This is a genomic window from Ramlibacter ginsenosidimutans (assembly GCF_016654015.1).
GTDB classification, from domain to species: Bacteria; Pseudomonadota; Gammaproteobacteria; order Burkholderiales; family Burkholderiaceae_C; genus Ramlibacter; species Ramlibacter ginsenosidimutans.
The window spans coordinates 166,997-223,875 of the sequence record NZ_JAEPWM010000007.1 but is presented as its reverse complement, the minus strand read 5'-3'; the positions used below and the strand labels follow the sequence as shown (position 1 = coordinate 223,875).

Annotated in this window: 50 protein-coding genes and 1 tRNA gene (2 of these 51 running past the window's edge); 26 read left to right on the top strand and 25 right to left on the bottom strand. The window is 70.0% G+C overall.

The window, feature by feature from the left end; translation table 11 throughout:
* From hemF to JJB11_RS17325, 6 genes are all read left to right on the top strand, one after another.
* Positions 1–507, top strand: the 3' portion of a protein-coding gene (hemF, locus tag JJB11_RS17350; RefSeq protein ID WP_377372019.1) for an oxygen-dependent coproporphyrinogen oxidase. It extends 408 nt beyond the left edge of the window; only the last 507 of its 915 coding nucleotides appear in the window; the start codon falls outside the window, past its left edge; it ends in the stop codon at positions 505–507.
* Positions 504–1,106, top strand: a complete 603-nt coding sequence (gene nadD / locus JJB11_RS17345; RefSeq protein WP_201964911.1) for a nicotinate (nicotinamide) nucleotide adenylyltransferase — start codon at positions 504–506, stop codon at positions 1,104–1,106. The genes hemF and nadD overlap by 4 nt, the downstream gene beginning before the upstream one ends.
* Positions 1,103–1,801, top strand: a complete 699-nt coding sequence (rsfS, locus tag JJB11_RS17340; protein ID WP_201174183.1) for a ribosome silencing factor — start codon at positions 1,103–1,105, stop codon at positions 1,799–1,801. The genes nadD and rsfS overlap by 4 nt, the downstream gene beginning before the upstream one ends.
* Position 1,802: 1 nt before the next feature.
* Positions 1,803–2,270, top strand: coding sequence for a 23S rRNA (pseudouridine(1915)-N(3))-methyltransferase RlmH (gene rlmH / locus JJB11_RS17335; protein WP_201174170.1), 468 nt, complete (start codon positions 1,803–1,805; stop codon positions 2,268–2,270).
* Positions 2,263–2,871, top strand: coding sequence for a Maf family nucleotide pyrophosphatase (locus JJB11_RS17330; RefSeq protein ID WP_201174168.1), 609 nt, complete (start codon positions 2,263–2,265; stop codon positions 2,869–2,871). Before rlmH ends, JJB11_RS17330 begins: the two co-directional genes overlap by 8 nt.
* A gap of 89 nt (positions 2,872–2,960) precedes the next feature.
* Positions 2,961–3,569 (top strand): hypothetical protein, encoded by a 609-nt coding sequence (locus JJB11_RS17325; protein ID WP_201964910.1) that lies wholly within the window; start codon positions 2,961–2,963, stop codon positions 3,567–3,569.
* A gap of 82 nt (positions 3,570–3,651) precedes the next feature.
* Here the strand turns inward: JJB11_RS17325 and JJB11_RS17320 are convergent, their stop codons facing one another.
* From JJB11_RS17320 to JJB11_RS17310, 3 genes are all read right to left on the bottom strand, one after another.
* Complete coding sequence (locus JJB11_RS17320) at positions 3,652–4,575, bottom strand: DUF2950 domain-containing protein (RefSeq protein WP_201174166.1); 924 nt, start codon at positions 4,573–4,575, stop codon at positions 3,652–3,654.
* 42 nt (positions 4,576–4,617) lie between these two features.
* Positions 4,618–5,985, bottom strand: a complete 1,368-nt coding sequence (locus JJB11_RS26410; protein WP_201174164.1) for a DUF3300 domain-containing protein — start codon at positions 5,983–5,985, stop codon at positions 4,618–4,620.
* 92 nt (positions 5,986–6,077) lie between these two features.
* Positions 6,078–7,499: a PAS domain-containing protein gene (locus tag JJB11_RS17310; protein WP_201174162.1), complete on the bottom strand. Its 1,422-nt coding sequence runs from the start codon at positions 7,497–7,499 to the stop codon at positions 6,078–6,080.
* Positions 7,500–7,549: 50 nt separating this feature from the next.
* Between JJB11_RS17310 and rng the strand changes: the two genes are divergently transcribed.
* From rng to JJB11_RS17295, 3 genes are all read left to right on the top strand, one after another.
* Positions 7,550–9,025, top strand: a complete 1,476-nt coding sequence (gene rng, locus JJB11_RS17305) for a ribonuclease G (protein WP_201174160.1) — start codon at positions 7,550–7,552, stop codon at positions 9,023–9,025.
* A gap of 74 nt (positions 9,026–9,099) precedes the next feature.
* Positions 9,100–10,440 carry a UDP-glucose dehydrogenase family protein gene (locus tag JJB11_RS17300; protein WP_201174158.1) on the top strand — a complete coding sequence of 447 codons (1,341 nt, stop codon included), beginning with the start codon at positions 9,100–9,102 and terminating at the stop codon, positions 10,438–10,440.
* 55 nt (positions 10,441–10,495) lie between these two features.
* A complete protein-coding gene (locus JJB11_RS17295; RefSeq protein ID WP_201174154.1) occupies positions 10,496–11,776 on the top strand; it encodes an O-antigen ligase family protein in 1,281 nt (426 codons plus the stop codon).
* On the opposite strand, the gene JJB11_RS17290 is transcribed toward JJB11_RS17295, so the two are convergent.
* Genes JJB11_RS17290 through msbA form a run of 4 tightly spaced genes read right to left on the bottom strand, consistent with a single transcriptional unit; the run spans position 11,773 to position 16,912 of the window.
* Positions 11,773–12,870: a glycosyltransferase family 4 protein gene (locus tag JJB11_RS17290; protein ID WP_201174151.1), complete on the bottom strand. Its 1,098-nt coding sequence runs from the start codon at positions 12,868–12,870 to the stop codon at positions 11,773–11,775. The genes JJB11_RS17295 and JJB11_RS17290 overlap by 4 nt on opposite strands.
* Complete coding sequence (locus JJB11_RS26600; RefSeq protein WP_201174148.1) at positions 12,867–14,030, bottom strand: glycosyltransferase; 1,164 nt, start codon at positions 14,028–14,030, stop codon at positions 12,867–12,869. Before JJB11_RS26600 ends, JJB11_RS17290 begins: the two co-directional genes overlap by 4 nt.
* Positions 14,023–15,132 (bottom strand): putative lipopolysaccharide heptosyltransferase III, encoded by a 1,110-nt coding sequence (gene rfaQ, locus JJB11_RS17280; RefSeq protein WP_201174145.1) that lies wholly within the window; start codon positions 15,130–15,132, stop codon positions 14,023–14,025. The genes JJB11_RS26600 and rfaQ overlap by 8 nt, the downstream gene beginning before the upstream one ends.
* Before the next feature lie 55 nt (positions 15,133–15,187).
* On the bottom strand, positions 15,188–16,912 hold the full coding sequence (gene msbA / locus JJB11_RS17275) for a lipid A export permease/ATP-binding protein MsbA (protein ID WP_201174335.1): 1,725 nt from the start codon (positions 16,910–16,912) through the stop codon (positions 15,188–15,190).
* Between the two features lie 95 nt (positions 16,913–17,007).
* Here msbA and JJB11_RS17270 point away from each other — a divergent pair, with 95 nt between their 5' ends.
* The 7 genes from JJB11_RS17270 to JJB11_RS17240 all read left to right on the top strand — a co-directional run bounded on the left by JJB11_RS17270 (position 17,008) and on the right by JJB11_RS17240 (position 21,871).
* Entirely contained in the window at positions 17,008–17,781 is a 774-nt protein-coding gene (locus JJB11_RS17270) for a glycosyltransferase family 2 protein (protein WP_201174143.1), read from the top strand.
* 57 nt (positions 17,782–17,838) lie between these two features.
* Positions 17,839–19,128: a Tol-Pal system beta propeller repeat protein TolB gene (gene tolB / locus JJB11_RS17265; protein ID WP_201174141.1), complete on the top strand. Its 1,290-nt coding sequence runs from the start codon at positions 17,839–17,841 to the stop codon at positions 19,126–19,128.
* Between the two features lie 23 nt (positions 19,129–19,151).
* Positions 19,152–19,682, top strand: a complete 531-nt coding sequence (pal, locus tag JJB11_RS17260; RefSeq protein WP_201174139.1) for a peptidoglycan-associated lipoprotein Pal — start codon at positions 19,152–19,154, stop codon at positions 19,680–19,682.
* On the top strand, positions 19,679–20,452 hold the full coding sequence (ybgF, locus tag JJB11_RS17255; RefSeq protein WP_201174137.1) for a tol-pal system protein YbgF: 774 nt from the start codon (positions 19,679–19,681) through the stop codon (positions 20,450–20,452). The genes pal and ybgF overlap by 4 nt, the downstream gene beginning before the upstream one ends.
* A gap of 19 nt (positions 20,453–20,471) precedes the next feature.
* Positions 20,472–21,263, top strand: coding sequence for a tRNA threonylcarbamoyladenosine dehydratase (locus JJB11_RS17250; RefSeq protein ID WP_201174135.1), 792 nt, complete (start codon positions 20,472–20,474; stop codon positions 21,261–21,263).
* A gap of 41 nt (positions 21,264–21,304) precedes the next feature.
* A tRNA-Lys gene (locus JJB11_RS17245) sits at positions 21,305–21,380 on the top strand.
* Positions 21,381–21,481: 101 nt separating this feature from the next.
* Positions 21,482–21,871, top strand: coding sequence for a response regulator (locus JJB11_RS17240; RefSeq protein ID WP_201174123.1), 390 nt, complete (start codon positions 21,482–21,484; stop codon positions 21,869–21,871).
* 202 nt (positions 21,872–22,073) lie between these two features.
* On the opposite strand, the gene JJB11_RS17235 is transcribed toward JJB11_RS17240, so the two are convergent.
* The 14 genes from JJB11_RS17235 to JJB11_RS17175 form a co-directional block, all read right to left on the bottom strand.
* The gene (locus JJB11_RS17235; protein WP_201174120.1) at positions 22,074–22,580 is read right to left on the bottom strand and encodes a hypothetical protein; all 507 of its coding nucleotides are present in this window, start codon (positions 22,578–22,580) and stop codon (positions 22,074–22,076) included.
* Positions 22,581–22,616: 36 nt separating this feature from the next.
* Complete coding sequence (locus tag JJB11_RS17230; protein ID WP_201174116.1) at positions 22,617–24,623, bottom strand: ABC-F family ATP-binding cassette domain-containing protein; 2,007 nt, start codon at positions 24,621–24,623, stop codon at positions 22,617–22,619.
* Positions 24,620–25,483: a 50S ribosomal protein L3 N(5)-glutamine methyltransferase gene (gene prmB / locus JJB11_RS26085; RefSeq protein WP_201964908.1), complete on the bottom strand. Its 864-nt coding sequence runs from the start codon at positions 25,481–25,483 to the stop codon at positions 24,620–24,622. The genes JJB11_RS17230 and prmB overlap by 4 nt, the downstream gene beginning before the upstream one ends.
* Positions 25,480–26,625 (bottom strand): succinyl-diaminopimelate desuccinylase, encoded by a 1,146-nt coding sequence (gene dapE, locus JJB11_RS26080; RefSeq protein WP_201964907.1) that lies wholly within the window; start codon positions 26,623–26,625, stop codon positions 25,480–25,482. The genes prmB and dapE overlap by 4 nt, the downstream gene beginning before the upstream one ends.
* 203 nt (positions 26,626–26,828) lie before the next feature.
* Entirely contained in the window at positions 26,829–27,986 is a 1,158-nt protein-coding gene (locus JJB11_RS17220; protein ID WP_201174103.1) for a PilT/PilU family type 4a pilus ATPase, read from the bottom strand.
* A 60-nt stretch (positions 27,987–28,046) separates the two neighbouring features.
* The gene (dapD, locus tag JJB11_RS17215; protein ID WP_201174100.1) at positions 28,047–28,871 is read right to left on the bottom strand and encodes a 2,3,4,5-tetrahydropyridine-2,6-dicarboxylate N-succinyltransferase; all 825 of its coding nucleotides are present in this window, start codon (positions 28,869–28,871) and stop codon (positions 28,047–28,049) included.
* A gap of 4 nt (positions 28,872–28,875) precedes the next feature.
* Positions 28,876–30,078: a succinyldiaminopimelate transaminase gene (gene dapC, locus JJB11_RS17210; RefSeq protein ID WP_201174097.1), complete on the bottom strand. Its 1,203-nt coding sequence runs from the start codon at positions 30,076–30,078 to the stop codon at positions 28,876–28,878.
* Positions 30,079–30,122: 44 nt separating this feature from the next.
* Entirely contained in the window at positions 30,123–30,809 is a 687-nt protein-coding gene (locus JJB11_RS17205; protein WP_201174333.1) for an ABC transporter ATP-binding protein, read from the bottom strand.
* A 14-nt stretch (positions 30,810–30,823) separates the two neighbouring features.
* Complete coding sequence (locus tag JJB11_RS17200; protein WP_201174094.1) at positions 30,824–31,534, bottom strand: ATP-binding cassette domain-containing protein; 711 nt, start codon at positions 31,532–31,534, stop codon at positions 30,824–30,826.
* Positions 31,531–32,469, bottom strand: coding sequence for a branched-chain amino acid ABC transporter permease (locus JJB11_RS17195; protein ID WP_201174091.1), 939 nt, complete (start codon positions 32,467–32,469; stop codon positions 31,531–31,533). The genes JJB11_RS17200 and JJB11_RS17195 overlap by 4 nt, the downstream gene beginning before the upstream one ends.
* Positions 32,466–33,386, bottom strand: coding sequence for a branched-chain amino acid ABC transporter permease (locus JJB11_RS17190; protein WP_201174088.1), 921 nt, complete (start codon positions 33,384–33,386; stop codon positions 32,466–32,468). The genes JJB11_RS17195 and JJB11_RS17190 overlap by 4 nt, the downstream gene beginning before the upstream one ends.
* A 16-nt stretch (positions 33,387–33,402) precedes the next feature.
* The gene (locus JJB11_RS17185) at positions 33,403–34,602 is read right to left on the bottom strand and encodes an ABC transporter substrate-binding protein (RefSeq protein ID WP_201174085.1); all 1,200 of its coding nucleotides are present in this window, start codon (positions 34,600–34,602) and stop codon (positions 33,403–33,405) included.
* Positions 34,603–34,618: 16 nt separating this feature from the next.
* Positions 34,619–35,299 carry an aromatic-ring-hydroxylating dioxygenase subunit beta gene (locus JJB11_RS17180; protein ID WP_201174082.1) on the bottom strand — a complete coding sequence of 227 codons (681 nt, stop codon included), beginning with the start codon at positions 35,297–35,299 and terminating at the stop codon, positions 34,619–34,621.
* 10 nt (positions 35,300–35,309) lie between these two features.
* Entirely contained in the window at positions 35,310–36,605 is a 1,296-nt protein-coding gene (locus JJB11_RS17175) for an aromatic ring-hydroxylating oxygenase subunit alpha (protein ID WP_201174079.1), read from the bottom strand.
* A gap of 90 nt (positions 36,606–36,695) precedes the next feature.
* Here JJB11_RS17175 and JJB11_RS17170 point away from each other — a divergent pair, with 90 nt between their 5' ends.
* From JJB11_RS17170 to JJB11_RS17160, 3 genes are all read left to right on the top strand, one after another.
* Positions 36,696–37,655: a LysR family transcriptional regulator gene (locus JJB11_RS17170; protein WP_201174069.1), complete on the top strand. Its 960-nt coding sequence runs from the start codon at positions 36,696–36,698 to the stop codon at positions 37,653–37,655.
* 73 nt (positions 37,656–37,728) lie between these two features.
* Positions 37,729–38,748, top strand: coding sequence for an alkane 1-monooxygenase (locus tag JJB11_RS17165; protein WP_201174053.1), 1,020 nt, complete (start codon positions 37,729–37,731; stop codon positions 38,746–38,748).
* A gap of 53 nt (positions 38,749–38,801) precedes the next feature.
* Positions 38,802–39,188, top strand: a complete 387-nt coding sequence (locus JJB11_RS17160) for a VOC family protein (protein WP_201174049.1) — start codon at positions 38,802–38,804, stop codon at positions 39,186–39,188.
* A 6-nt stretch (positions 39,189–39,194) separates the two neighbouring features.
* Here JJB11_RS17160 and JJB11_RS17155 read toward each other — a convergent pair whose 3' ends face one another.
* Complete coding sequence (locus JJB11_RS17155; protein ID WP_201174046.1) at positions 39,195–40,088, bottom strand: DUF72 domain-containing protein; 894 nt, start codon at positions 40,086–40,088, stop codon at positions 39,195–39,197.
* 171 nt (positions 40,089–40,259) lie between these two features.
* On the opposite strand from JJB11_RS17155, the gene smc reads away from it, so the two are divergent.
* The 5 genes from smc to JJB11_RS17130 are packed head-to-tail and all read left to right on the top strand — an operon-like array spanning position 40,260 to position 47,900.
* Positions 40,260–43,775, top strand: coding sequence for a chromosome segregation protein SMC (smc, locus tag JJB11_RS17150; RefSeq protein ID WP_201174043.1), 3,516 nt, complete (start codon positions 40,260–40,262; stop codon positions 43,773–43,775).
* 35 nt (positions 43,776–43,810) lie between these two features.
* Positions 43,811–44,845, top strand: a complete 1,035-nt coding sequence (locus JJB11_RS17145) for a cell division protein FtsZ (RefSeq protein ID WP_201174037.1) — start codon at positions 43,811–43,813, stop codon at positions 44,843–44,845.
* Entirely contained in the window at positions 44,842–46,920 is a 2,079-nt protein-coding gene (gene ligA / locus JJB11_RS17140; RefSeq protein ID WP_201174035.1) for an NAD-dependent DNA ligase LigA, read from the top strand. The genes JJB11_RS17145 and ligA overlap by 4 nt, the downstream gene beginning before the upstream one ends.
* A gap of 54 nt (positions 46,921–46,974) precedes the next feature.
* Positions 46,975–47,514: a peptide deformylase gene (gene def, locus JJB11_RS17135; protein ID WP_201174033.1), complete on the top strand. Its 540-nt coding sequence runs from the start codon at positions 46,975–46,977 to the stop codon at positions 47,512–47,514.
* A 41-nt stretch (positions 47,515–47,555) separates the two neighbouring features.
* Entirely contained in the window at positions 47,556–47,900 is a 345-nt protein-coding gene (locus tag JJB11_RS17130) for a hypothetical protein (protein ID WP_201174030.1), read from the top strand.
* 24 nt (positions 47,901–47,924) lie between these two features.
* Here the strand turns inward: JJB11_RS17130 and JJB11_RS17125 are convergent, their stop codons facing one another.
* From JJB11_RS17125 to map, 3 genes are all read right to left on the bottom strand, one after another.
* A complete protein-coding gene (locus JJB11_RS17125; protein WP_201174027.1) occupies positions 47,925–48,941 on the bottom strand; it encodes a Bug family tripartite tricarboxylate transporter substrate binding protein in 1,017 nt (338 codons plus the stop codon).
* A 117-nt stretch (positions 48,942–49,058) separates the two neighbouring features.
* The gene (locus tag JJB11_RS17120) at positions 49,059–51,674 is read right to left on the bottom strand and encodes a [protein-PII] uridylyltransferase (RefSeq protein WP_201174018.1); all 2,616 of its coding nucleotides are present in this window, start codon (positions 51,672–51,674) and stop codon (positions 49,059–49,061) included.
* Positions 51,674–52,477: a type I methionyl aminopeptidase gene (gene map / locus JJB11_RS17115; RefSeq protein ID WP_201174015.1), complete on the bottom strand. Its 804-nt coding sequence runs from the start codon at positions 52,475–52,477 to the stop codon at positions 51,674–51,676. Before map ends, JJB11_RS17120 begins: the two co-directional genes overlap by 1 nt.
* Positions 52,478–52,582: 105 nt before the next feature.
* On the opposite strand from map, the gene purL reads away from it, so the two are divergent.
* Both purL and JJB11_RS17105 read left to right on the top strand, forming a co-directional pair.
* On the top strand, positions 52,583–56,665 hold the full coding sequence (gene purL / locus JJB11_RS17110; RefSeq protein ID WP_201174012.1) for a phosphoribosylformylglycinamidine synthase: 4,083 nt from the start codon (positions 52,583–52,585) through the stop codon (positions 56,663–56,665).
* A gap of 4 nt (positions 56,666–56,669) precedes the next feature.
* On the top strand, positions 56,670–56,879 hold the start of the coding sequence (locus tag JJB11_RS17105) for a chorismate mutase (protein ID WP_201174009.1). Its footprint extends 210 nt past the window's final position; 210 of the gene's 420 nt are visible here — the first part of the coding sequence; the start codon lies at positions 56,670–56,672; its stop codon lies off the right edge, out of view.

The window sequence follows — 56,879 nt, the reverse complement described above, 5'->3', positions numbered from 1 at the left end:
CCGTACTACGGTTTCGACGAGGACGCGGTGCACTTCCACGCGACCTGCCGCGATGCGCTGGCGGCGTTCGGCGACGACAAGTACCCGCGCTTCAAGGCCTGGTGCGACGACTACTTCTTCCTGAAGCACCGCAACGAGGCACGCGGCATCGGCGGCATCTTCTTCGACGACTACTTCGAGCAGGGCTTCGAGTCCAGCTTCGTGCTGATGCGCTCGGTGGGCGATGCCTTCATCCCCGCGTACCGGCCCATCCTGGAGCGGCGCAAGGACCTGCCGTACGGCGAGCGCGAGCGCGCCTGGCAGCTGCTGCGCCGCGGCCGCTATGTCGAATTCAACCTCGTCTGGGACCGCGGCACGCACTTCGGCCTGCAGTCGGGCGGCCGCACCGAGTCGATCCTGATGTCCATGCCGCCACACGCGTCCTGGGCTTACCAGCAGCAGCCCGAGGCGGGCTCGCGCGAAGAGGAACTGCTGCGCCGCTTCCTGCCGCGGAAGGACTGGCTGTGAGCCAGCCGCTATCGCGCGTCGGCATGTTCGGCGGTGCCTTCGATCCGCCGCACCGCGCCCATCGCGTGCTGGCGCAGGCCGCCGTGCAGCAGCTCGCGCTCGATAGTCTCTACGTCTTCCCGACGGGGAATGCATGGCACAAGGAGCGCGGCCTCACGCCGGCGCAGCACCGGCTGGCCATGGCCCGCCTGGCCTTCGCCGGCCTCGATGGCGTGGAGGTGGATGACCGCGAGCTCAGGCGCAGCGGCCCGACCTACAGCATCGACACCCTGCGTGAACTGCAGGCTGCGCATCCCGGTGCCCAGCTGTACCTCATCATGGGCGAGGACCAGGCGGCCGGCTTCGAGCGTTGGCATGCTTGGCAGGACATTGCCCGCATGGCCGTGCTGTGCGTTGCCGGGCGCGGCTCCGGCGACGGACTGCAGGCGCTGGAAGCGCTGCCCGGCGTGCGCGTCCACCGGCTGGTCCTGCCGCCAATGGCCGAGAGCGCCACCGAGATCCGGGCCCGCCGGGCGGCGCAGCAAGACATCATCGCGCTGGTTGAGCCAGCCGTTGCCCGTTATATTGAAACCCACCACCTTTACGAAGACATCGGATGACGACTGAAACCGCCGCCAAGAAGGACACGCAGAAGCTCCAGAGGGCCATCGTCGATGGCCTGGAAGACGTGAAAGGCCACGACATCCAGGTCTTCAACACCGAGCACCTGTCCCCCTTGTTCGAGCGCGTCATCGTCGCATCGGGCACGTCCAACCGCCAGACCAGGGCGCTCGCCTCCAGCGTGATCGACGCAGTGCGCGAGGCTGGCTTCCCCAAGCCGCGCGTGGAGGGCGAGGACAACGGCGAATGGATCATCGTGGACTGCGGCGCCGCCGTCGCCCACATCATGCAGCCCACGATCCGCCAGTACTACCACCTGGAGGAGATCTGGGGCGACAAGCCGGTGCGCGTGCGCTTCGGCGCGGCCAAGCCCGCCGAAGCGCCCAAGCCGGCCCCCGCTCCCGCCGCGAAGAAGGCCCCGCCGCCGTCCCTGCGCCGCAGCAGCGCGGTGAAGACGGCCGAACGCCAGGCCAGCGCGGCGAAGAAGGCCGCGGCCAAGACACCGGCGAAGAAGGCAGCCGCCAAGGGCGGCGCGCGCACCACGGCGAAGAGCGCAGGGGGCAAGGGCGGTGCGCGCACCACCGCGAAGAGCGCAGCGGGCAAGGCCGCGCTCAAGGCGCCAGCCCGCAAGGCTCCCGCGCAGAAGGTAGCCGCGAAGAAGACTCCCGCGAAGTCGCCGGCACGCAAGTCCTGAGATGCGCCTGCTGGTGGTCGCGGTGGGCCAGCGCGTGCCCGACTGGGCGCAGGCGGCCTGGGACGACTACGCCAAGCGCTTTCCGCCGGAGCTGCGGCTGGAACTGAAGGCCGTCAAGACCGAGCCGCGCGCCTCGAAAACGCTGCCGGCGCTGCTGGCCGCCGAGCGCGAGCGCATTGCCGCGGCCATTCCGAAGGGCGCGCGCCTGGTCGCCCTCGACGAGCGTGGCACGGCGCTCACCACCGTGGCGCTCGCCGCGAAGCTCAAGGCCTGGCCGCTGGAGAACGACACGGTGGCGCTCGTCATCGGCGGCCCGGACGGACTCGAGCCCGCGTTCCGGCAGGCCGCGCACGAGCGCATCCGGCTTTCGGACCTGACGCTGCCGCACGCCATGGTGCGCGTGCTGCTGGCCGAGCAGCTCTATCGTGCGTGGTCCATCAACGCAGGGCACCCTTACCACCGTGAGTGAGTTCGTCTATCTCGCCTCCCAGAGCCCGCGGCGGCGCCAGTTGCTCGAGCAACTCGGCGTGCGCTACGAACTGCTGCTGCCGGATCCCGGCGAAGACAGCGAGGCGCTGGAAGCGGTGCATCCGGGCGAAGCGCCCGCCGCCTACGTGCGGCGCGTGACCGGACTGAAGCTGGACGCCGCCGTCGCGCGGCGCGCAGCGCGCGGCCTGCCGCCCGCGCCCATCCTCTGCTCCGACACCACCGTGGCGCTGGGCCGCACCATCTACGGCAAGCCCGAGGACGCGCGCGATGCGGCGCGCATGCTGCGGGAACTCTCCGGCCACACGCATCGCGTGCTCACCGCCGTGGAGGTGCAGGCAGGTCGGCGCCGGCTCACCGCCCTCAGCGATTCGCGCGTGACCTTTGCGGCGCTGACGCCCGCGCAGGTGCGCGCCTATGTCGCCAGCGGCGAACCCATGGGCAAGGCGGGCGCGTACGCGGTGCAGGGGCGCGCGGCCGCGCACATCGCGCGCATCGCCGGCTCCTACACGGGCATCATGGGCCTGCCCCTGCACGAGACGGCGGGCTTGCTGCGGCAAGCGGGATTGCGCCTGGCCGTGTGAGGCCGGTGGGACCTAGGTCCCATTGCGATGCGCAGGTGCGCGCCCGATCCTCCCGGGGTCACCCACACAACCCCCCAGGAGAAGCCCCCATGATGATCCGCAAGACTGCGCCCGCGCTGTTCGCACTCGGCGTCCTCGCCGCCGCGTGCCTGCCGGCCGCCGCGCAGAAGCCCGCTGCCACGGTCGACACTGCCGTCGCCACCGCGCCGGGCAAGGCCGTGGTCGGCCAGACCATCAAGACCACGGCCACCATCACGCACATCGACAAGGCCACGCGCACCGTCACGATGAAGCGCCAGGACGGCAAGGAAGTCGAAGTCGAGGTGGGCGAGGACGCGCGCAACTTCGACCAGCTCAAGGTCGGCGACCGCGTGCATGCCGAGTACACGGAAGCCGTGGCGCTCGAACTGAAGAAGGGCGGCGGCGGCACCCCTGCAGTGAAGGGCGGCGAGGAGCTGCAGCGCTCCGAGAAGGGCGAGAAGCCGGGCGGCAAGGCCGTGCGGCAGGTCAGCGTGCTGGCCGACGTGGTGCACGTGGACCACAAGAAGAACCTGGTCACGCTCAAGGGCCCCGGCGGCCACCTCGTGGACCTCGTGGTGGAAGACCCGGAGCAGCTGAAGAACATCAAGAAGGGCGACCAGGTGCATGCCCTCTACACCGAGTCCCTGGCCATCAGGGTCGAGCCGGCGAAGAAGTGAGCTTGCGGCCCCGCGGGGCCGCCTTGGCACTGCCCAAAGCAAATGGCCCCCCGCGGGGCCATTTCTCATTGCGTCGCGCCGCTCAGGGTGCCGGCTCGACCTCGGTCCAGCCCGGGCCCGGATCGAACTTCGTGATCGCCGGCGGCTTCGGTCCCAGGTTCTTCTGGTACAGCTTGCCGTTGTGGCTGACCATGAAGCTCATGATGCCGCTGTGTCCCCAGTCCGCCGGCGTCGCCACCGCGGCGAAGCCGGCGATCATGCGACCGTTGATGATGTAGCTGTAGGCGCCGCCCGGTGCGTGCGGGCCCTGGCTGGTGAGGATGCGGAAGCGATAGCCTTTGAACGGCGCGCCCTCGGCGTGATCCTTCAGGTCGGCCGACGCCGAAGCGACCAACGGCCCGAGCGGGCTTTCTTCTCCTTCGCCATCCTGCGTGGGCCAGTAGAGACCGTCGTGCTTGCCGGGCGAGCTGCCCAGCTTGCGCGCGTACTGCAGGACGCCGTCGCCCATGCGGTCGCGCTCGGCGTACTGCCGCTGTCCGTCGACCAGTGCACGCATCACGTAGATGGCATTGCGCTCGTTCGCGCCGATGCGGCGATTGAGGATCTCCTCGGCGCCTTGCTCGGTCGCGAAGCGCCAGCCCGCGCCTGCGCGCACCAGCGGGATGGGGAAGGGCCAGTCCTGCGCGCCGATGTGCAGGATGCGCCGGTCCGACCCGAGCTCCTCGATGCGCTTGCGCGCGGCGAGGGCCGATGCCGCCTCGGCGCGCCGTGCGGCGTCGTAGGCCGGGTCGCCGGTGATCACGACGTCGCGGTACTTGTCGCCGAACATCTGCAGCAGGGCGGCTTCGTCGTTCGCCTGCAGCGCGTGCGAGAACGCGTCGACGGCCGCATCGGGATCGGCGAAGGTGGTCTGCTGCGCGAGCAGCGCCAGCGGCATGCACAGCGATGCAGCGAGGAGCAGGGCGCGGGTCGCGGTACGCAGGCGCACGGGCGGGGTGTCTTGCATGGCGGAAAGCCTCGAACGAGTGGATTGCATGGTCGTGTACTCCTAGCGGCGGCCGCCGCCTCCACGTCCACCACCACCGCCACCGCCGCGCCCGCCGCCACCACCGCCGCCGCCGGAGGGCCGCCCCGCCGGAGCGGAACGCGGCGCTGCCGAGGGCGCGCGGCCCGCTGACGACGATCCCGCGGCCCCGCGGCTGGACGCGCCGCGCGAGCTATCGAGCTGCGTCTGCCGCGACGAGCCCATGCCCTCGAAGCCGCCGCCACCGCCGCCGGCCGGCTGCGTGCTGGGACGCGCACCGCCGCCGGCGCCACCGGCGCCGCCGCTGAAGCCACCCGACGGTTGCGTGCTGGGGCGTGCACCGCCCGCACCGCCACCGGCACCGCCCCCCAAGCCGCCCGACGGTTGCGTGCCGGGGCGCCCGCCGCCCGCACCCCCGCCGGCCCCGCCACCGAAGTTGCCGCCGCCGGCACCGCTCGTGCGCGTGTCGCCCGCGCGCGCGCCGCGATTGCCGCCGCCCACCGAGCCGCTCACCTGGCCCGGCTTCTTGTCGGACTTCCATTGGGTCGACTGGTTGCCGCTGCCGCGATTGCCGCTGTTGACGTTGGTGCGGTCGCCGCCACGGTTGATGGTGGTGTTGCGGTCGCCGCGATCGATGTTGATGGTGTTGTTGCCGCCGCCGTAGCCGTAGTGGCCGCCGCTCCAGGCAGCGCCGATGGCCGCGCCCCAGATCACGCCCGCGGCGAGCGCGGCGCCCGGCGCATACGGATACCAGTAGGCCGGGTAGGGAGCCGGGTAGTAGGGGTAGGTCGGATAGGCGCCCGCGACGACCACGGTCTGCGGGTTGTATTGCGGCACGTACACCACTTCGGGATTGGCCGGCGCGATGCTGATGACGTTCTGCTCGACGACCACCTTCTGCTTGTCATCCGACTTGAGGTTGCCCGCCGACTGCGCGCGCCGCCGGAAGGCCTGGACCGCCTCCAGCACTTCGCCCGTGTCCGCCACGACGGCTTCCCCGAGCTGGGTGGTCCAGTCGAGGTCCTGGCTCATCTTCTTCACGATGTCCGGGTAGTTGCACAGGGTCTTGACCGCGTCGTCCCACTGCGCGTTGAGTTCCAGCTTGGGATTGGACTTGCGCTGGTCCAGAAAGCGGTCCGCCTGCACGATCTGCAACGGGTTGGTGGAAGCCGGAAGGATGATGGCGACCAGGTCGTCCGGGTAGAGCGCGATGGGCGCGACCAGTTGCTCGAGCTGCTCCGCCTGCATGGGCGCAGCCGCCGTCACGGGCGCGGCTGGAGCCTGGGCTGACACCGGGCCGGGCGAGAAAGCGAGCAGCAGGGCAGCGGCAGCGACGGCACTCAGGGAGAACCGGACTGGCGCACTCGTGTGGCGTGGCGGAGAGGACAGCATGCCCGGGAGGCTAGGCAAGCGCTCCTGCCGGGCCAATGGGACCTTGGTCGCATGGGGCGTCGGGCAGCCTGCGCTGCCCGCTGCATGCGGCTTTACAGGGGCTGCGCTTCCGGGATCAGGCCCACGAGTTCGCCGCGTGCGTTCACCATCGGGCGGATCAGGAAACGGAACTGGCGTTCGCCCTGCGGCAGCCGCACGGCCATCGTGCCTTGCACGCTGCGGCCCTGGCGCGCTTCATCCACCGCGGCGCGGATGCGCTCCGGCGCGCCGTCGGTGGCCGCGAACCACGGTGTCTCCCAAAAGGGCCGGCCGACCACGTCCTGCAGGCGCGAGCCGATCGCGGCCAGCGACGCCGGGTTCGCGTCACGCAAGGTGCCGTCGGTCTCCATGAAGCCCTGGAAGATCAGGTCGGTCGCGAAGGCCGCGCGCAGCCGCTCGGTCGCGGCGCGCTGCGCCTGCAGCGCCTGCGTGAGTTCCGCGGTGCGTGCCTTCACGGTCGCTTCCAGGCCGTCGCTCACGCGCCGCAGCGCAAGCCGCGCACGTTGCTCCGCCTCCATCAGCGACGCGAGGCGGGCGCGTTCCTCGCCCAGCTGCCAGTTGGTCAGGCGCAGCGCCGACTCGGCCCGCGCCCGTTCCGTCACGTCGGTGGCCAGCACCAGCACGCCGTCCACCTGGCCGGCCGCATCGCGCAGCGGCTGGTAGATGAAGTCCAGCACGCGTTCCTCCACCGGGCCTTCCTCCGCCCGCTGCAGCATCACCTTGGCGCCGGCGCCGATGTAGGGCTCGCCGCTGCGGTGCACGCCGTCCAGCAGCTCCACGAATCCCTGCTCCACGATTTCCGGTAGCGCATCGCGCAGCGCCTTGCCGGCTACCGCGCGGCCGCCGACCAGTCGCAGGTAGGCGTCGTTGGCGAACTCGAACACGTGCTCGGGCCCGCGCAGCAAGGCCACGGGCACGGGCGCCTGGTGGAAGGTCTCGCGCCAGCGGGCCAGCTCCGCCTCGCGGCGGCGGCGCCCGAGCACGATCTCCGTCACCTCGTTGCCCTGGTTGAAGATGCCGGCCACGCTGTGGTCGGCGTTGCGGATCGGGGTGATGCTGTAGTTCCACCAGGTCTCGCGCGGCTGCCCGCCGCGCACCATGGGCAGCATCTCCTCGTACAGCGCGAGTCCTTCGCCCTCCATGACGCGGCGGAACTGCGGGCCGATGATGGGCCAGATGTCCGACCAGCCCTCCTGCGCGGGCTTGCCGAGCATCCACGGGTGCTTTTCCGCCGGGATCACGGACCACGCGTCGTTGTAGAGGATGTGGAGCTCGGGACCCCAGTAGATCGCGGTGGGGAAGCTGGAGTTCAGGCACAGGCTCATGGCCATGCGCAGCGACTCGGGCCAGCGCTCGGGCAGCCCCAGGGGATGCCGGCTCCAGTCGAAGGCACGGATGCGCTCGCCCATGGCGCCGCCGCCTTGGAGAAACTTGGGAATGTCGGGGGTCACGGGAACTGCGGACGAAGCGGGCAAGTTTAGCGGCTCCTGCGTTATCCTGTGGCCGAGGAGTCGCCCACAAGAAGATGCAGCAGGACATCCTGGTGAACTGGTCGCCGCAGGAGACGCGCGTGGCCATCGTCGAGAACGGCGCCGTGCAGGAGCTGCACGTCGAACGCACGCTCGAACGCGGCCTGGTGGGCAACATCTACCTGGGCAAGGTCGCGCGCGTGCTGCCGGGCATGCAGTCCGCCTTCATCGACATGGGACTGGAGCGCGCGGCGTTCCTGCACGTGGCCGACGTGTGGCAGCGCCAGCCCGAGGGCGAGCCGCCCGCCGTCGCGCGCAGCGGCCAGCCGCCCGTGCCGATCGAGAAGCAGGTGTTCGAGGGACAGGCCTTGATGGTGCAGGTGATCAAGGACCCGATCGGCACCAAGGGCGCGCGGCTGTCCACGCAGGTCAGCATCGCCGGCCGGCTGCTCGTCTTCCTGCCGCAGGACGACCACGTCGGGGTGTCGCAGAAGATCCCGCCGGAACAGCGCGATGCATTGCGCCGGCGGCTGAACAAGCTGGTGGGCAGCGACGGGGGTGGCTTCATCCTGCGCACCAATGGCGAGGATGCGAGCGACGAGGAACTGGCCGAGGACATCGCCTACCTGCGCAAGACCTGGACGCGCATCCGCGAGGCGGCCACGCGCCTGCCGCCGCCGGCGCTGCTGCACCAGGACCTGAACCTGCTGCAGCGGGTGCTGCGCGACCTGGTCACCGACGCGACACAGACCATCCGCATCGACTCGCGCGAGCAGTTCGCGCTGCTGTCGGAATTCGGGCGCGAGTTCATGCCCGCGGCGGCCGCCAAGCTGCAGCTCTACAAGGGCGAGCGGCCGATCTTCGACCTGTACTCGGTGGAGGAGGAGGTCGAACGCGCGCTCAGCCGGCGCGTCGACCTGAAGTCCGGCGGTTACCTGATCGTGGACCAGACGGAGGCGCTGACCACGATCGACGTGAACACCGGCGGCTACGTGGGCTCGCGCAACTTCGACGAGACCATCTTCAAGACCAACCTCGAGGCGGCGCAGGCCATCGCGCGGCAGCTGCGGCTGCGCAACCTGGGCGGCATCATCATCGTCGACTTCATCGACATGCAGCGGGAAGACCACCGCGACGCGGTGCTGGGCGAATTCCGCAAGCAGCTGGCGCGCGACCGCGTGAAGACGATGGCGGGCGGCTTCTCGCAACTGGGACTGGTGGAGATGACGCGCAAGCGCACGCGCGAGTCGCTGGCCCACATGCTCTGCGAGCCTTGTCCGTCCTGCCAGGGCAAGGGCACGGTGCGGACCTCGCGCACGGTCGCCTACGACATCCTGCGCGAGATCCTGCGGGAAGCCAGGCAGTTCAACCCGCGCGAGTACCGCGTGATCGCCGCGCCCAAGGTGATCGAGCTGTTCCTGGACGAGGAAAGCCAGCACCTGGCCGGCCTGTCGGACTTCATCGGCAAGCCCATCTCCCTGCAAAGCGAGAGCGCCATGGGGCAGGAGCAGTACGACATCGTGCTGCTATGAGGGCGCGCCGCAACAGGTGTAACGGCCGGGCCACGCCGCGCCCGTAGAATCGGGGCCTTCATCGCCGCCTCTCCATGAAGATCACCGTCATCGGTTCCGGGTACGTGGGCCTGGTCACCGGAGCTTGCCTTGCCGACACCGGCAACCACGTGCTGTGCATCGACCTCGACGCCGGCAAGATCGATCGCCTGCGCCGAGGCGAGATCCCCATCCACGAGCCGGGGCTGGACACCGTGGTCGCGCGCGGCCTCGCCGCGGGCCGCCTGCGCTTCTCGACCGACTACGCCGAGGCCGTGGCGCACGCCGCCGTCGCCTTCATCGCCGTGGGCACGCCCTCCGACGAGGACGGCTCGGCGGACCTGAGCCACGTGCTTTCGGCCGCGCGCGAGCTGGGCCGGCGGATGGAGCGCGACACGCTGGTGATCGTGAAGTCGACCGTGCCCGTGGGCACCAGCGACAAGGTGCGCGCCGCCGTGCAGGAGCAACTGCAGGCGCGGGGCGTGCCGCACAAGGTGAGCGTCGCCTCCAATCCCGAATTCCTGAAGGAAGGCCTGGCCGTCGAGGACTTCATGCGTCCCGATCGCATCGTGGTCGGCACCGATCCGGACGACCACCGCGCGAAGGACATCTTCCGCGAGATGTACGCGCCCTTCAACCGCAACCACGAGCGCATCTTCTTCATGGACGTGCGCTCGGCGGAGTTCACCAAGTACGCGTCCAACTGCATGCTCGCGGTCCGCATCTCGTTCATGAACGAGCTGGCGAACCTGGCCGACCGCCTGAAGGTCGACATCGAGCAGGTGCGCCGCGGCGTCGGCGCCGACCCGCGCATCGGGCCGCACTTCCTGTACGCCGGGGCCGGCTTCGGCGGCTCCTGCTTCCCCAAGGACCTGCGCGCGCTGATCCACACCTCCGAGGAATCCGGCGAGCCCGCCGAGCTGATGCGGGCCGCGCAGAACGTGAACCTGCGCCAGCGCCGGCTGCTGGGGCAGAAGATCGTCGCGCATTTCGGCGGCAAGCTGGACGGCCGCACGATCGCCCTGTGGGGCCTTGCGTTCAAGGCCAACACCGACGACGTGCGCGAGGCCTCCAGCATCGACATCATCGATGCGCTGCTGCAGGCCGGCGCGCGCGTGCGCGCCTACGACCCGGCGGCGCTGGAGACCGCGGCGACCGCGCTCAAGGGCCGCGCCGGGGTCAGCCTGGTGCGCTCGGCGGCCGAGGCGCTGGAAGGCGCCGACGCCCTCGCGGTCGTGACCGAATGGCTGGAGTTCCGCAGTCCGGACTTCGACGATCTCGCGCGCAGGCTCAAGTCGCGCGTGCTGTTCGACGGCCGCAACCTCTACGACCCGTTCGCCGTGCGCAGGGCGGGACTGGTGTACCAGGGCATCGGCCGCAGCGGGGTGGGCGAGTGATGCGGCGCATCGGCCGGCTTCCCGGCGGACTGCCTGAGGCTGGAGCAAGGTCGGCATGAAGTACGACGGCACTGCGGCGCTTGCGGCGCCCCACGCGAGCCTGGAGCAGGCACTCCAGCAGGCGATGCTCTGGACGCTGGCCTTCTTCCTCTTCATCCTGCCGCTGGAGGAAGCGCCCAAGAATCTCGCGGCAGTCCTCTTCGTCGTGCTCTGGGGCGTGCATGCGGTGCGCACCCGCGGCCTCGGCGGACGCTGGAACCTCTACGACTCGGCCTTCGCCTTCGTGCTCGCTTCGGCAGTGGTCTCGGGCCTTGCCGGCTATGCGGGCGACGTCAAGGGCGTGGTCCGCGTGTTCCTGCTCGCATGGCTCGCATCGCGCACCCCCTTGCCGAAGCGGGCCGCCAGCGTTCTTCCGGCTGCGGCCTGCATCGGTGTCGTGATTTCGATCGCCTGCGGGGCCGTGCCCCTGCTGCGCGGAACGAAGACCTTCCTCGAACTGCCCTCGGTCGGGCAGGTGAACCAGTCCGCGCTGTACATCGCGATCCTCGCCGCGAGCACGTTCGGCTGGTGGCTGCAGGCTGCGCAGTCCGGCCAGGGCGGCCGCCTGCGCACCGGCCTGGGCTTCTCCGCGGTCGTCTGTTGTGCCGGGCTGCTGGTCGGGGCCAGCCGCGCCGCGGTGGTCGCCACCGGTATCGCGGCGGTGATCATCGCGATCGGCATCCTGTCCTCGGGTGGAACGGCCCGGGCGCGCCGCCTGATCGGCCGCACGGTGCTGATCGTGGCGGTGCTGGCCGGCCTGGCGGCAGCGCTCGGCGCGCGCGATCCCGTGCTGTCGGACCGCAAGCTCACCCCGGATGGCCTGTTCAAGCTGGCCAGCACCGAGACGCGCATCCGGCACTGGAACCTGGCCGTCGAGGCCTGGCGCCAGCACCCCTGGCTCGGCTGGGGCCCGGACTCGTTCGGGACGGTGAAGATCGACCAGGTGTGCGAGTGGCGCGCGCAGCATGGGGAAGGCTGCGACCGCAGCCTCTACCTGCAGCAGGTGCACCCGCACAGCCTGTACGCCGGCACCCTGCTGGATCGCGGCGTGGTCGGCGTGCTGTCGCTGCTCCTGCTGGCGGTCGCCTGGGGCGCTTCGCTCCTGCGCAGCACGGCGAGCGCGGCGACGTCGTGGGTCTGGCCGGCCAGCGCCGCCGGCTTCCTGGTGGCCTTCATCGGGGGCACCTTCAACACCACGCTGCGGGTCGAGCATGGCTCGATCGCCGTGCTGTTCTTCGGGCTGTGGATCGCGGTGCATGCCCGCGCCTGGGCGGGCGCCGGCGGAGACCAGCGCTAACGCGGCTGCGCGCGGGCGGAGGAGAACACCTCCTCCATCGCGTCGCACATCGCCGCCAGCGTGCAATGCGCCAGCGCGAACGCGCGCGCAGCCTGGCCCAGCCGCTGGCGCAAACCGGTGTCCTGCTGCAGGCGTGCGATCGCCGCCGCCAGGGCCTGCGTGTCCTGCGTGGGCACGACCAGAGCCGTCTCGCCGTCGCGCGCCACCTCGCCGATGGCGCCGATCGAAGTCGTGATGCAGGGCAGGCCGGACATCATGGCCTGCATCAGCGCCTGCGGCACGCCCTCGTTGGCATACGAGGGCAGCACGAACAGGTCCATGGCGCGCAGCCAGCGCTCCGGACGCGGATCGTGTCCCGCGAAGCGCACCACCTCGGACCAGCCCGCCGCCGCGACCTGCGCCTCGAGCGCTTCGCGTTGCGGTCCGTCGCCGACGATCAGCAGTTGCAGGTCCTGGCCTTGCGCGCGCAACTGGCCGACCGCGTCGATGAGGTAGCGATGGCCCTTCCAGCTGCGCAAGGTCGCGACGATGCCCACGGTGAACAGAGCCGGCAGCCCCAGCTCGGCCCGCGCGGCGGCGGCGTCGGCAGGATGGAAGCGCTCGGGGTCGATGCCGGTCGGCACCGAGCGGATGGTCACGTCGCGAAAGCCGTTGCCCTCGCGCAGCTCCTCGCGCAGCTTCTCGCCCGTGGTCACGATGGCGGCGGCCGCGCGGTTGTAGAGCCAGCGCGTGGCGGGGTTGCGCGGCACGGGCGCGGAGATGTGGCGCGTGCGCACGAGCGGCACGCGCCGCGGCGACAGTGCATTGGCCAGCGCGGCCAGCCAGCTGTCGGTCGAACTGTGCGTGTTCACGACGTCGAAGTCGCGTGAGCGCAGCAGCCTGCGCAGGGCGAGCACGCCGCGCAGGTTCTTGCGCGCGATCGGCACGTCGTGCACGGTGAAACCCAGGGCCGCCGCCTCGCGATGGATGCGCGCGGAGGCGGGCGCGGCGAGCTCCAGCGTGTGGCCGCGCTCGCGCAGGCCCTGCATCTCCGCGAGGATGCGCAGTTCCTGGCCGCCCCAGCCGGCGGATGCTTCGGTGTGCAGGATTTTCATGCGGCAGTCGGGAGCAGGCGCGCGTACAGGGCGAGATAGTCGTCGGTCATGCGCTGCAGGCTGTAGGGTTCCACGGCGCGCCGCGCCTCGGCCCCGAGCGCGCGCGCCCGCGCGCGGTCCTGCAGGTCGGCCAGGGCCGCAGCCAGCGCCGGGATGTCGTCGGCGTCCACCACCCGGCCCGAGGCCGGCGACAGCAGTTCGGCCACGCCGCAAGAGCGGGTCGTGATCGGCGGCAGCCCACAGGCCATGGCTTCCAGCACCGCGTTGGACTGCGGATCGTAGAGCGTGGGCAGCACGAAGGCGTCCGCGCCCTGGTAGTAGGGCAGGACGTCGTCCTGCGCGCCGGTGAAGCGCACGCTGTCGGCGAGGCCGAGCCGGCGGGCGAGCCGTTCGTAGCGGCCGCGCCGCTTGTCTTCGCCCACGATCACCAGCAGGGCACGCTCGCGCAGCGGGCCGACGGCGAACGCCCGCAGTGCCGCGGCAACGCCCTTGCGCTCGAAGCCGGAGCCCACGAACAGGAACACGCTGCGCTCCGATGGCCAGGCCAAGCGCGCCCGCGCGTCGGCACGCTCCTCGGGCGTGGGCGGGCGGAAGCGCTGGAGGTCCACGCCGTTGCGGATCACGACCAGCTTCTCGGGGGCCACGCCGTAGTGCCGGACGATCTCGTCGCGGACCATCTCGGAATTGCAGATCACGCAGCGCAGGGCGGGATGCCCGAACATCTCGCTTTCGGCCCGCAGCACGGCGCGGTGCTGCGCACTGAGCGCGTCGCCCAGCGCGCGCCAGCGTCCCAGGCTGCGCCGCTTGATCGCGAGCCACTGCCGGTGCACGCCGTCGCCGGCCCGGTACACGGGCAGGCCGGGAATGCGTTCGTGCGACTGCACGAGGTCGAAGCGCTCACGAGCGACGGCGTCCAGCACGGCGCGTGCGAAGGAGCGGTCGCGCGAGCGACGGCCGGCATGCGGCGGGTCGAGTTGCAGGCGGCGCACGCCGGCCGGCAAGGCGGACTCGCCGCTGGCCGGCCAGTGGCGCGCGATCAGCGTCACTTCCACGTCGCGCGCGGCCAGGGCCTGCGCGATGCGCTGCACGAAGCGCTCGGCGCCGCCGGCCGCATTCCAGCTGGCGCGCACGAGTGCGATGCGAGGCCGGCCTTCAGCCACGCCCGGGCCGCTCCAGCACCGCGTCCAGCGCCCGGACCACCTCGGCGACGGGCAGCAGCACGAGGCAGTCGGAGCGCTTGCTGCCGCCGCAGCCGTCGATGCCGCAAGGGCGGCAGGGATGCTCGCGGGAAGCGACGACGCGCATGCGCGGACTCCAGGGGCCCCATTCCTTTTCGCTGCTCGGGCCGAACAGGGCCACGCCCGGCGTGCCCACGGCGGCGGCGATGTGCATCGGCACCGAGTCCACGCCGAAGAACACCTCGGCGCCGGCGATTGCGGCGCCCAGTTCCTGCAGCGTGAGCTTGCCGCGCAGGTCGATGCAGCGGCTGGACGCCTGCTGCAGGATGGCATCGGCAAGCTCGCTCTCGCGCGCATCGGGCGCGGCGGTGAGCACGGGGACGAGCCCGCGCGCAGCGAGGTGGTCCAGCACCTGCGCGTTGCCGCTTGGCGTCCACACCTTGAACATCCAGCGCGAGCCCGGGTGCACCACGGCATAAGGCTGGCCCTGCCAGCCGGCGGCACGCAGCAGGTCGCGCACGCGCTCGCGCGCCGTGTCGGCGATGGCCAGCGTCGGCGCCCGCTCCTGCGGCTCCGGGTGGATGCCCAGGCGCCGCAGCAGGTCGAGGTGCCGCTCCACGGTCGCGCGAGGTATGCCAGCGCGCGGCTGGCGGGCCAGATGCGTGAAGGCACGGCGCCACCACCACGCTCCAGCCTCGCGCTCGAACGCCACCGACCAGCGTGCGCGCAGCACGCGCGCGAGCCAGGCGCCGCGCGGATGGTCCGTGAGGTGCACGACGAGGTCGTAGCGGCGCTCGCGCAGCGCCGCCAGCAGCCGGCACTCGGCGCCCAGTCGTTGCAGCCAGCCGCCCTGGCGGCCCCGCGGCAGCAGGTGCAGCTGCGCCAGGGCAGGGTGGCCCTGCAGCATGGGGGCGGTGTCGGCATAGACCAGCGCATCGATCTCGGCCTGCGGCGCCGCGCGCTTGAGCACGCTCAGCACCGGGCTGGCCAGCAGCACGTCGCCGTGGTGGCGCAGCTTGATCACGAGCACGCGCTGCAGCCGGCTGGCGTCTATGCCGTCCGGCGGCTGCGCCAGCGCGCTCACAGGAGTACCTCCGTGCTGCGCACTGCGGTATCGCCCTTGGGGCGGCCCGGCGGGCTCATGCGAGCAAGCCTTGCCCGGACTGCAGCGAGTGCAGGCGCGCGTACAGCCCGCCTCGTTCGATCAGCTCCGCGTGCGAGCCCGCTTCGGCGATGCGGCCTTGCTCCAGCACCACGATGCGGTGCGCGTGTTCGACGGTGGAGAGGCGGTGCGCGATGATCAGTGTCGTGCGGCCGGCCATGAGGCGGTTCAGCGCCTCCTGGACCTGGCGCTCCGACACGGTGTCCAGCGCCGACGTCGCCTCGTCGAGGATCAGGATCGGTGCGTCCTTGTACAGCGCGCGGGCGATCGCCAGCCGCTGCCGCTGGCCGCCGGAAAGCTCGGTGGCGTTGTGGCCGACGTTGGTGTCCAGGCCCTGCGGCAGCGATGCGACCAGCTCGCCCAGGTTCGCCGCGGCCACGCAGCGCTCCAGCCGCGCGCGATCCGGCGCGTCCTGCAGCGCGATGTTCGCGGCCAGCGTGTCGTTGAACATCACCACGTCCTGGCTCACCAGCGCGAATTGCGCGCGCAGGGCCTCGAGCTTCCAGGCCGCGACATCGACTCCGTCGAGCAGGACCTCGCCTTCGTCCGGCTGCACGAAGCGGGGCAGCAGGTTGGCGAGCGTGCTCTTGCCCGAGCCGGACGGACCCACCAGCGCCACGATCTGTCCCGGCGTGATCTCCAGGTCCAGGCGGTCGAGCGCCGGCAGTCCATCCTCGCGGTAGCGCACCGTCACCCGGCGCAATTCGATGTGGCCGCGCGTGCGGCCGGGTGCATGGGTGCCGCCGGCCTCGGGCGGCACCTTGGTGAGCATCTCGCGGCTGCGCTGCACCGCCGCGATGCCGCGCGAGATGGGGCTGGCCGCCTCCGACAGCCGCTTGATCGGCGCGATCAGCATCAGCATCGACGTGACGAAGGCAGCGAAGGTGCCGGGCGAGATGCCGCTGCGGCTTTGCCACAGGGCGATGACGATCACCAGCGAGAGAGAAGCCGCCGCGACGAGGTGCGTGAGCGGCGTGATCGCGGCCGAGGCAGCCGCCGACTTCAGGGCCAGCCGCCGCAGCGCCTTGCCCAGCTTGTCGAAGCGCTTGGCCTGCGCGGGCTGCGCGCCATGCAGGCGCACCACGCGCGCGGCGAGCACGTTTTCCTCGACCACGTAAGCGAGTTCGTTGGTCGCCGCGTGGCTGCTGCGGGCGATGCGGTACAGGCGCTTGGACACCGTGCGGATGATCCAGGCCACGGCCGGCACGATGGCCAGCACGATCAGCGTGAGCGCCCAGTTCAGGTAGATCAGGTAGAACAGCAGCGCCAGCATCGACATGCTGTCCTTCAGCAGCGCGATGACGGAGTTCACCAGCAGCGACACGCCGCTTTGCAGCTCGAACACCACGGTGTTGGACAGCGAGGTCGCGTTCTCGCGGGAGAACAGCGACAGGCGGGCGTCCAGCAGGCGCCCGAACATCGCGGTGCGCAGCTTCATCAGCCCGTCCTGCGAGATCCGCGCGAGCGCCAGGTCCGCGAGGAAGCCGGTGGTGCCCCGCACTGCGAACAGCAGCATCAGCGCAGTGGGCACGGTCCACAGCTGCAGCGGATTGTCGGTGCGGAAGCCCCGGTCGATCAGGGGCTTGAGCAGGGCGGGAACCAGCGGCTCGAGGGCGGACGAGATGACGGTGCAGATCGCCGCGCCGATCCAGAACTTGCGCGAGCCGGCAAAGAACGGCATCAGCCAGCGCACCACGCCCATGTCGATGCGGATCACAGGATTCGGTCCCAAGCGGGGTGCAATAATGAAGCCGCGATTATGCCGTGCGCGGCCGGGCTGCCCGGCGGCGCCGTCCCATGCCACGCCTGTCCGTCGTCCTCATCACCCGCAACGAGATCCGCAACATCGGCGCCTGCCTGCGCTCGGTGGGCTTCGCCGATGAAATCGTGGTGGTCGATTCGGGCAGCACCGACGGCACCGTCGAAGCCGCGCGCGCGGCCGGGGCCCGCGTCCTGCAGCCGGCGGACTGGCCCGGATTCGGGCCGCAGAAGAACCGCGCCCTCGATGCAGCGACCGGCGACTGGATCTTTTCGATCGACGCGGACGAACAGGTGACGGCCGAACTGGCGGCCAGCCTGCGGAGTGCGATACATTCGGGCAAATACGATGCGTACGAGATCCATCGCCGTTCCAGCTACTGCGGCCAGTACATGGCGCATTCCGGGTGGTATCCGGACCGCGTGGTGCGCCTGTTCCGCCGCGGGGCGGCCCGTTTCTCGGAGGACCTGGTGCACGAACGCGTGGTGACGCAGGGACCGGTCGGGCGGCTGGAGGGCGACCTGTTGCACGACAGCATGCCGCATTTCGAGTCGGTGCTCGCGAAGCTCGACCGTTATTCCACGGCCGGCGCGCTGGCGCTGATGCGGCGGGGCGTGAAGGGATCGCTGGCGAAGGCCCTCGGACACGGTACCTGGGCCTTCCTGCGCACCTATGTGCTGAAGCTCGGGTTCCTGGACGGGCGGCTGGGATTCGCGTTGGCGATCTCCAACGCCGAGGGCACCTACTACCGGTACATGAAGTTATGGTTGCTGCAACGCGACTCCGGCGCGTCGGGTCCGGGCCGACCCTGACCACGGGAACCATTTGCCGCGCGTTGAACCGCAGGAAGCACAAGGAGAATCCAGAGAATGCATGTCTTGAGACCGTGGCGACGCCGTGAGCTCGTTGCCGCGCTGGGCGCCCTCGCGGGTGCGGGCCCGGCGCTTGCGCAGTTCCGCGTGGAGGTGACCGGCGTCGGGCTGACGCAGCTCCCTATCGCCATCGTTCCCTTCCGCGGGGACGCCGAGGCGCCTCAGAAGATCGGTGCCATCGTGCAGGCCGACCTGGAGCGCAGCGGCCAGTTCCGCGCCGTTGATACTGCGGGCGCGCCGACGCTCGACGAGACGAGCCGGCCCGACCTGGGGCCGTGGCGGCAGAAGAGCGCCGACTCGCTGGCGGTGGGCAGCGCCACGCGGCTGGCCGACGGCCGCTACGACGTGCGCTTCCGGCTCTGGGACGTCGTGCGCGGCCAGGAGCTCGCGCAAGGGGGCTTCGTGGTGGTGGCGGCGGACCTGCGGCTTGCCGCGCACCGCATCGCCGACATGATCTACGAGAAGCTCACGGGCACGAAGGGCGTGTTCTCCACGCGCATCGCCTACGTGACCAAGGCGGGCAACCGCTTCAACCTGTGGGTGGCGGATGCCGACGGCGAGAACGCGCAGTCGGCGCTCTCGAGCACCGAGCCCATCATCTCGCCCGCGTGGTCGCCCAACGGCAAGCAGCTGGCGTACGTCTCCTTCGAGTCGCGCAAGCCCGTGGTGTACGTGCACGACATCGCGAACGGCACCCGGCGGCTGATCGCCAATTTCCGCGGCTCCAACAGCGCGCCCGCCTGGTCGCCCGACGGCCGCACGCTCGCGGTCACGCTCACCCGCGACGGCGGCTCGCAGCTCTACACGATCTCCGCCACCGGCGGCGAGGCGCGCCGGCTCACGCAGTCCAGCGGCATCGACACCGAGCCGCTGTACTCGGCCGATGGCCGCAGCATCTATTTCGTAAGCGATCGCGGCGGCGCTCCGCAGATCTACCGCATGCCTGCCAATGGCGGCGAGGCGCAGCGCGTCACCTTTACCGGGACTTACAACATTTCCCCGGCCCTCAGTTCGGACGGCAGGTGGCTCGCCTACATTTCCCGCGTCAGCGGCGCCTTCAAGCTGCAGGTGATGGAACTCGCCACCGGCAACGTCCAGTCCGTCACGGACACGACGACCGACGAGAGCCCGAGCTTTGCGCCCAATGGGCGGCTCATCATCTACGCGACCCGGCAAGGGTCCGCGGAGGCCCTGATGACCACCACCCTCGACGGCAAGATCAAGGCGCGCCTGCCCGGCAAGGGCGGCGATATCCGCGAACCCGATTGGGGCCCCTTTCAGCGATGAACAACTTTCTGGAGAAGCTAGGAATGAAGCAGTCTGCACTTCTTGCCGTCGTCCTCGCCGCCGCACTCGCGGGGTGCGCGAGCGGCGTGAAGCTCGACGACGTGCCCGTCGAATCCCGCAGTGGCACGGCCACGACCCCGGGTGGCACCCCCGGTGGCGGCGGCCAGAGCCAGGTCCAGCCCGTGACCGTCGACGATACGGCGGCGACCAAGGCCGGCCCCGCCAACGTGGCGCGCATCATCTACTTCGATTACGACAGCAACACGATCAAGCCGGAGTTCCAGTCGCTGGTCGAGGCGCACGCGCGTTTCCTGAAGCAGAACCCGAAGCGCCATGTCGTGGTCGAAGGCAACACCGACGAGCGCGGCGGCAGCGAATACAACCTCGCGCTCGGCCAGCGCCGCGCCGAAGCCGTGCGCCAGGCGCTGGAATTGCTGGGCGTGCCCGACTCGCAGGTCGAGGCCGTGAGCTTCGGCAAGGAAAAGCCGGTGGCCGAGGGCCACGACGAGTCGGCCTGGGCCCAGAACCGCCGGGCCGAGATCGCCTACCGATGAACCGCCTGCACCGCACCGCGCTGGCGGCCGCGTTCACCGCCGCTTCGCTCTTCACGGCGTCCGCGCATGCGGCGCTGTTCGAGGACGACGAGGCCCGCCGCGCCATCCTGGACCTGCGCCAGAAGGTGGACCAGCAGCGGCAGGCGACGGTCGACGAACTGCGGCGCGCGAGCGACGACAACGCCAGCCTGCGCCGCAGCCTGCTGGACCTGCAGAACCAGATCGAGGCGCTGAAGTCCGAGATCGCCCGGCTGCGCGGCTCCAACGAGCAGATGGTGCGCGATCTCTCCGACTTGCAGAAGCAGCAGAAGGACGTGCAGCAGGCGGTCGACGATCGCCTGCGCAAGTTCGAGCCGGTGAAGGTGAACGTGGACGGCCGCGACTTCACCGCCGACCCGGCGGAGCAGGCGGCGTTCGAAGGCGCGCTCGGCGCGTTCCGGCGCGGCGACTTCGCCGGCGCGCAGACGGCCTTTGCCGACTTCGTGCGCAAGTACCCGGCGAGCGGCTACCGTCCCACCGCGCTGTTCTGGCTGGGCAATGCGCAGTACGCCAACCGCGACTACAAGGGCGCCATCGCGAACTTCCGCGCCCTGCTGCAGCAGGCGCCGGACCATCCGCGCGCGCCCGAGGCGGTGCTCTCCATCGCCAACTGCCAGATCGAGCTGAAGGACAACGCCAGCGCGCGCCGCACGCTGGACGACCTCGTGAAGGCCTACCCGCAGTCCGAAGCCGCGGCCGCCGCGCGCGAGCGCCTCGCGCGCCTGCGCTGAGCGCCCGCGCGCTGCGCGCATGACGCATCTCGACGAGGCCGCGGACCTGCAGCGGCGCTTCGGCGGCCTGGAGCGCCTGTACGGCGTAGACGGCGCTGCGGCCATCCGGCGGGCGCACGTGGTCGTGGTCGGCATCGGCGGCGTCGGCTCCTGGGCCGCGGAGGCGCTGGCGCGCAGCGGCGTCGGTGCGCTCACGCTCATCGACCTCGACCACGTCGCGGAATCCAACATCAACCGCCAGGTGCATGCCCTGGACAGCACGCTGGGGCAGGCCAAGGTGCTGGCCATGCGCGAGCGCATCGCGCAGATCCATCCCGGCTGCCGCGTTGCCGCGGTGGAGGAGTTCGTCGAGCCGGACAACTGGCCCGCGCTGCTGCCTGCCGGTGCCGATGCGGTGATCGACGCGTGCGACGAACTGCAGGCCAAGACGGCGCTGGCGGCCTGGGCGCGCGAGACCAAGGCGATGTTCATCGCCTGCGGGGCGGCCGGCGGCAAGCGGCTGGCCCACCTCGTCGACATCGACGATCTCTCGCGCACGACGCACGACCCGCTGCTCGCCCAGTTGCGCTACCGGCTGCGCAAGTTCCACGGCGCCCCGCGCGAGGGCAAGCGCATCGGCGTTCCCTGCGTGTTCAGCCGCGAAGCAGTGGCGCCGCCCGACCCCTCGTGCGCGATCGAAGGCGACGGCTCGCTCAACTGCCACGGCTACGGCTCCGTCGTCAGCGTCACCGCAACCTTCGGGCAGTGCGCCGCGGGTTGGGTGCTCGATCGCATCGCAACCCGCGGAAATCCGGTTTCGCCCACGCTATAATCGCGGGCTTTGCTGCTGCACAACGGCAGCGAGAACCGGTCGGGACGTTAGCTCAGTTGGTAGAGCAGCGGACTTTTAATCCGTTGGTCGCAGGTTCGAATCCTGCACGTCCTACCACCCGACACCGGCCTGCGCTCCACGGCGCAGGCTTTTTTCTGGGACTTCCCTGCTGTGCTGGCCCTCGCGGCGCCGCGGGATCGCACGATCCGCAGTTGCCGATGTTGCAGCGAAGCGCGTACACCGTCCTCGTCGTCGACGACTACGACGCGCAGCGCTATGCCATCGCGCGCGGCCTGCGCGCGCAGGGCTTCGCCACGCTGGAAGCCGCCACGGGCGAGGAGGCGCTGCAGCTCGCGCCGCAAGCTGCCGCCGTCGTGCTCGACGTGAACCTCCCCGACATTTCCGGCGTGGAAGTCTGCCGCCGCATCCGCTCCGAAGCCGCGACCGCCAAGCTGCCCGTCGTCCACGTCTCCGCCGTCTACATCACGCGCCACCACCAGGCCATGGCGGAACACGCGGGCGCGGACGACTACATGCTGAGCCCGGTCGATCCGCAGGCGCTCGCGCGCACGCTGGACGGCCTGATCGCACGGCGCAACGGCGGCTGAACGACGGCGGGAGCCGAAGGCGGGAGCGGACTGCCGGACGCAGAAGCCGCAAAAGGAAACAGCCAAAGCTCGCAAGAAAGCCATTCCGGAATGAAAAAGACATTCCTGAATGGCTGTCCTTTTGCGTCCTCTGCGTAACCTTGCGTCCTCTGCGTCCGGATATTGGTCGTTTGCCTTTTGCGCCGGATAGCCCAGCGCGCACTCAGTGCAGCAGGGGCGCCGGCTCGGAGGACGGCAGCCGCAGTCCCGCCTGGCGGCAGACCTGCATGCAGTCGCGGATGTGCTGCTCTCCGAGGTAGCGGATCGCCATGTAGCCGATCGCCGCCGACAGCGCCTGGCCCGCGAGCGGAACGAAGCGGGCGGCACGGCCGATGGCCATCCTGCGCCCCACCGCGGCCGAGGCGCGGATCACGAGGTCCTTCGTGATGAACTTGCCGATGACCATCGAACCGACGACTTCCACGGCCTGCGCGACCTGGTCGCGCTTGCGCTGGGGCAGGCACTCGACCTGTTCGGCGCTGAGCCCGAATTCGGCGCTGATGGCGGGGATCAGCCGCGAGAGCAGGGCGGCATCGACCAGCCAGTCGAGGCCCGGAACCGGCACGACGCTGGCCGCCGCCCCCACCATAGCGCGGCGGTTCAGGAGACGGCGGGCGCGCACGGCCGCGGCCGCGAGCGCGGGGTCATCGAACGGAAGGGAGCTGTTCATCCTGCAAGGATGAGGCCGCACACGCAGCGGCACAAGTCAGCCCGGGGCGGATTCCGCCGCCTCGATTTCGCCCGAGAGCGCCAGCCAACGCTCTTCCAGCTGCTCCAGCTCCTCGGCCACGGCCTTCAGCCGGCGGCCGCCTTCGGCGATGTCGGCCGGCGTGAGCGAGGTGGCGAGCCGGCCTTCCAGCTGCGCCTTCTCGGTCTCGAGCGCGGCGATGCGCGCTTCGGCGGCGTCGCGCTCCTTCTTCAGCGGCTTCAGGCGGCTCGCGAGCTGCTGGCGTTGCTGCGCCCCGAGCTGGCGCTGCTCCTGCGCGTTGCCACGCAAGGGCTCCGCCGCTGGCGCGGGGGCCGCAGGCGCCCGAGCGGGTGCGGCCGCGGCCGCCTTGCCGCGGGTCCTGGCTTCGTCGCGAATACGGCGGGCTTCTTCCAGCAGGTACTTCTGGTAGTCGTCCAGGTCGCCGTCGAAAGGCGCGATGCCGCCGCGGCCCACCAGCCAGAACTCGTCGCACACCGAACGCAGCAGCGCGCGGTCGTGGCTGACCAGCATGACCGTGCCTTCGAATTCGTTGAGGGCCATCGCCAGCGCCTCGCGCGTGGCCAGGTCCAGATGGTTGGTCGGCTCGTCCAGCAACAGCAGGTTGGGGCGCTGCCACACGATCATGGCCAGCACCAGCCTCGCTTTCTCGCCGCCGCTCATGGAGCCGACCGACTGCTTCACCATGTCGCCGTTGAACAGGAACTGGCCGAGGAAGTTGCGCAAGTCCTGCTCGCGGTCGGGCCGCGCCGGCGACGAGCCGAGCTCGCGCGCGAGCCGTGTCATGTGCTCCAGCGGCGTGTCCTGCGGGCGCAGCACGTCCAGCTCCTGCTGCGCGAAGTAGCCGATCGCGAGACCCTTGCCTTCGGTGATCTTCCCGGCCAGGGGCCGCATGGTGCGTGCGATGGTCTTCACCAGCGTCGACTTGCCCTGGCCGTTCGCGCCCAGGATGCCGATGCGCTGCCCCGCCAGCACGGAGCGGTTGACGTTGCGCAGGATGACCTTGGGTTGCGCCGCTGCGTCGTCTTCGCCATCGCCGGCATACCCGAAGGACGCATCCGTGATCGCCAGCATCGGGTTGGGCAGGTTCGCCGGTTCCTTGAACTCGAAGGTGAACTCGGCGTCGGCCAGCAGCGGCGCGATCTTCTCCATGCGCTCCAGCGCCTTCACGCGGCTTTGCGCCTGCCTGGCCTTGCTGGCCTTGGCCTTGAAGCGGTCGATGAATTTCTGCAGGTGCGCGATCTTTTCCTTCTGCTTCGAGAAGGCCGCCTGCTGCTGCTCCATCTGCTGCGCGCGCAGCAGCTCGAAGCCGCTGTAGTTGCTGCCGTAGCGGGTGAGCCTCTGGTTCTCGATGTGCAGCGTGACATCGGTGACGGCGTCGAGGAACTCGCGGTCGTGGCTGATCACCACCATGGTGCCGGCATAGCGTTGCAGCCAGCCTTCCAGCCAGACCAGGGCGTCGAGGTCCAGGTGGTTGGTCGGCTCGTCCAGCAGCAGCAAGTCCGATGGGCACATGAGGGCGCGTGCCAGTTGCAGCCGCATGCGCCAGCCGCCGGAGAAGCTGTTGACCGGCCGCTCCAGTTCCTCGGGCCGGAAGCCCAGGCCCAGGATCAGGGCCTGCGCGCGCGGGACGGCGTCGTGTTCGCCGGCATCGGCCATGTCGGAGTGGGCATGGGCGATCGCCATGCCGTCGCCGCTGCGTTCGGCCTGCGCGAGCTGTTCGCGCAGGGCCATCAGCCGGACGTCGCCGCCCAGCACGAAGTCGGTGGCCGGCTCGTCGGTCTCGGGCATGTGCTGCGCGACCTGCGCCAGCTGCCACTGCGCGGGCAGGGAGAAGTCGCCGCCGTCCTCGTGCAGGCTGCCGGCGAGGAGCGCGAACAGCGTGGACTTGCCGGCGCCATTGCGCCCGACCAGGCCGACCTTCTCGCCGGGATTGATGGTGGCGGACACGCCATCGAGCAGCACCTTGGCGCCGCGGCGCAAGGTGACGTTACGCAGGACGATCATGCGGGAAGCGCTTCCCGCGTCAGCAGCAGCACCTGGTCGGCGCCGGCACTCGTTTCCAGCCACACCGCCTCGAGCCCGGGAAACGCAGCCTCGAAGTTGTCGCGCTCGTTGCCGATCTCCAGCACCAGCACGGCGCCGGGGTTCATGCGCGAGGGCACGTCGCGCAGCAGGCGGCGCACGAAGTCCATGCCGTCGTCGCCGCCCGCGAGGGCCAGCGCCGGCTCGGCGCGGTATTCCTGCGGCAGCACCGCCATGCTGCCGGCGTTGACGTAGGGCGGGTTGCACAGCACGAGGTCGTACGGGCCGGGGAGGGCGGACAGGCCATCGGACTGCACGACGCGGATGCGCTCCTGCATCGCATGCTTGCCGACGTTGATGCGAGCGACCTCCAGCGCTTCGGCCGAGATGTCCGCCGCATCGACCGTGATCTCCGGCCAGGCCATGGCCGCGAGCACGGCCAGGCTGCCGTTGCCGGTGCACAGGTCCAGCACCTTCTGCGTGCGTTCGCTGAGCCAGGCGTCGATGGTGCCGTCGGCGAGCAGCTCCGCGATGAAGCTGCGCGGCACGATCGCGCGCTCGTCGACATAGAACGGCACGCCCTGCAGCCAGGCCTCGCGCGTGAGGTAGGCCGCGGGCTGGCGCGTGGCGATGCGCCGGTGCAGCAGCTCGCGCGCGGCGTGCTGCTCTTCCGGCTTCAGTTCGCGCTCGGCATGCGCGTCCAGTTCGTCCAGCGGGAGTCCGAGGTGCCACAGCACCAGCCACACGGCTTCATCGAACGCATTCGTCGTGCCGTGCCCGAAGCTCACGCCCGCGGCTTCCAGCTGCGCCGCGAGTTCGTCGACAAGGGTGATCAGCTTCACAGCGCGTCCAGTCGCTCCAGCACGCCGCGGAAGATGTCCTTCAGCGGCTCCAGGTCCGCGACCCGGACGTGCTCGTCGATCTTGTGGATGCTGGCGTTGATCGGGCCGAACTCGATGACCTGCGGGCAGATGCGCGAGATGAAGCGGCCGTCGCTGGTGCCGCCCGTGGTGGACAGCTCGGCGTCCACGCCCGTCACGAAGTGGATCTCGCGCCGCACCGCGTCGACCAGCTCGCCCGGCGTCGTGAGGAAGGGCTGGCCGCCCACGACCCACTGCAGCTCGTAGTCGAGGCCGTGCCGGTCGAGGACCGCATGCACGCGCTGCTGCAAGTCCTCGGCCGTGGTCACGCTGGCGAAACGGAAATTGAAGTCGATCACCACGCGGTTCGGGATGATGTTGCCCGCGCCCGTGCCGCCGTGGATGTTGCTGATCTGGAAGCTCGTGGGCGGGAAGAATTCGTTGCCGTGGTCCCATTCCGTGGCGGCGAGCTCCGCCAGCGCGGGCAGGGCCTTGTGGATGGGATTGAGCCCCAGTTCCGGATACGCGATGTGCGCCTGGATGCCCTTGACCGTGAGCTTGCCCGTGAGGCTGCCGCGGCGGCCGTTCTTGATCATGTCGCCCAGGCGCTCGACCGAAGTCGGCTCGCCGACGATGCAGAAGTCCAGCTGCTCGCCGCGCTGGCGCAGCTTCTCGCACACGACCGCCGTGCCGTCGACGCTGGGCCCTTCCTCGTCGCTCGTGAGCAGCAGCGCGACGCCGAGCTTGGGCGTGGGGTTGTTGGCCAGGAATTCCTCGACGGCCACCGTGAACGCCGCGATCGAGGTCTTCATGTCGGCCGCACCGCGTCCGTACAGGTTGCCGTCGCGATGGCTCGGCACGAAGGGATCGCTGGTCCATTGCTCCAGCGGACCCGTGGGCACCACGTCGGTGTGGCCCGCGAACACGAGGGTCCGGCCCCCGCGGCCGGGCCGTTTCGCCCAGAGGTTCTTCACGCGGAAGTCAGCGGGGCCGCTGACGATGGTCTCGCAAACAAAGCCCAGCGGCTTCAGGCGCGCCTCGATGATGGCCTGGCACTGCCCATCCTCGGGCGTGACCGAGCGCTGGGCAATGAGCTGCTCGGTGAGATGCAAAGTCTTGGACATTGCCCGTAGTCTAGGGCACCGCGCACCGGCACGAGGACCGTGCGGCCGGGGGGAAACGACCAACAACCGGACGCACAGGACGCAGAAGTTCCGCAGAGGACGCAAAAATGGCTTCATTCAAGAAGCCATTCTTTTGCGTCCTTCGGCTGTTTCCCCTTTGCGCCCTCTGCGTCCGGTAATCCGCTCCCGCTTCTTGCCGGTGACTAGTGTTTCACATCGAGAGTGATTTCGGTGAAGGACGGCTCGTCGGCCAGGTCTGCGTCGCTGTCGCCATCGTTGCTCGCCGCCATCGCCTGGTCGGCCGCGCTGTTCTGCATGCGCCATTGCAGGTTGGTCGGCGAATCGGCATGGGCCAAGCCTTCCTTGCGGTCCACGATGCCGTCGAGGATGAGGCGAGCGATGTCCTGCTCGAAGGTCTGCGATCCCTCGGCCATCGACTTTTCCATGGCCTCCTTCACGCCGGAGAAGTCGCCCTTCTCGATCAGCTCGGAGACCAGCTTCGTGTTCAGCATGACTTCCACGGCCGGCACGCGGGTGCCCGCGACGCTGCGCAACAGGCGCTGCGACACGATCGCCTTCATGGCCGCGGCAAGGTCGCCGAGCATGGTGGGCCGCACTTCCACCGGGTAGAAGGACAGGATCCGGTTCAGCGCCTGGTAGCTGTTATTCGCGTGCATGGTCGCCAGGCACAGGTGGCCGGACTGCGCGTACGCGATGGCCGCGGACATGGTCTCGCGGTCGCGGATCTCGCCGATCAGGATCACGTCCGGCGCCTGGCGCAGCGCGTTCTTCAGCGCGGTCTGCAGCGACTGAGTGTCGCTGCCCACCTCGCGCTGGTTCACGATGCACTTCTTGTTCCGGAAGATGAATTCGACCGGGTCCTCGATGGTGAGGATGTGGCCGCTCATGTTCTCGTTGCGGTAGTCCATCATCGACGCCAGCGTGGTGCTCTTGCCGGCGCCGGTGGCCCCCACCATCAGCAGCAGGCCGCGCTTGTCCATGACCAGGTCGCCCAGGATCATGGGCAGCTGCAGGCTCTCGAGCGGCGGGATCTCGCTGGCGATGTAGCGGATGACGGCGGCGATGGTGCCGCGTTGGCGCATCGCCGAAAAACGGAAGTTGCCCGCGCCTTCGAGCAGGTGCCCCATGTTCAGCTCGCCGCTCGCGTCGAGTTCCTCCATGCGGTCCGCCGGCAGCACTTCGGCCAGCAGCGCGCGCGGTGCGTCCGGCGGCAGCAGCCGGTTGTTGATCGGCACCGTCTGGCCATTGACCTTGATCATGGCCGGCGCGTGCGCCGAAAGGTACACGTCCGAGGCCTTCTTTTCGGCCATGAGGCGCAGGATGCGCTCCATCGTTCCCATCAACTACTTCCTCCGATCTGGCCCATCCCCCGTCTGCGCGGGGACTCAGGACATTCTGACTTAATCGCGCAGCAGGTCGTTCAGGCTGGTCGTCGAGCGGGTCTTGGCGTCCACTTTTTTCACGATGATGGCCGCATACAGGTTGTATTTGCCACCATCCTTGGGCAGGCTGCCCGAAATCACGACGGAGCCGGCCGGCACCCGCCCGTAGTGCGTCTGGCCCGTCGCGCGGTCGTAGATCGGCGTGCTCTGGCCGATGTACACGCCCATGGAGATGACGGAGTTCTCCTCCACGATCACGCCTTCGACGACTTCCGAGCGCGCGCCGATGAAGCAGTTGTCCTCGATGATGGTCGGATTGGCCTGCAGCGGCTCCAGCACGCCGCCGAGGCCCACGCCGCCGGAGAGGTGCACGTTCTTGCCGACCTGCGCGCAGGAGCCGACCGTCGCCCAGGTATCGACCATGGTGCCCTCGTCGACGTAGGCGCCGATGTTCACGTAGGAGGGCATCAGGATCGCGCCCTTGGCGATGTAGCTGCCGTGGCGTGCCACCGCGGGCGGCACCACGCGCACGCCGGTCGCCGCCATTTCCTCGGCCGACAGGTGGGAGAACTTGGTCTGCACCTTGTCGAAGAAGGCGAGCTCGCCCGCCTTCATCAGCACGTTGTCTTTCAGGCGGAAGGACAGCAGCACGGCCTTCTTGACCCACTGGTGCACGGTCCACTGGCCCACGGCCTGGCGCGTGGCCACGCGCAGCTTGCCGGAGTTCAGCTCGCCCACGACGTGGTCGACGGCCTCGCGCACTTCCTTCGGTGCGGACGCGGCGGAGAAGCTGGCGCGGTTGTCCCACGCGGTGTCGATGATCTGCTGGAGCTGCTGGGTCATGGGTTCACTGGGTTCTGTTCTGGACGAATTGCACGATGCGCTGGGCGGCTTCGAGGCACTCGGGCGTGTCGGCGACGAGCGCCATGCGCACGCGGCCGGCACCGGGATTGGCGCCGCCGGCTTCGCGGGCGAGATAGCTGCCCGGCAACACCGTGACATTGTATTGAACCAGCAGGTCGCGGGCGAAGTCGGTGTCGCTTCCGCGCACGCCGGCCCAGAGGTAGAAGCTCGCGTCGGGCAGGCGCACGTCCAGCACCTGCTCCAGCAGCGGCGTGACCTCGGCGAACTTGCGGCGGTACTGCTCGCGGTTCGCGACCACGTGGGCTTCGTCGTTCCAGGCGGCGACGCTCGCGGACTGCACGATCGGGCTCATCGCGCTGCCGTGGTAGGTGCGATAGAGGAGGAACTGCTTGAGCAGCTGTGCGTCGCCGGCGACGAAGCCGCTGCGCATGCCCGGTACGTTGCTGCGCTTGGACAGGCTGGTGAAGGCGACGAGCTTGCGGAAGTCGCCATTGCCCGACTGCGCCGCCGCTTCCAGGCCGCCCAGCGGCGGCTCGTCGCGGAAGTAGATCTCGCTGTAGCACTCGTCCGAGGCGATCACGAAGCCATGGCGGTCCTGCAGCGCGAACAGCTTGCGCCACTCGTCCAGCGGCATCACGGCGCCCGTCGGATTCCCCGGTGAGCAAACGTACACCAGCTGCGTCTGCTCCCAGACGGAAGCCGGCACGCTGTCCCAGTCCACGGCGAAGTTGCGCGCCGGATCGCTGGGCGCGTAGTACGGCTGCGCGCCGGCCAGCAGGGCCGCGCCTTCGTAGATCTGGTAGAACGGATTGGGACAGACCACCACGGCCGGCCGCGTGGGATCGATCACCGTCTGGGCGAACGCGAACAGCGCCTCACGCGATCCGTTGACGGGCAGCACCTGCGTGGCGGCATCCACGGCGAGACCGTAGCGGCGCTGCAGCCAGCCGGCGCAAGCCTGCCGCAGCTGCGGCGTGCCGGCGGTGGGCGGGTAGCCGGCGAGGTCGTGGCCGGGGATGTCCATCGCGGCGGCGAGGGCCTGCTTGATGAAGACCGGCGTCGGATGCTTGGGCTCGCCGATCCCCAGGCTGATGGGGCGGTACGCGGGATTGGGCGTGACGCCGGCGAACAGTTGCCGCAACCGCTCGAACGGGTAGGGCTGCAGGCGGGACAACAACGGGTTCATGCCGCGATTATCCCCGCCGGCTGTGCAGGCGGCCGAATGGCCGCTCAGAGCCCCAGGTAGCGGCTCCAGAGCGAGCGGTCGGCCTCCAGCGCCGCCGAGGGGCCGGACCAGGCCACGCGGCCCTTCTCGAGGATCACGTGGCGGTCGGCCAGGCGCACCAGCCGGTGCACGTACTTGTCCACGACCAGCATGGCGTGGCCGCTTTCCCGCAGCACGCCCAGCACCCGCCAGATTTCTTCGCGCACCAGCGGCGCCAGGCCCTCGGTCGCCTCGTCGAGGATCAGCAGGCGCGGGTTCGTCACCAGCGCGCGCGCCATCGCGAGCATCTGTTGCTCGCCCCCCGACAGTTCGTTGCCCAGGTGGTGGCGGCGTTCGGCCAGGCGCGGGAACAGCTCGAACAGAGACTGCGGCGTCCAGCGGCCCGGGCGCGCGAATGCCGTCACGTGCTCCTGCACCGACAGGTTGGGAAAGACCTGGCGTCCTTCCGGCACCAGCGCGATGCCTGCGCGCGCCACCCGATGCGCCGGTTGGCCCGCGATGGCTTCGCCGTCCCACAGCACCTGCCCGGACCACGGCGGCAGCAACTGCGTGATGGCGTGCACCAGCGTCGTCTTGCCCATGCCGTTGCGACCGAGCAGGCCGACGATCTCGCCGGCGCGCACTTCCAGTGACACGCCCGAGAGGACCTGGCTGCGGCCATAGCCGGCGGTGAGGTCCTGCACGGCGAGCAGCGGCGTCGCCTCGGTCACCGGGTGTCCTCCGGCTCGCCCAGGTAGGCGGCGACGACCTCCGGGTCGCTGCGCACCTGCGCCGGCGGGCCGCTTGCCAGGATGGCGCCGCCCACCAGCACGGACACGCGATCCGCCAGCCGGAACACCGCCTCCACGTCGTGCTCGATCAGCAGCACCGCGCAAGTGCCGCGCAAGGCTGCGATGCGCTCGCCCATGGCCAGCGATTCTTCGGCGCCGAGGCCCGCCATCGGCTCGTCCAGCAGCAACAGGCGCGGACGGCACGCGAGCGCCATCGCGACCTCCAGCGCACGCTGCTCGGCGTGCGAGAGCTGGTCGACCGGTGCAGCGCCGCGTCCCTCCAACCCGGCCCGCGCGAGCAGGTCCGGCTGCGGGGGCGCTCCCGACGCCCCGGCAGCGAAGGCCAGGTGCTCGGTCACGCTGAGGCTGCGGAACAGGCGCGTGACCTGGAAGGAGCGCACCAACCCGCGGCGGGCGCGCGCATGCGTGCTGAGCTGCGTGATGTCGTGGCCGTCGAAGCGGATCGCGCCGGCGTCGCTGCGCAGTTCGCCGGCGAGCTGCGAGACCAGGGTGGTCTTGCCGGCGCCATTGGGGCCGATCAGCGCGTGGATCTCCCGCGACTGCACGTCCAGGTCGACGCCTGCCGTCACGACCAGGCCGCCGAAACGCTTGCGCAGCCCGCGCACCTGGAGCAAGGGCTCGGTCACGAGCCGCTCCTCGCGCGCCGGAACAGCCCGGCGATGCCCTGCCGTGCGAACAGCACGGCGGCCAGCATCACCCAGCCGGTCCAGAAGGCCCAGTACTCGGTCCACGCGGACAGCACCTCCTCCAGCAGCAGGAGCAGCACCGCGCCGGCCACGCCGCCCCAGAGGGACCCCGCGCCACCGAGGACCACCATGACCAGCAGCGTGCCGGATTGCGTCCAGTGCAAGGTGTTCGGGCTGACGTAGCCCTGCAGGTTCGCGGACAGCGCACCGGCCACGCCCGCCACCATGCCCGCCACCACGAAGATCGCGAGCTTCCAGCGAAACGTCGGCAGGCCCAGGGCCTCGGCCCGCACTTCGTCGTCGCGCAGGGCGCGCACCGCCAGCCCGGCGCGCGAGCGCGCGAAACCGGCCAGCGCCGCGAGGGCCAGCACCAGCAGGGCGAGCGCGAGGTAGTACAGCGTGCTCGCATCACGCAGGTCGCCGCCGAAAGGAAGCAGCACGCGCGCGCGCAGCCGCAGGCCCTCGTCGCCGCCCCATTCCTTCAGCGAGTTCGCCAGGTAGTACAGCATCTGCGCGAACGCGAGCGTGATCATGATGAAGTACACGCCGCGCGTGCGCAGCGAGATCGCGCCGATCACCAGCGCCGCGACCCCCGTCACCGCAAGCACCACGAGCAGGTGCAGCACGGCCGACTGCTGCCCTTGCGCCAGGAGCACGCCGCTCGCGTAGCTGCCCAGGCCGAAGAAGGCGGCGTGCCCGAGCGAGGGCATGCCCGCGTAGCCGAGCAGCAGGTTGAGGCTGGTCGCCGCGATCGCGAACACCAGCACGCGGCTGCCCAGGCTCAGGTAGAACTCGGTGCCGGTGGCGCGCAGGACCCAGGGCAGCGCCAGCGCCGCCGCCAAGGCCACGAGGCTCGCGAGCGTGCCGGCCCTCATCGGCCGCGCACCGGCCACAGGCCCTGCGGTCGCCACGCCAGCACGCCCGCCATCAGCACGTACATGGCCACGGAGGCGAGGGCCGGCCCGGCGGCGCTGGACCACTGGGGCGGCAGCGCCTGGCGCAAGGCGTGCTGCAGCAGCGTGCGGCCCAGCGTATCCACGATCCCCACCAGCAGGGCGCCCAGCAGCGCGCCGCGGATGGAGCCCACCCCGCCGATCACGACCACCACGAAGGCGGGGATGAGGATGTTCTCTCCCATGCCGACCTGCACCGCGAGCAGGGGCCCGAGCAGGCAACCGGCCACCGCGCACAGCCCCGCGCCCAGCGCGAACACCGCCGTGAAGAGGCGCGGCACATCCACGCCCATCGCGCTGGCCATGCGCCGATTGGAGGCGCCGGCCCGCACCAGCGCGCCCAGCCGCGTCTTCTGCACGAGCAGGTACAGCACCACGGCCAGCGCCAGTCCGGTGCCTATGATCACCAGCCGCCAGGCCGGGTACTGCAGCCCGAGCGGCAGCGCCACCGGACCGTCGAAGGCCGGCGGCGCGGACAGCGGGCGGTCCGATCCGAACACCATCTTCACGGCGTCGTTGAGGATCAGGATCAGTGCGAAGGTCGCGAGCACCTGCGAGAGATGGTCGCGGGTGTAGAGCGCGCGCAGCAGCGAAACCTCCAGCAGCGCCCCCACGATGGCCGTCGCCGCCACGGCGCCCGCCAGCGCGAGCCAGAACGAGCCGGTGAGCGGCAGCAGCCAGGCAGCGACGAAGGCGCCGATCATGTACAGCGAGCCGTGCGCGAGATTGATCATGTCCATCACGCCGAACACGATGGTCAATCCCGCAGCCAGCAGGAACAGCATCAGGCCGTATTGCAGGCCGTTGAGCGCCTGCTCGACGAACAGCGCGATGTTCATCGGGCGGCCGCCCCGGTCACTTCATGGGGCACTGCTGGGCGTAGGCGTCGCCATGGGCGCGCAGGATCGGTTCGCTGAAGGACTTGTTCACCAGCCCGCCCTTGCCGTCGCTGCCGATGGTGCGCACGTAGTAGTTCTGGATCGGGTACTGGTTGTTGTTGAACTTGAAGGGGCCGCGCACGGAGTCGAAATGCGCCGCCTTCAAAGCCGCGCGCACCGCCTGCCGGTCTTCGACATGGCCCTTCACGTCGCGCACGGCGGCGTCGATCAGCAGCGCGGTGTCGTAGCCCTGCGATGCGTACAGCGTGGGCACGCGCCCGTATTCCTTCTGGAATTCGGCGACGAACTTGCGGTTGGCCGGGTTGTCCAGGTCGGGCGACCAGTGCGCGGTGTTGAACAGCCCCGCCATCGGCGCGCCGACGGCGCTGATCACGTCCTGGTCGGCGCTGAAGCCGGGCAGCAGCAGCATCATGTCCTTGCCGAGGCCGGCGCCGACGAACTGCTTGATGAAGTTGATGCCCATGCCACCCGGCAGGAAGACATAGACGGCCTGCGGCTTGGCCGCACGGATCTCGGCCAGTTCCGCCGCGTAGTCCAGCTGGCCCAGCTTCGTGTAGCCCTCGCCGATCACCTGGCCCTTGAACGTGCGCTTGAAGCCGCTGAGGGAATCCTTGCCGGCCTGGTAGTTGGGCGCCAGCAGGTAGACCGACTTGAGCGAGCGCTGGTTGGCGAACACGCCGGCGGCTTCGTGGTACGCGTCGTTGGGCCAGCTGGCCGCGAAGAACAGCGGGTTGCAGTCCTTGCCGGCAATGGAGGAGGGCGCCGCGTTCGGGCTGATGTAGATGACGTTGTTGTCGATCGCTTCCGGCAGCGCCGCCAGCATGATGTTGGAGAACACCACGCCGGTCATGAAGTCGACCTTGTCGCGCTTCACGTCACGTTCGAAGAGCTGCCGCCCGACGTCGGGCTTGAACTGGTCGTCGCTCACCAGCACTTCGGCGGGCAGTCCACCGAGCTTGCCGCCATGCAGCTTCACCGCCAGCATGAAGCCGTCCCGGATGTCGATGCCCAGCGCCGAACTCGGGCCCGACAAGGTGCTGACGAAGCCCACCTTGACACGGTCGGCCGCGTGCGCCGTTGCCGCGAGCGCGAGCGAGAGCAGGGCCGCCGTGGCGGCCCGGGAGAGCGCCCGGCGGCGCGCGAGGTGTTGTTGCATGTCAGCCCCTTCGGTATCAAACCCAGATCTGCAGGACGTAGTCGAACGGCGCCTGGCCGTTGAACAGGTCCACGCGCTGCAGCCGGATGCGCAGCGCGCCGCCCGCGTCGCGCACCAGCGTGTGCCGGTAGCGGCCGCCGAAGTGGCGCAGGTCGTCGCGGCGCAGCTCCATCATGTGGAAGCGGGAACGCACCACGATCTCGCGCGCGTCCACCGACTCCAGCACCACGTGGCTCACCAGGTGGCTGGTCTCCCAGTCCGGCGCCTGCGACCAGGCATTGGGGTGGCTCACGCGGCCCTTGCGGATCTCCATCATCGGCTTGTCCTCGGCGAAGATCGAGGGCGATCCTTGCCACTCGGTCTGCTGCGGCGTCACCGGCATCCAGTAGACGCCCTGGTCGTCGAAGAGATCCATCCAGGCCTGCCAGTGCTTGCCATCGAGCAGTTCGGCCTGCCGGTAGAGGAACTGTTCGACTTCCCGCTGCAGGTCCGCGCCCGCGAGCATGGGCGCGGCCGGTGGCGTCTCGCCGGTGGGAGCGCGGCCGCCGACGCCCAGTTGCGGGGCGCGCGGCGAGTGGTCCGGCGCCACCGCTTGCGCGCCGGTGGAGGGAGCGTCGCCCGCCTCGATCACGACCTCCTGCGCGAGCAGGTGCTCGAAGTCGGGGCCGGCGGTGGGGATCGCGTGCTTGTCGTCCATCGCTTGCTCCTCAGGCGGTCATGTACTGCGCCCACGCGCGGAACTGGTTGCGCATCACGGCCTCCGAGGTGCCGTGGTTCGAGTACACCACGCCGTTGTCTTCGCGGTCGTCGCCGTACCAGCGGTGGAAGCTGACCCAGTCCCCGCCCTTGGACTGCAGGCCCCACTGCCCCTTGGTCCAGTTCTCCAGGTCGTCCGCGTTGATCATGGTGGCCGGTGAATTCACGAGGTTGTAGTACCAGAGGCTGCGCCTGTAAATGGCCTCGGGCGCGCCCTTCAGGCGGAAGTGCCAGATCTCCGAGAGGGTCCTGTCGGGGGCGATCGGGCGCAGGCAGCGCAGTTGCTGCAGCGGGCTCTGCACCGACAGATAGGGGTAGACGAGCACGTGGTGGATGCTGCGCGAGAGGTATTCCTCGGTCTTCTCCTTGCCGTAGGCCTGCACCAGCAGCGCCTCGTACTCCTGCGTGTCCGGATCGTTCGGCCGCAGCCCCATGTAGGCCTTGAGGATGCCGTGCCCGTGCGGGAAGTTGATGGTCTGCACCTTGTCCCATTGCTCGAAGCTCGAGGCGAACGTGGACAGGTAGTGGTAGTAGAGCGGCGTGGCGGCGCCCTCGGCCTTCAGCCGCCGTTCCACGCGTCCGGCGGAGATGCCCGTGGACTGGTGCGTCACGGAGGGATGCAGCGCGTCGAGCTGGTTCTCCATGAAGAACTTCCAGTTGGAGTGCTGGATCACGCGGTGGCACACGGGCACCACCTCCACTTCGCCGACCGGCGAGCGGTCGCACATGTCGTCGAAGGCGACGCGCGCCTCGCCCAGGAATTCGCGCAGGGTCGGCCCGTCCGGCACGAGGCTCGCGAAGACGAAGCCGCGGTAGGAGTCCACGCGGGCGGCGCGCTTCATCGCGCTGTCCGGGTTGTCGCGGGTGAGGCGCGTGTTCTCGTAGCCCTGGGCGAGCGGGATCGCGCGCACGCTGCCATCGAGGTGGAAGCTCCAGGCGTGATACGAACACACGAGCGCACTGCCGGTGTTGCCCTGGCGGTTGCCGATCACCTGCACGCCGCGGTGCGGGCAGCGGTTGTACAGCACCTGGATGCTGCCGTCGTTCTGGCGCACCATGATCATCGGCTGCCGGCCGATGGTCACGGCGTAGTAGTCGCCGGGCGCCTTCACCTGCGACTCGTGGCCGCAATAGACCCAGATCCGCTCGAAAATCTTGTCCATCTCGGCGTCGAAGATCTCCGCGTCCGTGTAGACGGTGCGGTGCACGCGGTCGGGTTCGACCAGGCGGGCGATGTCCTTGTCCATGGGGTGCTCCCGGAGGTGATGCCGAAAAATTCTAGGGAGGGCGCGTTTGCCCAGCTATTCACGGCGACCGAATTGCCATAGATTGCGCGAATGGCTGTCGTCGTGCCGGACCCCGTGCAGTTGCAACCGCTGGACCTGCGGCGGCTGCGCCACCTGCGTGCGGCCGTGCGCAGCGGCAGCCTCTCGGGCGCGGCGGAAACGCTGGGACTCTCGCAACCCGCCCTGAGCTCCAGCATCAAGTCGCTGGAGGCGGACCTCGGCGTGACGCTGCTCGAACGGCACCGGCACGGCGTGGTCGGCACGGCGTATGCGGAGACCCTGCTGGAACACTTCCAGCGGGTCGAGGCGGAACTGCAGGCAGCGTGGCTGCGCGTGGGGCGCTTGCGGCAGGACAGCGCGAAGCACCTGCAGATCGGCTGCGGGCCATCCGAGGCGACGCGCCTGTTGCCGCGCGCGCTGGAGCGGCTGCGGCAGCGCCGCCCGGACCTGCGCGTCGAGGTCGCCTATGGCCTGAACGAGCGCCTCATGCCCATGGTGCGGCACGGGGAGATCGAGTGCGCGCTGTCCTCCATCCCGAGCAGCGCCGCCCATGCCGACCTGCGGCACCAGCCGCTGTACGTGGACCGCGCCGTGGTGATCGCGCGCGCAGACCATCCGCTGGCGCTGCGCCGCAAGATCTCGGCGGCGGATCTGGCGGCGTGGCCCTGGGTGCTGGCGCGCCGCTGGGAGCTCGAACGCCGGGCGCTCGACGAACTGTTCGCGGACGCAGGCCTGCCGCCGCTGCAGGCGAGCGTCGAGACCGACTCGGCGATCCTGATGAAGACCCTGGTGCTGCAGGGGGACTACCTGAGCTACGTGCCGCTGGAAATGATCCACTGGGAACAGCAGGCGGGCACGCTGCGCGCGCTGGAGGGCATCGGTTCGCGCTGGGAACGGCACGTCGGCCTGACCACACGCGGCGATGCCGCCGTCAGCGACGGCCTCGCGGCGCTCAGGGAATGCCTGCTCCTCGCGGCGCAGTCGGTGCGCGGGCGCGCGGCCACGGCCTGACGCCGTGTAAGTCCTTCTGCTTGCGGCGCTGCCGCATTGACGGCCGCGGCCGGCGCAGCTTCAATCACCAGCCATGTCCTCGCTGCGACTCGTCGACGCCCGTTTCCTGCTTGGCCTGCTGCTGCCCGCGCTCACCTTGAACAGCGTGCTGCGGCAGCCGGCCGTGGCGCCCTTCGCGACCCTCGCCGTCTGGTGGGGCATCGCCGCGCTGGAAGCCGCCTGGCCGGCGCTGGCACGCTCGCCGCGCGCGCAGCCGGCGCCGCTCTTGCCGTGGCTGCTGCGCGCCTACGTGCCGCTGCAACTGGTGACGCTGGCCGCGGGCTTGCACGCGGCGGCGGGTGCGTCCTGGCCCGTGGTGCTGGGCGTCGCGTTCTCCGTCGGCTTCATCGCCGGCGCGCAGGGCATCACCTTCGCCCACGAACTGGGCCACAGCCGCCGGCGGAGCGACCGGGTGCTCGCCTGGATCCTGATGGGCAGCGTGAACTACCCGCAGTTCATGGTGGAGCACTACCGCGGCCACCACGTGCGCGCCGCCACCTGGGACGATCCGGCGAGCGCGCGGGCGGGCGAGAGCCTGTGGCGTTTCCTGCCGCGCACCTTGAAGGGCAACTTCGTGAATGCCTGGCGGCTGGAGCGCATTCGTCTCGCCCAGCGGCGCAAGTCGTGGGCGACGAGTCCGCTGGCCTGGACCACGGCCATCGACGCAGTGATCCTGCTGGCGCTGGTCGGGTCCGGCCAGTGGCACGCCCTGGTTTTCTGGATCGTGACATCGGCGTTCGCCGTGTGGCTGCTGGAGACGGTCAATTACCTGGAGCACTACGGCCTGGCGCGCCGCATCGGCCCGGACGGCCGGCCCGAGCCCTTCGGCGCCGCCCATGCCTGGAACGCCGACCACGTCCTGAGCAACAGCATGGTGGCCAACCTGCAGCGCCATTCGGACCATCACATGCACGCGTGGAAGTCGTTTCCCGAGCTGGACCCGCTGCCGGATGCGCCGCAGCTGCCGACCGGCTATTCGGGTTGCATCCTGCTCGCGGCCATCCCGCCCGTCTGGTTCCGCCTGATGCACCCGCGGATCGCAGCCGCGGCTTGAAGCTTCGCCACCGGCGACTATGCTTGCCGGGTCCCGTCTGCCCAGGAGCCGCCATGCTGTCGCAAGCCACGATCACCACCATGCTGCCCGTCAAGGACATGGAGCGGGCGCGCTCTTTCTACGAGGGCAAACTGGGCTTCCGGCCGGACGGCGGCGCTCGCGTCGACGGCCGCTACGAGTACCGATGCGACGGCGCGCGGATCGCCCTGATCCCGCGCGAAGGTGGCACGCGGGCCGAACACACGGCGCTCAGCTTCGAGGTGCGGGACATCGCCAGCCGCATCCGGGAGCTGGAGAGCGCCGGGGTGGTGTTCGAGGAGTACGACCTGCCAGGGCTCAAGACAGTGCAGCACGTGTGCGTGCTGGGCTCCGAGAAGGCCGCCTGGTTCCGTGACCCGGAGGGCAACTTCCTCTGCCTGCACGAGCAGGCGGACGCGTAGGCCCGGCTACGCCGGCTCGGGCGTCCAGGCCTCGTCGAGCAGCCGCATCAGCTCCCGGGCGTTCTCGGGCGCGTGGCGCTTGTCGGTGTTGTCGAAGTAGCAGTAGACGTCGCGACCGCCGCGCGTGCGTGAGCGCGTCGGGCAGATCAGGCGCGCATCCTCGGGCTCGCCGCCTTCCCGCCACGCCTCGATGAAGCGGGCCCAGCGCTCGAGCTCCTCCGACGTGTAGCGGCTGTTGTACAGCTCGGTGGAACCGTGCAGGCGCATGTACACGAAGTCCGCGGTGACGTCCTCGTACAGCGGCCAGGGCTTGGGCGTGTCCGCCACCACCCAGGCGATGCCGTACTTGCGCAGCAGCCGGATGAAGTCGGGCGTGACGAAGCTCTCGTGGCGCACTTCGACGGCGTGCCGGAGGCGGCGGTTGCGGCCCGGCTCCAGGCAGGCGCGGCCCTCCAGGCGCTGGTCGTGACCGCAGGCGATCCGCGCGGCGTCGTGCGTGGTCTGCGGCAGCATCTGGAAGAAGGCTTCGAACACCTCGGGATGGAAGCGCATCATGGGCGGGAACTGCCACAGGATCGGCCCCAGCTTCTCGCGCAGCTCGAACAGTCCGGAAGCCAGGAAGTTGGCCAGCGCCGCGTCGATGTTGCGCAGCTTCAGCATGTGCGTGATGTAGCGGCTGCCCTTGATGGCGAAGACGAAGCCGGGCGGCGTCTGCGCGGCCCACGTCGCATAATTCGTCGGCCGCTGCAGCGAGTAAAAGGATCCGTTGAGTTCCAGCGAAGGGAACACGCGCGAGGCGTGCTCGAGCTCGCGCCACTGCGCGAGGCCCGGTGGATAGAAGTGGCCGCGCCAGGGCGTGTAGCGCCAGCCGGACACGCCGATGTAGACCTTGCCCGCCATGCCCCTGTTGTGCCGCAAGCCGCGGTCGCCGGGGCAGCGGCGCTGCCGCGCCTGCGTGTCAGCGGATGCCGGTGGCGCCGGCCGGGGCGCCTCCGGCCGAGCAGGAATTCCGGGCCTGGAGCCCAAGGTATCATCCCGGCTCAAATCTGAAGTCAGCGGGGACCAGAGGCCGTGCGTCTCACATCGATCAAGCTATCCGGGTTCAAGTCCTTCGCCGAGCCCACGAACTTCATGCTTCCCGGCCAGCTGGTGGGCGTGGTGGGGCCCAACGGCTGCGGCAAGTCCAACATCATGGACGCGGTGCGCTGGGTGCTGGGCGAGTCCAAGGCCAGCGAGCTGCGCGGCGAGTCCATGCAGGACGTGATCTTCAACGGCACGAACACCCGCAAGCCCGCCTCGCGTTCGTCCGTGGAACTGGTGTTCGACAACGCCGACCATCGGGCCGGCGGCCAGTGGAGCCAGTTCGCCGAGATCGCGGTCAAGCGCGTGCTGACCCGCGACGGCACCTCCAGCTACTACATCAACAACCAGCCGGTGCGCCGCCGCGACGTGCAGGACGTGTTCCTCGGCACCGGACTCGGCCCGCGCGCCTACGCCATCATCGGCCAGGGCACGATCAGCCGGATCATCGAGTCCAAGCCCGAGGAGCTGCGCCTGTTCCTGGAAGAGGCCGCGGGCGTGTCCAAGTACAAGGAGCGCCGGCGCGAGACCGAGAACCGCCTGCACGACACGCGCGAGAACCTCACGCGGGTCGAAGACATCCTGCGCGAGCTGAATGCCAACCTCGACAAGCTGGAGAAGCAGGCCGAGGTCGCGGCCAGGTACAACGCGCTGCAGTCCGAGGTCACGCTCAAGCAGCACCAGCTGTGGTACCTCAAGCGCACGGAGGCCGAGGCCGACCAGGGCCGCATCAAGGCCGATGCGGACAAGGCCGTGATCGACCTCGAATCGCGCGTTGCCGACCTGCGCCGCATCGAGAGCGAGCTGGAGACCATCCGCCAGGCGCACTACGCCGCCGGCGACCAGGTGAACCAGGCGCAGGGCCAGCTGTACGAAGCCAGCGCCGAAGTCGGCCGGCTGGAAGCCGAGATCCGCTTCGTCGTCGAAGGCCGCCAGCGCGTCGAACAGCGGCTGGTGCAGCTGAAGGAGCAGACGGCGCAGTGGGCCGCGCGCAAGGAAGACGCGGAGACGGAAACCGAGAACCTCGCCGCCCAGTCCATGGACGCCGAGGAGAAGTCCACGCTGCTCGCTGCGCAGGTCGAGGAGCAGGGACTGCAGTTGCCGGACCTGGAAGAGGCGCTGCGCCAGGCGCAGCAGCGCTCCTCGGAGCAGCGCAGCGCCGTCTCGCAGGTGCAGCAGCAGATCCAGGTGCTGGCGGCCGACCAGCGCAACATCGACGAGCAGTCGCGCCAGCTGAACCAGCGCCGCGAGCGCCTCGTGGCGGACCGCAATGCGCTGGCGGCGCCGGACGAACAACGCCTCGCCAACCTGCAGCAACAGCTGGCGGCGGCGCAGGAAGCCGCCGAGACGGCCGACGCGCGCCTGCACGAGTTGCAGGAGCAGGTGCCGCAGCTGGACGAGGACCGCCGCGCGAAGCAGCAGGACGTGAACCAGCAGGGCGCGCGCCAGTCCGACCTGTCAGCGCGCATGGAGGCGCTGAAGGCGCTGCAGGAGAAGGTCCGCACCGACGGGAAGCTGCAGCCCTGGCTGGCCAAGCACGGCCTGGGCGGCATGCAGGCGCTGTGGACCAAGATCCACATCGAGCAGGGCTGGGAGAACGCGCTGGAAGCGGCGCTGCGCGAGCGCATGAGCGCGCTCGAGGTCTCGCGCCTGGACATGGTCCGCGCCTTCGCCGCTGACGCGCCGCCGGCCAAGCTGGCCTTCTACCACGCGCCTGCCGCTGCCGCGCCGGAAGCGGCGGGCAGCCTGCCGCGCCTGGCGGATCTCCTGCGCCTGAACGACGCCGGCCAGAAGGCCTTGCTGGGCGACTGGCTGCACGGCTGCTACACGGCCAACAGCCTGGAAGACGCGCTGGCCGCGCGCGAGAAGCTGCAGCCGGGCGAAGCGATCTACGTGAAGACCGGCCACGCCGTCACCGCGCACAGCGTGAGCTTCTACGCACAGGACTCCGAGCAGGCCGGCCTGCTGGCCCGTCAGCAGGAAATCGAGAACCTGGAAAAGCAGTTGCGCGCGCAGGCGCTGATCGCGGAAGAAGCGCGCTCGGCCCTGGTGCGTGCCGAAGCGGCGTACAGCGATGCGTCCCAGCGTCTGGCGTCGGCGCGCCGCGAGGCGGCCGAAACGCAGAGCCGCGCGCACGAGCTGCAGGTGGAGAGCATGCGCCTCACCCAGTTGGCCGAGCAGACGCGTGCGCGCAGCGAGCAGATCGCCGGCGACCTCGCCGAAGTAGATGCGCTGCTGGAGGAGCTGCAGGAGCGCCGCGTCGCCGCCGAAGGCCGCTTCGAGGAACTGGATATGCAGCTGGCCGACAGCCAGGAGCGCCATGCCCAGCTCGACGAGCGCGTCATCGAGACCGAGCGCAAGCTCGCCGAAGCGCGCGAGCAGCACCGCAGCCTGGAGCGCCAGGCGCAAGAAGCGCAGTATGCCCAGCGCGCACTGGAAGCGCGGCGCGGCGAGCTGCAGCGTGCCATCGAGACGGCGGCGCAGCAGGCCACGTCCATCGCGGCGGAAGAAGAACGCGCGCAGGCCGAACTGTCACGCCTTACCGACGCGGCCGCGCAGGCAGGCCTGCAGAGCGCGCTGCAACTCAAGTCCGAGCGCGAGCAGGCCCTGGGCGCCAAGCGCAGCGAGTACGACGACCTCACCGCCAAGCTGCGCGCCAGCGACGAACGCCGCCTGCAGCTCGAACGCGAGCTCGACCCGCTTCGCCAGCGCATCACCGAGCTGCAGCTCAAGGAGCAGGCGGCGCGCCTGGGCCTGGAGCAGTACACGCAGATGCTGACCGAGGCACAGGCGGACCTCGAGGCGGTTGCGAAGTCGGTCGCCGAAGGCAACGTGCGCCTGTCCGGCATGCAATCGGACATCGATCGCATCCACCGCGAGATCAACGCACTGGGCGCCGTGAACCTGGCTGCGCTGGAGGAGCTCGCCACGGCGCGCGAGCGCAAGACCTTCCTCGACGCGCAGTCCAAGGACCTGGTCGATGCCATGACCACGCTGGAAGACGCCATCAAGAAGATCGACGCGGAGACGCGCGACCTCCTGGGCAGCACCTTCCAGACGGTCAACGAGCACTTCGGCCGCATGTTCCCGGAGCTGTTCGGAGGAGGCAACGCCAGGCTGGTGATGACGGGCGAGGAGATCCTCGACTCCGGCGTGCAGGTGATGGCGCAGCCGCCCGGCAAGAAGAACCAGACCATCCACCTGCTGTCCGGCGGAGAGAAGGCGCTGACGGCCATCGCGCTGGTGTTCGCGATCTTCCAGCTCAACCCCGCGCCCTTCTGCCTGCTGGACGAAGTGGACGCGCCGCTGGACGACGCCAACACCGAGCGCTACGCCAAGCTCGTGAGCAGCATGAGCAAGGAAACGCAGTTCCTGTTCATCAGCCACAACAAGATCGCGATGGAGATGGCCGAGCAGCTGATCGGCGTGACCATGCAGGAGCAGGGCGTCTCGCGCATCGTGGCGGTGGACATGGAGTCCGCGGTCTCGATGGTCGAACCCGCATGAGCGCTGCCAGGGTCACTGTCGTGGAGGACCGCTAGGTGTCCGGATTCACCGTGGGCCTGGCCATCCTGGGCGGGCTGCTGCTTGCGGCCATCGTGGCCTGGAATGCATGGACCACGCGGCGCAATGCGCCGCGCCAGCCCGAGCTCGCCGCGGCGACGCCGGCGCCCACCGGCGACGTGGCGCTGGACGAACGCACCGAGCCTGTGTTCGACGACGCCCCGCTGGCGCCGTTGCCGCTGCCCGAACGCAAGCCGGGGCTCGACGGCCTGATCGATGCGCTGGCACAGATCGCCGTGGACCAGCACGTGTCCGGCGAAATGGCACTCAGCCACCTGCCGCCGACGCGGCGCGCCGGCAGCAAGCCCTTCGCCATCGAAGGCCTCAATGAAGCGACCGGACAATGGGAAACGCCGCGCGCCGGCGAGCGCTACACCGCGTTCCAGGCCGGTGTGCAGCTGGCCAATCGCAGCGGCGCCCTCAACGAGATCGAATACTCCGAGTTCGTCATGAAGACGCAGGCCTTCGCCGATGCGGTGAATGGCGAGGCGGAATTCCCGGAAATGCGCGACGAGGTTGCGCGGGCGCGCGAGCTGGACCAGTTCGCGGGCAGCCATGACGCGCAACTGAGCTTCACCCTGCGCGCGCGCAATGCCGCCTGGAGTCCCGGCTACGTGCACCAGAACGCCGCGCGCGTCGGCTTCATCGCCGGCGCCATGCCAGGACGGCTGGTGCTGCCCGCCGCCCAGCCCGGCGTCGCGCCCATCCTGGGCCTGTCGTTTTCCACCCAGGCGGCGCTGGCGGACGACCCGGCCCAGTCCGCGATCCGCGACGTCACGTTGAGCCTGGACGTCACCCATGTGCCGCGCACCGAGCAGCCTTTCGTGCGCATGCGGGATGCGGCGCTCGCGCTGGCCGCGTCCATGGACGGCCTGATCACGGACGACGACGGACGCGTCATCCCGCCCGAGGCACTGGACGTGATCGGCTCGGACCTCGAGCAGCTGTACGACACCCTCGACGCGCGCGACCTGTCGGCGGGAAGCGACCAGGCGCGCCGGCTGTTTTCATGAGCGCTCCGGCCCGCGCTGCGGAGCGCGCCGACGCGCTGCGCGAACTCCTGCACCACCACAACTACCGGTACTACGTGCTGGACGCGCCGGAGATCCCGGACGCCGAATACGACAAGCTGTTCCGGGAACTCCAGGCGCTGGAGACGCAATATCCCGAGCTGCACACGCCCGACTCGCCGACCCAGCGCGTCGGTGGCCAGGTGCTGGAGGGGTTCGCCAAGGTCAGGCACAAGGTGCCGATGCTGTCGATCCGCACCGAGACCGACATCGAGGCGAGCGGCGCCCGCAGTTTCGACGCGCGCGTGCGGCGCGAACTGGGACTGCAGGAGTCCGATCCGCCGGTCGAATACGTCGCCGAGCTGAAGTTCGACGGGCTCGCGCTGAACCTGCGCTACGAGCACGGCGTGCTGGTGCAGGCGGCCACGCGGGGCGACGGCGAGGTCGGCGAGGACGTGACGCAGAACATCCGCACCATCGGGCAGATCCCCCTGAAGCTCCACTCTGTCGGCCACAAGGGCAAGGGTGGCGTGGGGGCGCCCCCGGCGGTGCTCGAAGTGCGCGGCGAGGTCTACATGCGCCGCGACGACTTCGAACGCCTGAACGAGCTGCAGCGCGAGAAGATTGCGAAGGGCGCGAAGAACGAGAAGACCTTCGTCAATCCGCGCAACGCCGCCGCCGGCGCCGTGCGCCAGCTGGACCCGGCGATCGCGCGCCAGCGGCCCCTGAGCTTCTATGCCTACGGCTGGGGCGAGATCGAAGGCGGCCCGGAGTTCAGTACGCACTACGAGGTGCTGCAGGCGCTCAAGGCCTGGGGCGTGCCGGTGTCGGAGCGTGTCGTGCTCGCGCGCGGCGCCGAGGACCTGGTGGCGTATCACCAGGCCGTGGGGCGCGATCGCGACAGCCTGCCGTTCGACATCGACGGCGTCGTCTACAAGGTGAACAGCCTGGCCTTGCAGAAGCAGATGGGCTTTGTCACCCGCGAGCCGCGCTGGGCGGTCGCGCACAAGTTCCCGGCGCAGGAGCAGCTGACGACGGTCGAAGCCATCGCCGTGTACGTCGGCCGCACCGGCAAGCTCACGCCGGTCGCGCACCTGCAGCCGGTGTTCGTCGGCGGCGTGACCGTCACCAACGCCACCTTGCACAACGAGGACGAGGCGCGGCGCAAGGACGTGCGCGTGGGCGACACGGTGATCGTGCGCCGCGCGGGCGACGTCATTCCCGAGGTGGTCGCTGTCGTTGCGGACAAGCGCCAGCCCGGCGCGCAGCCCTTCACCATGCCCCACACCTGTCCGGTCTGCGGCTCCGCGGCGGTGCGCGAGGAAGGCGAGGCCGACTACCGCTGCACCGGCGGGTTGTTCTGCAGCGCCCAGCGCAAGCACGCCATCCTGCACTTCGCGCAGCGCCGCGCGATGGACATCGAGGGCCTCGGCGAGAAGCTGGTGGACCAGATGGTGGATGCGAACGTGATCCGCGTGTTGCCCGACCTCTATCGCCTCGGCCTGCAAGGGCTGGTGGCGCTGGAGCGCATGGGCGAGAAATCGGCGCTCAACCTGCTGGCGGCTCTCGAGAAATCCAAGGCGACGACGCTGCCGCGGTTCCTCTACGGCCTGGGCATCCGGCACGTGGGCGAAGCCACGGCCCGCGATCTGGCGCGCCACTTCGGCCAGCTCGACGCGATCATGGATGCCGGCGTCGAGCAGTTGCTGGAGGTGCCGGACGTCGGGCCGATCGTGGCCGAGAGCATCCATGCCTTTTTCCAGCAGCCGCACAACCGCGAGGTCATCGAGCAGCTGCGTGCCTGCGGCGTGCACTGGGAAGAGGGCGCGCCCACGCGGCCGGCGCAGCTGCCGCTGGCCGGCAAGACCGTGGTGCTCACCGGCACCCTGCCGACGCTCTCGCGCGACGAAGCCAAGGAGCTGCTGGAAGCCGCGGGCGCCAAGGTCGCCGGCTCGGTGAGCAAGAAGACCGACTACGTCGTGGCCGGCGCCGAAGCAGGCAGCAAGCTGGACAAGGCGCGCGAGCTGGGGGTTGCGGTGCTGGACGAAGACGGCCTGCGCCAGTTGCTGGCGGGCTGACGTCCCGCGGCCCCGCGCGAGCGCAGGGCGTGCGCTTGCCGCTATGCTTCCCGCATGACCGTGCGAGACATATTGAAGATGGGCGACCCGCGCCTGCTGCGCGTCGCGCAGCCGGTGCGCGAGTTCGACACCGAGGCGCTGCATGCGCTGATCGACGACCTGCAGGACACCATGCGCGCCGCCAACGGCGCCGGCCTGGCCGCGCCGCAGATCGGCGTGGACCTGCAAGTCGTGATCTTCGGCACCGACACGCCGAACCCGCGCTATCCGGACGCGCCACCCGTGCCCAGGACGATCCTGCTCAATCCGCAGATCACGCCGCTGTCGGCCGAAGAGGAAGAGGACTGGGAGGGCTGCCTGTCCGTCCCCGGCCTGCGAGGGAAGGTGCCGCGCTGGCGGCGCATCCGCTACAGCGGCCATGACGAACGGGGTCGGCGCATCGAACGCGAAGCGGAAGGATTTCACGCCCGCGTGGTGCAGCACGAGTGCGACCACCTGGTGGGCAAGCTGTACCCGATGCGCATCCGTGATTTCGGCAGCTTCGGCTACACCGAAGTGTTGTTTCCGGGCCTGGATGCCACAGAGGACGACTGAAGCCGAAATAAAGTCTTTGACCGCCGGGCAAGCCTGTCACCATGGGCTTCCACGGAAGTCCGTGGCAAGGGGCGGCGATCACTTTTTCCTTCTTCATCTGGTGCGCCGTCGGTGCGCTTGCGGGCTGGTTGTTCGGCATGGTGATGCAAAGCCGGGGCCGGATCCAGCGGGTGGAGGAGGTACTGGTCGGCGTCTTCGGCTCCTTCATCGGCGCCGAATCCACGGCCGCGATGCTCGGGCTGGCGGAGTCCGCCACGGGCGTCCACCCCGCGGCGCTCGTGGGCGCGGTGACCGGGGCGGCCGTGCTGCTGGTGCTGCTGCGGATCATGCGCGGGGCCGTCGGTCCCTTGCGCAACAGCAAGAGCCCCGCCGCGCGCCGCCGCTGACGCGCAGCGAGCCCCGCAGGCGGTCTATTCCGCCTTGATGCCGCGCATCAGGATCACGCCGCCCAACACCGCGGTGTCGTTCCGGATGCGATTGGCGAGCCCTTCCGCGCTGGTGCCCACTGCCTGCCAGCCTTGCTGGAACAGCTTGCCGCGCACTTCGGGTGTGCGGGTGATGCCGGCGATCAGCGTGGACAGCTTCTGCGCAATGGGCTTGGGCATGGAGTTCGGCGCCGCCGCGGCGACCCAGATCTCCAGCTGGAAGCCGCGGATGCCCAATTCGTTGAGCGTGGGGTATTCGGGGGCCAGAGGGCTGCGGCCCAGGGACGTCACGCCGATCGCCTTCAGCTTGCCCGCCTTCACCTGCGGTGCCGCGAGCCCGGGCGGCAGCAGCGCCAGCTGGATCTGGTTGCTGACCAGTGCGTTGATCACCTGCGGATTGCCCGGCCAGGGCACGTGCACCGCCGTCATGTTGGTCTTGGTCTTCAGCAGTTCCATGCCGATGTGGCCCACCGTGCCGACGCCGGGCGAGCCGTAGCTCCACTTGTCGCCCGCGTTGCGTGCCGCCAGGAAGAACTCCTGCGCATCCTTGCCCGGTGCGTTGGCCGGCGCGGCCAGCAGCAGCGGCGCCGTGCCGATCAGGCTGAGGGGCTGCAGGTCGCGCTGCGGGTCGTAGGGCACCGCCGGATTCAGTATCTTGGCAATGGTCATGTTGCCGTTGATCATGAAGCCGATGGTGTGGTTGTCCGTCGCGCGCACCACCGCGTCGGCGGCGATGTTGCCGCCGGCGCCGGGCCGGTTCTCGACGATCACGGGCTGCCCGATCGCCTTGGCCAGCGGCTCGGAGATCGTGCGTGCCACCAGGTCGGGCGTGGAGCCGGCGGGGAAGCCGACGATGATGCGCAGCGGCCGCGTCGGCCAGTTCAGCGGCGCAGCCGGCGTGGCCGGCGCGGTGGACCGGGGCGTGGGTTTCTGCGCGAGTGCGGCGCCCGTGGCGGCGAGCGCGAGCAGCACGAGGCTGCGGCGCGCAATGTTCTTCAGCATGCTTGTGTTCCTCTCCAACGATGGCCCTTTGCGGGCCGTCGCGATGCTACTGGACGGTGGAGGGGAAACGTCCGCGAGCCGCTAGGAATTTCGCGTAAACCGCCGCCACAAGATGCCTCAACCCGCGACGGCTTCGAGCAGCTCGGTCTCGATCTCCAGCTGCTTGCGGTTCTGCTGCAGCTCGGGACCGTCCACCAGGAACGTGTCCTCCACGCGCTCGCCCAGCGTGCTGATCTTGGCGAGCTGCAGGTTCAGCTTGTGCTGCGCCAGCACGCGCGCGATCGAGTAGAGCAGGCCGACGCGGTCGTTCGCCGAGATCGACAGCAGCCAGTGCTGCGCGCGCTCGTCCGGCCGCAGGTCCACGCGCGGCGGGATCGGGAAGCTCTTCACGCGCCGCGACACGCGGCCGCGTCCGGGCGCGGGCAGCGGGCCGGCAGCCGCGATGGTGCTGGCCAGCTCGGACTCCACCATGCTGCACAGCTCGCGGTAGTGGTCCGGCAGCATCGCGGTGACCACCTGGAAGGTGTCGAGCGCGTAGCCGTTGGTGGCCGTGTGGATCTTCGCATCCAGGATGCTGAAGCCGGCGTGATCGAAGTAGCCGCAGATGCGCGCGAACAGGTCGGGCTGGTCCTTCGTGTAGACCAGCACCTGCAGGCCTTCGCCGACCGGCGACATGCGCGCGCGCACGATCACCTTGGCCGTGCCCACGTGGCGCGAGACATGGCGCGTGTGCCAGGCGATGTCGCCGGCCTCGTGGCGCATGAAGTAGCCGACGTCGAGCGTGTCCCACAGCTTCTTGTGCGCCTCGAACGGCAGCGCGAACAGCTGCAGTTGCACCAGCGCGTCGCGCTTGCGGGCCTCGACTTCCGCCTTCGGGTCGGGCGCGGCGCCGCCGAGCGAACGCACCGTGTACCGGTACAGGTCCTCCAGCAGCTTGCCCTTCCAGGCATTCCACACCTTGGGGCTGGTGCCGCGCACGTCGGCGACGGTCAGCAGGTACAGCGCCGTGAGATAGCGCTCGTTGCCCACGCGCCTGGCGAAGGCCTGGATCACCTCGGGGTCGCCGAGGTCCTCCTTCTGCGCGACGCGGCTCATGAGCAGGTGTTCGCGCACGAGGAACTCGATCAGCTTCGTGTCCGAAGGGTCGATCTCGTGCTGCCGGCAGAAGCGGCGCACCTCCACGGCGCCCAGGTCCGAGTGGTCGCCGCCGCGGCCCTTGGCGATGTCGTGGAACAGCGCGGCGGTGTAGAGGATGTAGGGCTTGTCCCAGCCGGCGGCGAGCTGCGAGCAGAACGGGTATTCGTGCGCGTGCTCCGCCATGAAGAAGCGCCGCACGTTGCGCACGACCATCAGGATGTGCTGGTCCACCGTGTACACGTGGAACAGGTCGTGCTGCATCTGGCCGACGATGCGGCGGAACACCCACAGGTACCGGCCCAGCACCGAGGTCTGGTTCATCAGCCGCAGCGCGTGCGTGATGCCGCGCGGCTGCATCAGCATGGCGCGGAAGGTGGCGTGGTTCGCCGGGTCGTTGCGGAACTTCGCGTCCATGACCTTGCGCGCGTGGTACAGCGCGCGCAGCGTGCGCGCCGACAGCCCCTGGACGCCGGGGGTGGTCTGGTACAGCAGGAAGGTCTCGAGGATCGCGTGCGGATTCCTCAGGTAGAGGTCGTCGCTCGCGACCTCGATCGTCCCGGCCTTCTCCGCGAAGCGCTCGTTGATCGGGCGCGACTCCGCGGCGGCGGGATGCAGCCGCTCCTCGATGTTCAGCAGCAGGATCTGGTTCAGCTGGGCGACTGCCTTGGCTGCCCAGTAGTAGCGCTTCATCAGGCGTTCGCCCGCGCGCGCCACGATGCGCCCGTCGGCCCGCATCACCGCCTTGTAGCCGAAGGAATCGGCGACGGCGTTCTGCAGGTCGAACACCAGCCGGTCCTCGCGCCGGCCGGCGACCACGTGCAGGCGCGCCCGGATCATCGACAGCAGGGCTTCGTTGCGCTTGATCTGCCGCGCCTCGAACGGCGTGGCCAGGCCGCGCCGCGCCAGTTCGTCCCAGCTCTTGCCGAAGCCTGCCGCGTTCGCCACCCACAGCACCACCTGCAGGTCGCGCAGGCCGCCGGGGGACTCCTTGCAGTTCGGCTCCAGCGCGTAGGGCGTGTTCTCGAACTTGGTGTGCCGCTGCCGCATCTCCAGCGTCTTGGCGGTGAAGAAGGCACGCGGGTCCAACTGGGCGCGGAAGCGCTCGCGGAAGGTGCCGAACAGCTTGCGCGATCCCGCCACCAGGCGGGCCTCGAGCAGCGAGGTCTGCACCGTGACGTCCTCGGCCGAGCGCGCCAGGCATTCCTCGGGCGTGCGCACGCTGGAGCCGATCTCCAGTCCGGAGTCCCAGCAACTGCCGATGAAGCGCTCGATGCGCTGCTGCAGCGCCGCGTCCTGTTCGCCGTCGGGCAGGAGCAGCAGGACGTCCACGTCCGAATGCGGGAACAGCTCGCCGCGGCCGAAGCCGCCGACGGCAACCAGCGCCATCTGCGCAGGCAGCCCCGCGGCTTCCCAGAGTCCGCGCAGCGCGTCGTCCGCCGCCTGCGCCAGTGATTGCAGCAGGCGCTTGATGTTGCGCGTGGAGCCGCCGTCGGACTGCAGCGACGCGAGCAACTGCGCCTTGCGGGCCTTGTACGCGTCGCGCACCGCCGCGACCGCCTCGCCCGTTCCGGCCTGCAGGACGGCCGCGGCGCCCATCAGGCCCTGACGAAGGCCGGCGGCGGCGGGCTGCCGGCGGAAAGGGTCAGCACTTCGTAGCCGGTGGGCGTGACCAGCACGGTGTGCTCCCACTGCGCCGACAGTGAATGGTCCTTGGTGACGATGGTCCAGCCGTCGTTGCCGAACTCCTTCACGTCGCGGCGGCCCGCGTTGATCATGGGTTCGATGGTGAAGGTCATGCCCGGCACCAGTTCCTCCAGCGTCCCCGGCTTGCCATAGTGCAGGACCTGCGGCTCCTCGTGGAAGTTGCGGCCGATGCCATGGCCGCAGAACTCGCGCACCACCGAGAAGCCGTTGCTCTCGGCGAACTTCTGGATGGCCCAGCCGATGTCGCCGAGGCGCACGCCCGGCTTCACGTGCACGATGCCGTGCCACATCGCCTCGTAGGTGACCTGCACGAGCCGCTTCGCCGCGATCGAGGCCTCGCCGACGATGAACATGCGGCTGGTGTCGCCGTACCAGCCGTCCTTGATGACGGTCACGTCGACGTTGACGATGTCGCCCTTCTTCAGCGGCTTCTCGTTCGGGATGCCGTGGCACACGACGTTGTTCACCGAGGTGCACAGCGAGGCGGGGTAGGGCGGGTAGCCGGAGGGCTGGTAGCCGAGCGTGGCGGAGATGGTGCCCTGCTTCTTCATGAACTCGGCCGCGAGGCGGTCGATCTCCCGCGTGGTGAGGCCGGGCTTGATGAAGGGCGTGAGGTGGTCCAGCACTTCGGCGGCGAGGCGGCAGGCCGTGCGCATCCCCTGGATGCCTGGTTCGTCTTTGGTGGTGATGGCCATGGCCCGATTATCCCAGAGCCCCCATTTCCCCGCAGGTAGAATGCCGGGTTGCTCCCGGCCCCAGTCAGCGGCCCGGAGGCCCACTCCCCAGACAGGCTCCAGACCGTGTCCCTGCACATCACCGAGTTCGAGGGCGGCCAGGCCCTCAGCGACTTCCGGATCCAGCAAATGCTGCCGCGCCTGCAGGCAGTGCATCCCAAGATCACCGGCATTGCCGCGCGCTACGTGCACCTGGTCGCAAGCGACCACGCGCCGGCCCCGGCAGAGAAGGAGCGCCTCGCCGCGCTGCTCACCTACGGGGAGCCGTACACCGGCCCGACCGCGGGACCGCTGCTGGTGGTCACGCCGCGCCTGGGCACGGTCTCGCCCTGGGCGTCCAAGGCGACGGACATCGCGCACAACTGCGGGCTGGCCGTGCGGCGCATCGAGCGCGCCGTGGAGTACCGCCTGCAGATCGCCTCCGGCTGGCGCGGCAAGCCGGCGCTGGAGGAGGACCAGCTCGGCGCGCTGGCCGCGCTGCTGCACGACCGCATGACCGAGAGCGTGGTGCCCGATCTCGCCGAGGCGCGGCGATTGTTCACCGAGCTGCAGGCGCAGCCCATGGAACACGTCGACGTGCTCGGCGGCGGCCGCGGCGCGCTGGAGGAAGCCAACCGCCGCTTCGGCCTGGCGCTGGCCGACGACGAGATCGACTACCTCGTGCAGGCGTTCACCCGGCTGGGTCGCAACCCGACCGACGTGGAACTGATGATGTTCGCGCAGGCCAACAGCGAGCACTGCCGGCACAAGATCTTCAACGCCACGTTCAGCATCGACGGCGCGCCGCAGGAGAAGACGCTCTTCGGCATGATCCGCAACACGCACCAGCTGCACCCCGAGCACACCATCGTGGCGTATGCGGACAACGCCTCGGTCATGGAAGGTCACGACGTCGAACGCTTCGTGCCCGGCCCGGGCGGCGTGTACCGCGCCGACGCCGCCACGCACCACGTGCTGATGAAGGTCGAGACGCACAACCACCCGACCGCGATCTCGCCGTTCCCCGGCGCATCCACCGGCGCCGGCGGCGAGATCCGCGACGAAGGCGCGACCGGCCGCGGCGCGCGCCCCAAGGCGGGCCTCACGGGCTTCACGGTGTCGAAGCTGTGGGACGGCCGCTTCGGCAAGCCGGCGCACATCGCGAGCCCGCTGCAGATCATGACCGAGGGGCCGCTCGGCGGCGCCGCGTTCAACAACGAGTTCGGCCGTCCCAACCTGCTGGGCTACTTCCGCGAATACGAACAGGACGTGGCGGGCGTCGCCCGCGGCTACCACAAGCCGATCATGATCGCGGGCGGCATCGGCTTCATCGACGCCGGCCTCACGCACAAGATCCCGTTCCCGCCCGGCACGCTGCTCGTGCAGCTCGGGGGCCCGGGCATGCGCATCGGCATGGGCGGCGGCGCCGCCTCGTCCATGGCCACGGGGACCAACACGGCGGAACTCGATTTCGACTCCGTGCAGCGCGGCAACCCGGAGATCGAGCGGCGCGCGCAGGAAGTCATCAACCGCTGCTGGGAACTGCGGTCCGACAACCCGATCCTCGCCATCCACGACGTGGGCGCAGGCGGCCTGTCGAACGCGTTCCCCGAACTGACCAACGACGCCGGCCGGGGCGCGCGCTTCGACCTGCGCCGCGTGCCGCTGGAGGAAAGCGGCCTCGCGCCCAAGGAAATCTGGAGCAACGAGAGCCAGGAGCGCTACGTGCTCGCGATCGCGCCGGAATCGCTGGACCAGTTCCGCGCGTTCTGCGAACGCGAGCGCTGCCCGTTCGCGGTGGTCGGCGTGGCGACCGAGGAGCGGCAACTGGTGGTGGGCGAGGGCGTGCCCCTCACCCCAGCCCTCTCCCCGGAGGGGAGAGGGAGCAAGTCCCCGAGTGCCTCTCTCCCTCCCCCTTCGGGGGAGGGCTGGGGTGGGGGCGCTCCGGCACGCGACAAAGGGCCGGATGAGAGCCTCGCCGTCGACATGCCCATGGACGTCCTCCTCGGCAAGCCGCCCAAGATGCACCGCGACGTGCGGCGGGTTGCGCGCGAGGTGCCGCCGCTGGACCTCACCGGGGTCGCGTTGCAGGACGCGGCCATCCGCGTGCTGAGCCATCCCACCGTCGCGTCCAAGCGCTTCCTCGTCACCATCGGCGACCGCACCGTGGGCGGGCTCACCCATCGCGACCAGATGGTCGGCCCGTGGCAGGTGCCCGTGGCCGACTGCGCCGTGACGCTGGCCGACTACCGCGGCTTCGCGGGCGAAGCCATGAGCATGGGCGAGCGCACGCCGCTCGCTGCGATCGATGCGCCGGCCTCCGGCCGCATGGCCGTCGGCGAGGCCATCACCAACCTGCTGGCCGCGCCGATCGAGCTCTCCCGCGTGAAGCTCTCCGCCAACTGGATGGCGGCGTGCGGCGAACCCGGCGAGGACGCCGCGCTCTACGACACGGTGCGTGCCGTCGGCATGGAGCTCTGCCCGGATCTGGGCGTGTCCATTCCGGTCGGCAAGGACAGCCTGTCGATGCGCACGCAATGGAGCGAAGGCGGCGCGACGAAGAAGGTCACCTCGCCGGTGAGCCTGATCGTCAGTGCATTTGCCAGCCTGGCCGACGTGCGCGGTACGCTCACGCCGCAACTGCAGTCCGCCGAGGACACGACGCTGGTGCTGGTCGACCTCGGGCGCGGCCGCCATCGCATGGGCGGCAGCATCCTCGCGCAGGTGCTGGAGCAGCCGGGCGGCGAAGTGCCGGACCTCGACGACGCCCAGGATCTGGTGCGGCTGGTCGATGCGGTCAACGCACTGCGCGCCCAGGGCCGCATCCTGGCCTACCACGACCGCAGCGACGGCGGCCTGTTCGCCGCGGCCTGCGAGATGGCCTTCGCCGGCCAGGTCGGCGTCGCGCTGAACGTGGACCTGCTGGTCACGGAAGGCGACGGCATCGGCGACAGCCGCGCCGAGTACGGCGATGCGAAGAACTGGGCCGGGCAGGTGAGCGCGCGCCGCGAGGAGCTCACGCTCAAGGCCTTGTTCACCGAGGAGCTGGGCGTGCTGCTGCAGGTGCGCACCGCCGAACGCAACGAGGTGATGCAGGTGCTGCGCGCGCACGGGCTCTCGCGCCACAGCCACTTCGTCGGAACCACCCGGCCACAGTCCTCTCCCATCGCCGTCGGCAAGGGCGAGGTCCAGGTCTGGCGCGACACGAAGAGCGTGTTCGCCGGCAAGATCGCCGACCTGCAGCAGGTCTGGGACAGCGTGAGCTGGAAGATCTGCCAGCAGCGTGACAACCCCGCCTGCGCCGACAGCGAGCATGCGGCGGCGGGCGATCCGGCGGACCCCGGGCTGCATGTCTTCGTGCCGCAGTCCTTCACCGAGGGTGCGGGCGCACCGGCGCTGAACCTCTCCCGCCCGCGCGTCGCCATCCTGCGGGAGCAGGGCGTCAACTCGCATGTGGAGATGGCCTATGCCTTCACGGCGGCGGGCTTCGAGGCGGTGGACGTGCACATGACCGACCTGCAGGCCGGCCGGCACGACCTGAAGTCGTTCCGCGGCGTCGTCGCCTGCGGCGGCTTCAGCTACGGCGACACGCTGGGCGCCGGCATCGGCTGGGCGCGCAGCATCACCTTCCACCCGGTACTCGCGCAGCAGTTCCGCGACTTCTTCGCGCGCAGCGACACCTTCGGCCTGGGCGTGTGCAACGGCTGCCAGATGTTCGCCGAGCTCGCCGACCTCATCCCCGGCGCGCAGGCGTGGCCGCGGTTCACCACCAACCGCAGCGAGCGCTTCGAGGCGCGGCTGTCGCAGGTGGAAGTGCTGGACTCGCCCAGCCTGTTCTTCCAGGGCATGGCCGGCCTGCGGCTGCCGATCGCGGTGGCGCACGGCGAGGGCTTCCCCAACTTCTCGCAGCGCGGCGACGCCGCGCAGGTCGTGCCCGCCATGCGCTTCGTGGACCATCACGGCCAGCCCACCGAGCGCTATCCGTTCAATCCGAACGGAGGTGCCGGCGGGCTCACCGGCGTGACGACCGCGGACGGCCGCTTCACCGCCCTCATGCCGCATCCCGAACGCGTGTTCCGCAACATCCAGATGTCCTGGACCTCGGGCGACCCGTCCTCGTTCAGTCCGTGGATGCAGATCTGGCACAACGCCCGCCGCTGGATCGGTTGAGGCCATGACGGAGCTCCAGCGCGAACCCGATGCGCAAGGCGCGCCCGTGCGCCGCTTCCGCGATCCCGCCTACCGGCCGCTGGCCGAAAACCTCGCGGGCGTGCGCCGCGAGATCGACCGGATCGACGACGCCATCGTGCGCCTGCTCGCCGAGCGGGCCATGTACGTGAAGGACGCCGCGCGCTTCAAGCGGGATGCGTTCCAGGTGAGCGCC

Excerpts from the sequence above, each read along its gene's own strand:
- rsfS (WP_201174183.1), top strand. The coding sequence starts at position 1,103 with ATGACGACTGAAACCGCCGCCAAGAAGGACACGCAGAAGCTCCAGAGG.
- rlmH (WP_201174170.1), top strand. The coding sequence starts at position 1,803 with ATGCGCCTGCTGGTGGTCGCGGTGGGCCAGCGCGTGCCCGACTGGGCG.
- JJB11_RS17325 (WP_201964910.1), top strand. The coding sequence starts at position 2,961 with ATGATGATCCGCAAGACTGCGCCCGCGCTGTTCGCACTCGGCGTCCTC.
- JJB11_RS17320 (WP_201174166.1), bottom strand. The coding sequence starts at position 4,575 with ATGCAAGACACCCCGCCCGTGCGCCTGCGTACCGCGACCCGCGCCCTG.
- JJB11_RS26410 (WP_201174164.1), bottom strand. The coding sequence starts at position 5,985 with ATGCTGTCCTCTCCGCCACGCCACACGAGTGCGCCAGTCCGGTTCTCC.
- rng (WP_201174160.1), top strand. The coding sequence starts at position 7,550 with ATGCAGCAGGACATCCTGGTGAACTGGTCGCCGCAGGAGACGCGCGTG.
- JJB11_RS17300 (WP_201174158.1), top strand. The coding sequence starts at position 9,100 with ATGAAGATCACCGTCATCGGTTCCGGGTACGTGGGCCTGGTCACCGGA.
- JJB11_RS17295 (WP_201174154.1), top strand. The coding sequence starts at position 10,496 with ATGAAGTACGACGGCACTGCGGCGCTTGCGGCGCCCCACGCGAGCCTG.
- JJB11_RS17290 (WP_201174151.1), bottom strand. The coding sequence starts at position 12,870 with ATGAAAATCCTGCACACCGAAGCATCCGCCGGCTGGGGCGGCCAGGAA.
- msbA (WP_201174335.1), bottom strand. The coding sequence starts at position 16,912 with ATGGGCGTGGTGCGCTGGCTGATGCCGTTCTTTGCCGGCTCGCGCAAG.
- JJB11_RS17270 (WP_201174143.1), top strand. The coding sequence starts at position 17,008 with ATGCCACGCCTGTCCGTCGTCCTCATCACCCGCAACGAGATCCGCAAC.
- tolB (WP_201174141.1), top strand. The coding sequence starts at position 17,839 with ATGCATGTCTTGAGACCGTGGCGACGCCGTGAGCTCGTTGCCGCGCTG.
- pal (WP_201174139.1), top strand. The coding sequence starts at position 19,152 with ATGAAGCAGTCTGCACTTCTTGCCGTCGTCCTCGCCGCCGCACTCGCG.
- ybgF (WP_201174137.1), top strand. The coding sequence starts at position 19,679 with ATGAACCGCCTGCACCGCACCGCGCTGGCGGCCGCGTTCACCGCCGCT.
- JJB11_RS17250 (WP_201174135.1), top strand. The coding sequence starts at position 20,472 with ATGACGCATCTCGACGAGGCCGCGGACCTGCAGCGGCGCTTCGGCGGC.
- JJB11_RS17240 (WP_201174123.1), top strand. The coding sequence starts at position 21,482 with ATGTTGCAGCGAAGCGCGTACACCGTCCTCGTCGTCGACGACTACGAC.
- JJB11_RS17235 (WP_201174120.1), bottom strand. The coding sequence starts at position 22,580 with ATGAACAGCTCCCTTCCGTTCGATGACCCCGCGCTCGCGGCCGCGGCC.
- JJB11_RS17230 (WP_201174116.1), bottom strand. The coding sequence starts at position 24,623 with ATGATCGTCCTGCGTAACGTCACCTTGCGCCGCGGCGCCAAGGTGCTG.
- dapE (WP_201964907.1), bottom strand. The coding sequence starts at position 26,625 with ATGTCCAAGACTTTGCATCTCACCGAGCAGCTCATTGCCCAGCGCTCG.
- JJB11_RS17220 (WP_201174103.1), bottom strand. The coding sequence starts at position 27,986 with ATGGGAACGATGGAGCGCATCCTGCGCCTCATGGCCGAAAAGAAGGCC.
- dapD (WP_201174100.1), bottom strand. The coding sequence starts at position 28,871 with ATGACCCAGCAGCTCCAGCAGATCATCGACACCGCGTGGGACAACCGC.
- dapC (WP_201174097.1), bottom strand. The coding sequence starts at position 30,078 with ATGAACCCGTTGTTGTCCCGCCTGCAGCCCTACCCGTTCGAGCGGTTG.
- JJB11_RS17195 (WP_201174091.1), bottom strand. The coding sequence starts at position 32,469 with ATGAGGGCCGGCACGCTCGCGAGCCTCGTGGCCTTGGCGGCGGCGCTG.
- JJB11_RS17190 (WP_201174088.1), bottom strand. The coding sequence starts at position 33,386 with ATGAACATCGCGCTGTTCGTCGAGCAGGCGCTCAACGGCCTGCAATAC.
- JJB11_RS17185 (WP_201174085.1), bottom strand. The coding sequence starts at position 34,602 with ATGCAACAACACCTCGCGCGCCGCCGGGCGCTCTCCCGGGCCGCCACG.
- JJB11_RS17180 (WP_201174082.1), bottom strand. The coding sequence starts at position 35,299 with ATGGACGACAAGCACGCGATCCCCACCGCCGGCCCCGACTTCGAGCAC.
- JJB11_RS17175 (WP_201174079.1), bottom strand. The coding sequence starts at position 36,605 with ATGGACAAGGACATCGCCCGCCTGGTCGAACCCGACCGCGTGCACCGC.
- JJB11_RS17170 (WP_201174069.1), top strand. The coding sequence starts at position 36,696 with ATGGCTGTCGTCGTGCCGGACCCCGTGCAGTTGCAACCGCTGGACCTG.
- JJB11_RS17165 (WP_201174053.1), top strand. The coding sequence starts at position 37,729 with ATGTCCTCGCTGCGACTCGTCGACGCCCGTTTCCTGCTTGGCCTGCTG.
- JJB11_RS17160 (WP_201174049.1), top strand. The coding sequence starts at position 38,802 with ATGCTGTCGCAAGCCACGATCACCACCATGCTGCCCGTCAAGGACATG.
- JJB11_RS17155 (WP_201174046.1), bottom strand. The coding sequence starts at position 40,088 with ATGGCGGGCAAGGTCTACATCGGCGTGTCCGGCTGGCGCTACACGCCC.
- ligA (WP_201174035.1), top strand. The coding sequence starts at position 44,842 with ATGAGCGCTCCGGCCCGCGCTGCGGAGCGCGCCGACGCGCTGCGCGAA.
- def (WP_201174033.1), top strand. The coding sequence starts at position 46,975 with ATGACCGTGCGAGACATATTGAAGATGGGCGACCCGCGCCTGCTGCGC.
- JJB11_RS17130 (WP_201174030.1), top strand. The coding sequence starts at position 47,556 with ATGGGCTTCCACGGAAGTCCGTGGCAAGGGGCGGCGATCACTTTTTCC.
- JJB11_RS17125 (WP_201174027.1), bottom strand. The coding sequence starts at position 48,941 with ATGCTGAAGAACATTGCGCGCCGCAGCCTCGTGCTGCTCGCGCTCGCC.
- JJB11_RS17120 (WP_201174018.1), bottom strand. The coding sequence starts at position 51,674 with ATGGGCGCCGCGGCCGTCCTGCAGGCCGGAACGGGCGAGGCGGTCGCG.
- map (WP_201174015.1), bottom strand. The coding sequence starts at position 52,477 with ATGGCCATCACCACCAAAGACGAACCAGGCATCCAGGGGATGCGCACG.